The following is a 55,706-nucleotide window of genomic DNA, read 5'->3' as shown; positions in this document are numbered from 1 at the left end:
CATCCGCCGTCTCAAGCAGGAAAGCGGCGCCGGCCTGCTGAATCCGATTGGTCCAACCACGATCGTTTCGCGCGACATCCGCCAGGACCGTCTGCGCGTGTTCCTGGATGCGGCCAATGTGATTACAGCGGTGCGCTGTGAGTGATTGATGGGTTGCAAGCGGGCCGATGCTTTTGACGTGTGGGCCGCAGGCAATTCGACGGCAGATTCATAGCCTTGGGTGCGCCGCGCCTGCACGGGCCGCGGGGCTGGAAAGCCAGACAATGCCTGACTCCATACCTTCCCCCGTGTACGGGGTGAAGGCATGCGGCTTACGAGCCATCGGCTCGTGCATTGACTGAACGCCACGCACGCTGTGCGTGGCTGGGGCACGCAGCGAGGTGCCCCGCAGGGGCGGATGAGGCCGGGTTTGAGTATGTGCTGTGATTTGCAGCAGGCTTCGGCGACGTTGATGCCTGACCCCGGCAAACCGACTTCGGCCTCCCCTCACCCCAACCCCTCTCCCGCTCGCGGGAGAGGGGCCTGGAGGCAATGCGGCGTTGGCCAAGACGAGCCCATAAGGCGCAGCAAGCCGCTCCTCTCCCGCTTGCGGGAGAGCCCACGCAGAGCACCGCGCTCCGCTCAGCTGCCGGTCTTGTCCTTGATGGTCGTGCTGGGGCCGTTGCCCTTGACGCTGGTGATGCCGGCTTCGCGTGCAGCCTGCGAGGCGTACATCTGGCTGCTGCCGATCACCTGGTGATTGGCTGCCTTGAGATTGAAATGATGGCGCCCGTCACTGCTGGTCTTGCGCTCGTAGCGCGCTTCGTCCGGGCTGTTCTTCTGCACCGAGGCAATGCCGTTTTCCGCGGCAGGTCGCGTGGTGTAGCGCTCACTGGTGAGGATCACCTCGGCATTGCCTGCCTTGAGCACGAAATAAAACTGACCGTCACTGCTCTTGTCCAACTCGTACCAACCCGCCATCACGATTCCCCTTATGAGGATGATGCCGGCATGCGGTCACGCTGGTAGCACAACCGCATGCAAGGCTGTGAGCCCGGATACCCGGACGGATGCGGCCGCCATCTGCTGCGGCCGCCCGTCGGACTTTACCTCAATCTTCCTGCCGCTCCAGCCAGGCCAGCTTCTGGCCGCGCGGCTGTCGTTTCAGCTCCCACTCGGCGCGCGAGGCGGCGGAACGGTCGGCATAGGCCCGCCAGCCCAGAATGCGCAACGGCGGGTGCGCCCGTGTGTAGCGCGCACCCTTGCCACTGAGGTGAACCCGGAACCGTGCTTCCACGTCGGTGCTGATGCCGGCGTAGTAACTGCCATCACTGCATTCGAGCAGATACAGGAACCAGCTTGCAGCAGTCATGCAGGCTCCGGGTGGACCATTACAGGCTGGCGGCGTCGGCGATCTTGCACAGGCCCTCGCCCACGGCCTTGTTGGAGGTCAACTGCCCGCCCTTGATGCTGAAACGCACTTCGACGCGGACGGTGCCATCGTCCTGGCGACGCACGGTGGTACGCAGCGGCACGGTCGAACCGCCGCCACCACGCACCGGGTTTTCCGCCGCGATGTAGCCGGTCTGTTCGTTCGGGTAGACCCCGACCATGCCCTCGGCCTCGATCGCTGCCAGGGTCTTGGCGAATGCCTGCGCGTAGCTGATGCCTTCGTGGTCGGTCGAAGCCAGGAACTGCTTGCCGGTGGTGAAGCCGCCGGCCACGGAAAGGTTCTGCAGACAGCCGCTGCCCGAATCCACAACCGGCTTCTTGGCGGCGACTGCCATCGACGGGGCCAGCATCAGTGCCAACGCCATGGTGCAAATACGGGTACGCATCACTTCCTTCTCCCTGGTACGGTGATTTTCATTGGCTTCCTGCCGGGTGAGACGCATTCCCCTGTCGCCACAGCAGGCGGGGGCTGCTTGCCCCCGCCGCGTAAACTACTTGGACAGACCGCTCCACGCCAGTGGAAATGTCACGCTTTGCCTCAGGCGGCCGCTTCCAGTTGGGTACGGCGGCGCTCACGCACGGCCTCGGCCAGACGCTGGAGCACCTGCACGGTGCTGTCCCAGTCGATGCAGCCATCGGTGATGCTCTGGCCGTAGACCAGCGGCTGGCCTTCGACCAGCTCCTGACGGCCAGCGACCAGATGGCTTTCAACCATCACCCCGACCACGCGCCGCTCACCGCCGCGCAGCTGGGCGGCGATGTCGTCGATCACCTTGGGCTGGTTTTCCGGGTTCTTGCTGCTGTTGGCGTGGCTGGCGTCGATCATCAAGCGTGCCGGCAGGTGTGACTTGGCCAGCACTTCACTGGCGGCCTGCACGCTGGCAGCGTCGAAGTTCGGGGTCTTGCCGCCGCGCAGGATCACATGGCAATCCGGGTTGCCCTGGGTGGCGACGATGGCGGTACCGCCTTCCTTGGTCACCGACAGGAAATGATGCGGATGCGAGGCCGCACCGACGGCGTCGGCGGCGATCTTCACGTCACCGGTGGTGCCGTTCTTGAAGCCCACCGGGCACGACAGCCCCGAGGCGAGTTCACGATGTACCTGGCTCTCGGTGGTGCGCGCGCCGATGGCGCCCCAGGCGACCAGGTCGGCGATGTACTGCGGCGAGATCACATCCAGGAATTCCACGCCGGCCGGCAGGCCCAGGCGATTGATGTCACGCAACAGGCCGCGCGCCACGCGCAGGCCCTTGTTGATGTTGAAGCTGCCGTCCAGGTCCGGATCGTTGATCAGGCCCTTCCAGCCCACCGTGGTACGCGGCTTCTCGAAGTACACGCGCATGACGATTTCCAGCTCGTCGCCGAGCGCATCACGCAGCGGGCGCAGGCGCTGGGCGTATTCCATCGCCGCAACCGGATCGTGGATGGAGCACGGGCCAACCACGACGGCGAGGCGGTCATCCTGGCCATGCAGGATGCGGTGCAGGGATGCGCGTGCGTCGGCCACGGTCTGCGAGGCTTCTTCGTCACAGGGCAGCAGCGACAGCAGCTGTGCCGGCGGGGTCAACGGTTCAAGTTTGCGGATACGAAGATCATCGGTGTGGGGGGGCATTGCAGGGACTCCAGTTCAAAACGTGAAGGGTTTGCCCCAGCAGTGGCGGCATAAAAAAAAGCCGCCAGGTGTGCTGGCGGCTTTTCGGGAATGCTTCTGAAAGTTTCTTCAGGGTGAGCGCAGTCCTTCCTCCGCCAGCGGCTTCGGAAAGTAATACCAAAAGTAAAAGCTGGCGCGGGCTGCGTTCATGGGGAGCATTGATAACACGGTTTTTTGTGCGATGCGACAGTTTCAGAGGCAACAGACAGCTTCGCTACAGCGTTCAGCTTCCGGGGCCGGACAGCAGCATGTCCCCTTTCCAGCTGCCATCTTCGCCCTGTGCCAGGGTGAGTTCGGTCATCGCCACGCCCGCATTCTGCAGCTCTTCCAACCACGCCACGACGGCGCTGGGATGCCCGCTCAATGTCACCGCAATACGCTGGTCAGGCCGTGGTTGCAGCAAGGCGATGCTCAGCCCGTGCTTGCCGGCACTTGCCGCCAGCATGGCCGACAGATCGGTGGCATTCATCTGCGCGGCGAGCTGCCCGCCTGCCACCAGGCGCGCTGCATTGGCCCGCAGATGCTGCATCACTTGATTCACCCTGCCAGCGCCATACTGACGCTCTCGCTGACTGCCCGCGCCTGGTCCAGACATGAACACCGCCAACAACGATCCGCTGCAGATCGCCTGCCCGCACTGCAACGCCATCAACCGCGTTCCTGGGGCACGTCTGGCACAGTCGCCGTCCTGCGGTCGCTGCCACAGCGCCCTGTTCACTGCTACGCCCATCGCCTTGAACGCGGCAAGCTTTGACGCGCATGCCAACCGCTCGCAGATTCCGTTGCTGGTCGATTTCTGGGCCGCCTGGTGCGGGCCCTGCCGACAGATGGCACCGGAGTTCGCCAAGGCTGCAATGCAGCTGGAACCGCAGATGCGGCTGGGCAAGGTGGACACCGAAGCCGAGCCTGCTCTTGCCAGCCGCTTCGGCATCCGCAGCATTCCCACCATGGTGCTGATCCAGGCGGGACGCGAGATCGCGCGGCAGTCCGGGGTCATGCCCGCCAGCAGCATCGTGCAATGGGCGCGGCGTTGAACCACCACCGCTAGTGCCGAAGTGGAAAGCGCAGCATGGCTGCGCTCGGCGTGCGCACTGGCAGACTGCACATCCGTTTGCGCAGATCCCGGAGTCGCGAACGCCTGGCCGGGCCATGTGAGGCCAACGGCTGTATTTTTTACATCTGCGATCACCGGCTCATCACCTGTTCCATTCCGGAACATCTCGTCCACCCGCTCTCAGCCAGGTTCGTCGTCAAGCGCCAACCGCTGCGGGCATGCACGTCATGCACACATCCATCGACATGTCGCCTACCTACCCGAAAGACGCAGCGGCATCCGCTTGAACCCGCTGCATGAACTGCCTCACGGGGCGTTGCCAACACAGGAAGTGTGGCCATACTGATACCGCCATCCGGGCCAGCGTCGCAGATCCCCCTCGTGTGAGCGTGCGCCATGCGTACCGATTCCCGCCGTGTGCAGATGTTCGTTGCCGTCGCCGACACACTGTCCTTCACCCGTGCGGCCGAAACACTGCATGTTGCACAACCGTGGTTGTCCTCGCAGATCCGCAAACTGGAAACGCAACTCGGCTTTGATCTGTTCATCCGCGACAGCCGTCGTGTGGCACTGAGTGCGCAGGGCAAGGCATTGCAGGGCCCCGCACGTGCGGTGATGCAGTCGCTGGACGAATTCAGCGCCTGTGCCAGCATGCTGCGCAGGCGCGAAGACCCCCCGCTGCTGCGTATCGGCCTGCCGCCCTACTCGCATCTGTTCGCCAAGCGCGTGGCGCTGCTGGAACGCTTCGCCCAACTGCAGCCGAAGATCCAGATTGAGATCGCGCTCGGTTGGAGCCCGGAGTTGGTCGAGCGCGTGGCAGCCGGCACATTGGACATGGCCTTTACCGTGGGCGATGTCACCGACCCTGCGTTGGACTACCAGCTCATCAGCCACGCGTCATGCCACGTGTGCTGCCGCAGCGACGATCCCCTGGCTGCGCTGGAGGTCGTGCGAAGCGCCGACCTGCGCGGCAGGACGATCCTCGCCTTTGAACGCGGCTTGAATCCCTTCGTGCATGAGCAGCTGTTCGGCGCCGCGCAGCGGGCCGGCGCGGTGCTGCAGGTGGATCACGAAATGATGAGTGATCTCTGGCTGCAGCACATTCTTGCCGGCAGCGTGGTCGGCCTGAACTTCATTCGCAGACCACCTGCGCAGCTGCGTGAACGCCTGTGCATGCGTCCGCTGGCCGACGCCGCCGACATCGCGCTGCGGCTGGTGCGTCGGCGCGGCACGCAACCGGCGGCAGCCGAGCGCTGCTGGCAGCTCGCACGGGGCGCGGCAGTGCCGACGCACCAGGATCAACACACCTTCCAGACGTAATTGTTATGGATGGCGGTCGTTTTCGTATTGGACGCCGCAGCCGCCAATTCCGATAGTGGATCCCATGGATCGCGTCGGCTTGACCCTGTTCACGCTCCACCTGCTGTGCAGACTCCCGAACAACGGGCCGGGAGTGGCGTACCTCATGGGGCGTGAGCAGGTTCAAGCAGACGCCGGGGGCACGTCGGGGCGGTTGCCGGCATTGCCATGCCGCCCTCTCCCCCGGCGCGACCACACCCACGCACCAGGGGACAACCGCGCAACCGGAGCATCCCGCAGCGGCCACGGCATCACACCCACATGACTTTCCGGGCGATGCCTGCCTATCCCGGCAACACCCGCACCGACGCACAGGTCGTCCAGCGGTAATCGACTGCAAGAGAACACTTTCCGATGAATGCACAAATGAAGATGCAGGGCGGCGCACGCGCGCGCCTGGATGGTTTGCTGCGCGCCCGATCCATCGCGCTGGTCGGCGCGACCGAGCGCTCGGCATGGTCCAACGGTGCGTTCGCCAACTTCGGCCGGCTCGGCTACGAAGGCAGCATCCACGTCGTCAATCCAAAGGGTGGGCGCATCCATGGCGTCAACGCGGCCACATCCTGCCGCGCGCTCGGCCAGCAGGTGGATGCTGCCCTGCTGATGGTGCCGATGCACGCCATCGAGGAAGCCCTGCAGGATCTGCACGAAGCCGGCATCGGCAACGCGGTGATCCTCAGCTCCGGCTTCGCCGAGCTGGGCGGCGATGGCGCGGACCGCCAGATGTCGCTGGCCGCACTTGCCCGTGACAAGGGCATTCACCTGCTGGGGCCGAACTGCCTGGGCTTCATCAACTTCATCGACCGCGTGCCGATCTGGACGATCAACCTGCCCACGCGTCTGGCCGGCAATGTGGCGCTGGTGTCGCAGAGCGGCGCCACGGCCAGCTACATCGCCGAATTCGCAGGCCGCCAGGGCGTGGGCCTGAGCTACATCGTCTCCACCGGCAACGAGGTGGACCTGAATGTCGCGCGCGTCGTTGACTACCTGGTCGATGACGATGCCACGCGGGTCATCTGCCTGTTTCTGGAAACCTCCCGCGATGCGCAGACCCTGGCCGCTGCCGCACAGCGCGCATTGAGCGCCGGCAAGCCGATCATCGCGCTCAAGATCGGCACCAGCCACATCACTGCCAGATCTGCCCAGGCGCACACCGGCTCGCTGGTCGGTGACGATCGTGTATTTGATGCGGCGTGCCGGCAACTGGGCATCATCCGCGTGCAGTCGGTGGATGACCTGGTGGCCACTGCCGGGTTGCTGTCACAGGTACAACCGCGCAGTGGCGGCGTGGGCGTGCTGGCCATTTCCGGCGGCATCTGCGAAGTGGCCGCGGATCGTGCCGAGGCCGTGGGCCTGCAGCTGGCGGAACTGTCCCAGCCCACGCGCGATGCGCTGAAGCAGCTGTTGCCCGACTTCGGCACGCCACACAATCCGCTGGATGTAACCGGCGCCGCCATGCTCGAGCCCTCGCTGTTTGCAAGCAGCATCGGTGTCCTGGCCAGCGACCCCGGCGTGGACCTGGTGGCTTGCCTGTACGACATGCCGGGCGCGCCATTGCAGAAGTATTCCGAACAGGTCATCGCCGCGGTCGGTACCGGCTTTGCCGCCATCGACGCGCAGAGCGTGCTGCTCAGTATCACGCCGCGTCCGGTGGTCGATTACAGCCGCCTGCTTGCCAAGCACCACGGCATCGCCTATGTCGCTGCAGGGGTGGATCGCGGGCTGTCGGCCATTGCCAGCGCACAGTGGTGGGCGCGAAAGCGTGGCGAGTGCCATCCGCTGCCTGTCGCCAATGACCTCCCGCAGATCGACGCACGGCCTGCCACCGAACGCCAGACGCTGGACTACCTCGCCAGCCAGGGTGTGCCGGTGATTCCCGCTCGCATCGCCACCGATGCAGCGCAGGCGCGCAGCATCGCCCATGAAATCGGTAGCCCGCTGGCGTTGAAGATCGCCTCACCGGACATCGCCCACAAAAGCGATGTCGGTGGTGTCCAGTTGAATGTTTCACCCGCCCACGCCGCCGATGCCTATCGGCAGATCCGCGTGGCGGTCGCTGCGTCATGCCCGCAGGCCCGTATTGATGGCGTGATCCTCTCGCCGATGCGCGGCAACGGCATCGAGCTGCTGGTCGGGATCGTGCGCGACCCGCAATGGGGGCCGATGCTTGCCGTCGGCCTTGGCGGCATCTGGGTGGAACTGCTCAAGGACACCAGCCTGCGATTGCTGCCGGTGACCGCCACCGACGTACGGGCGATGCTGGATGAACTACGTGCCACACGATTGCTGGACGGCTACCGCGGTGGTCCTCGCGTGGACCGCAACGAAGTGGCCGACGTCATCGCCCGCATCGGCAATGCCGCCCTCGCGCTGGGACCGCGACTGCACTCGCTGGAAGTCAATCCATTGCTGGCCACACCCGGCCACGTTGAAGCACTGGATGGACTGACGCTGTGGAACGATGAGGACGCACCGTGATCCTGCCTGCCAACATCCCGGTGATCGTCGGCGTCGGCGAGTACATCGACCGGCCCTCGACGCCCAGCCACGGGCTGGAGCCGATGGACCTGATGCTGCGCGCCGCGCACGCTGCTGCGAACGACGCACATTCGGCGCTGCTGTCACAGGTCGATTCGCTGGACGTGGTCAACATCAGCAGCTGGCCATATCCCGATGCCCCTGGCCATCTTGCACAGTGCCTGGATATCCGGCCACGCCACACCACATACGGCCCGGTGGGCGGGCAGAGTCCGCTGGCATTGCTCCAGGACGCGGCACAACGCATCGCCAATGGGCAAAGCCAGGTCGCATTGGTCTGCGGCGCCGAGGCGCAGCACACCGTTACCCAGGCATTGAAGCAAGGCATCGAGCTGCCGTGGACGGCACCCGGCAGCGACGCGCAGATGCCACTGCGCGGTGCCGACATCGTGCATTCACTGGCGGTGCGCCTGGGCTGCAGCCAACCGCTGTCCATCTATCCGTTCTACGAAACCGCCAGCGCCGCGCATTGGCGGCAATCTCCGAGCGCGGCACAACGCGAGTCCGGCGAACTGTGGGGCCGCTACTCCCAGCACGCCACCAGCAACGCCACCGTGTGGCTTCCCGGGCCGTACAGTGCGGCGGACATCATCACCGCTTCATCGGACAACCGGATGGTCGCCTGGCCCTACACGAAGCTGATGGTCGCCAATCCGCAGGTCAACCAGGGCGCGGCGGTGCTGCTGACCAGTCTGGAACGTGCGCGCGATGCCGGCATTCCGGAGCAGCAGCTGGTGTATCCGTGGGGTGGCGCGCAGGCACAGGAACCACGCGACTTCCTGGCACGCGACCACTACTGGGAAAGCCATGCGCAGAATGCGGTGCTGACTGCCTGCGTCCACCTGGCCGGTGGCGCATTCGAGGCGCTGGAGCTGTACAGCTGCTTCCCGTGCGTGCCCAAGATGGCGCGTCGCATCCTTGGCCTGCCGGCACGCTTCGAACCCACCGTCACCGGGGGGCTGACCTTCTTCGGCGCACCGTTGAGCAACTACATGACCCATGCGGTCTGCGCGATGGTGCGGCGCCTGCGCACGTCCCTGTCCGTCTCCCGGGGCCTGCTGTATGGGCAGGGCGAGTTCGTCACCAAACATCATGGTCTGGTGTTGGCGCGGCGCCCTTATCCGGGTCATCCCGCGCTGGCCTACAGCAACGTGCAGCAGATCGCCGACAGCCATCGCCTCGTGGTGCCCGCCGTTGAAGCCGAGCCGCGGGGCGCGGGGCAGCTGGAAGCCTTCACCCTGCTCTACCACCCCAACGGTGAGCTGCGGCATGGCGTGGCAATGGTGCGCACCCCCCACAACACACGCACGCTGGCGCGCGTTGCTGCCGATGACAACTGGACCCTGCTGGCGCTCACCGACCGCGACATCTCCCCGGTCGGCCGCACCGGCGTCCTGCGACCCACCCAGCACGGCTACTCGGAATGGAGCCTGGTGGCATGAACCGAGACATCCTCCCGCTCTGTGCGGGCGTGAATCTGCAATACGTTGCCCCGCACGTGGCCTGGGTCACGCTGGACCGCCCGCAGGCGCGCAATGCGATCGACGCCGATGTCACCATCGGCCTGGAACTGGCGGTGGCGATGACCGAGACCGACGTCGACATCTGGTGCACCGTGCTCACCGGGGCAGGTGAACAGGCGTTCTGTGCCGGCGCTGATCTGCGCGTCATCGCCGAGGGCGAAGCCGCCAGCCTGAGCACGCCCGGCGGTGGCTTTGCCGGCTTCGTGAATCAGCCCCGGCAGAAGCCGTGGATTGCCGCCGTCAATGGCTTTGCCCTGGCCGGCGGAACGGAAATCGCATTGGCCTGCGACCTGATCGTCGCCGCCGAGCACGCGACGTTCGGACTGCCCGAGGTGCAGCGTGGCCTGGTCGCCGCCGCGGGTGGGTTGTACCGCCTCACGCGGGCGATTCCGCGTGCCCTGGCCCTCGAATTGATCCTTACCGGAGAACGCCTTCCGGCACAGCGCGCGCATCAGATCGGCCTGGTCAACCACGTCGTGCCCATGGAGGGGCTGAGGGCGTGCGCGCTCGCACTGGCACAGCGCATCTGCGCCAATGCCCCGATCGCGGTGCGTGAAAGTCTGACTGTGGCACGCGCCGCATTCGATCACGATGACCAGGCGCTGCGACAGATCAGCGCCCATGCAATGCACACCGTCGCCAGCAGCAACGACTTCAAGGAGGGTCCACGCGCATTCCTGGAGAAACGCCCGCCCCGATGGAGTGGCACATGACACTCCCCGCACGCTGAGCGCAGCGCATCCGGGGCACCGTCACGGCCGTCTCCCCCCTGTAGCCCCTGTGCACGGCCTCCCCTCACTGCGCAGCTGGCCGCAACGAGACGTCCGGTCCCCGACGGTGTCCCCGGGTGTGCTGCGCTGAGCGTGGACTGCTGTGCTGAGTGTGAAGTGCAGCGTTGAGCGTGGCGCGCCGCAATCACCAGCGCTGATGCGGCGCCAGCGGTGCCGGATGCGAAGGGAACAATGGCAGTACCTCCTCGGCCAGCTCCTGCAGTACCTCCGCTGCCGGTCGCTGGGAAAACTGGATGCCGAGTGCGGCATGGTTGACCCCGGCACGCTGCCAGGCTTCCAACAGTTCAATCAATCCCTTGCGGCCCGTGCGCAGCAGGTAGCCGCCCTGCAGCGGCACACGCGGATGATCCGGATCGTCAACCAGATCCAGCCATTCATTGGTCATGTGCGGGCGGAACCCCCCATCGGGAATCAGCCGACGCCAGGCGCGGACCTTGTCGGCCAACCGCAATGGCCCGGCACGATCATGCGTGCTGTCCGGGTAGGTCAACCAGCCATCGGCGTGTTGCGCCACCCACTCCAGCGGCTGGCGCGCGCCACCGGTCACCATCAACGGGATGCGCGTGTTCACCGGCGGCGGCAGCAACTGGATGCCCTGTTCCGCCAACGGATGCGATGCGCCGCTGCCAACGGGCTGCAGCCATTGACGGAATGCGCCCACCGTCTCGGCAAAACGTTCACCGCGCGAGGCGTGGTCCAGGCCATAGGCCGGGAACTCAACCGGCCGATCCCCCGACGCGATACCCATCACCAACCGGCCACCGGACAGCTGGTCAATGGAAGCCGCGGACTTCGCCAGCTCGATCGGATGCCGCAGCGGGAACACCACGCTTCCGGTGGCCAACGCCACGTGTCGCGTTCGCGCCGCCAGAAATGCCAGATAGGTGAAGGGATCAAACACCTGCCCCGCATCACCGAACATCGGATCGAACAGCGGGACATCGCGCACCCACACCGCTGCGAAGCCCTGCTGGTCGATGTACTCCACCAACGCGGACTGCCCCTCAAGCACGCGCATGTCACCGCTGTAGAAACGCATCGGCAGGAAGATGCCGAGGCTGAGTCGGTCGGGCCGGAACATGCGTTGATAGCCGGGGTGCTGCGCGAAGGCCGCTGCCGATGCACCCGCGATCGGTGTCTGCGATTCAATCATCTGCGTTATCTCACGGCCCCGTCGCGATTTCAGGAAGGGCGATGCCACGCTGCACCGCCGGCCGCTGCGCCACACGCTGGTACCAGGCCCAGAGATGACGGTGATGATCGAACGTCATGCCGATCACCTCGGCAATATGCAGCCAGCCGAAGTTGGCGATATCGGCGATGGAGTACTGGTCGGCAGCAAGCCAGTCGCGTCCGACCAGGCGTTGATCGAGCGTCGCCAATGCGGCTTCGCTCAGCTGTTGATAGCGCGCTATCGCCGGCAGATAGCGTTCCTGGTCGAAGTGCTCGAAGTGCACCCGCTGACCCAGCACCGGACCGACGCTGGCCGCGTGGAAGATCAGCCAGGTCACTGTTTCCCAGCGCCCGACAGCGTCCTGCGGAATCAGCCGGCCATGGCTTTCGGCCAGGTACAGCAGGATGGCGGCGGATTCGAACAAGGTCACGCCACGCGCCTGGTCCACCAGTACCGGAATGCGCCCGTGCGGGTGCAGCTTCAGGAATTCCGCCGTGCGATGCTCGCCCTGCTCGATGCGCACATGGTGCAGCTGGTAATCCAGCGCAAGCTCTTCCAGCGCGATGGTGGCCTTGTAGCCGTTGGGCGAACTGTCGGTATACAGATGCAGCGAAGGCAGTGACATGAAAGCTCCAGTTGCGGATTTCTTCGGGATGACATCGTCCTGTCCGCCATGGCGATGGCAGAGGGATCGGATGAGGGGGAAACAGCGCGCGGATGCGTCGGTGCGGGAATGGGGTCAGTCTAGGCAGCCACTGTCAGTGCGTGAAACGATCTTTCCTGCCCGGATCGTTTAGCGCAGCTCAACATGCTGCGCTGCCGTTATCGCCTGCTGCGAAACACATCCGCCTCGAAGGCGAGTAGCTGGGCCTTGCGCCGCAGGCCAGCGCTGTATCCGGTCAATCCACCGCCCACGGCAACGACGCGATGGCAGGGAATGATGATGGAGATCGGGTTGATGGCGTTGGCGCGGCCTACGGCACGCGCGGAGGATGCGGGCTGCAGCTGCCGCGCGATCTCACCATAGCTGACGGTATGCGCGAACGGCACCCGCCTCAGCCGTTGCCAGGCACGCTGTGCGAATGCACTGCCGCGTGGCGCAAGCACCAGATCGAAGTCCTGCCGCGTGCCGTTGAAATACGCATCCAACTGCGCGCTGACCGCCGAGGCCGCGCGTGCATCCGTGGGCAGGACATCGAGCGCATCGGCCAGCAGCAGGCGGTTGTCGTCGTCTTCAAAATCCAGACGCAGCAGCGCGCCCTGCGCATCGACGACGGCAACCATCACCCCAAACGGCGTACGGATATGCGCCTGTCGCCAAGCCGATGACACGCAGCCAACGCCATCTGTTTCACCTAAGACGGGCCACCGTTGTGGATGGGACCGATAAACTCGCGGATGCTCTGGCATGCCCACGGAGGATAGAGATCCATCCTGCGCGTGCGAGCCATTTCTTCTAAACCCTCACTGCAGGAAATCTAAACATGGGTGCGGTTCTTCCCCTGCTGGCACTGCGCGCATTCGTGGAGACCGCACGCCACGGCACGCTCAAGGCAGCCGCCGATGCGATGGGCGTGACGTCCGGCGCGATCAGCCAGCAGCTGAAACTACTGCAGGAACGCACCGGCGTAGTGCTGTTCGAGCGCACGCGCCAGGGCGTGGTGCTCAGTGCGGCCGGCACACGGGTTTACCCCGAACTGAAACAGGCGTTCGACCAGATAGAGAGCAGCCTGCGCACGCTGGAGCGCCTGAGGGGCCGGCAGACGCTGCGGATCAGCGCTGCCCCCACGTTCGCCACCGCGTGGCTGGCGTCGCGGCTGCCGGGTTTCAGTGCACAGCATCCACAGATCGACGTGCAGCTGGACGCCACCACGCAGATGGTGGACCTGCGTCGTGATGGCGTGGACATCGCCATCCGCCATGGGCTTGGGGAGTACCCGGGCATGCAGGTCGAACATCTGTTCGCCCCGGTGTTGCTGCCGGTGGCAAGCCCCGCTTTGCTGGCCACCACCGCGCCCATCACCATCGCCCGGGATTGCCTGCGGTTGCCACTGCTGCAGGACGCCGACCGCAACGATTGGCGGCTGTGGTTCCAGTCCATGGACATCGCTGCCGAACCGCAGATGGAACGCGGGCCCGCGTTCGACGACGACCTGCTGTTGATCCGTGCCGCCGAAGCCGGCCAGGGCATCGCGTTGGTCCGCGACATTCATGCCGCCAGCGAAATCGCCGCCGGCCGCCTTGCCGTCGCCATCGACCTGCCGTGGCCGCAGGCCTTCGCCTACTACGCGCTCAGCCTGCCGGCGGAAGAGAACCTGCAACCGTGCATACCGCTGTTCCTGGCCTGGCTGCGCGGGCAGCTGGCGCAGCCCACGGTTTGAATGCAGACCCATCGCATCGGCATCGCATCGCTATCAATGAAAAACAAAACCCCGCCTTTCGGCGGGGTTTTGTGTAACGCAAAGCAGCGGTGAGGCTGCGGTGGACTTAGAAGTCCATACCGCCCATGCCACCCATGCCGCCCATGCCGCCGCCGCCCATGGCCGGCTCGTCCTTCTTCGGAGCTTCAGCGACCATGGCTTCGGTGGTGATCATCAGGCCAGCAATCGACGCAGCGTTCTGCAGGGCCGAACGGGTCACCTTGGTCGGGTCCAGGATGCCGAATTCCAGCATGTCGCCGAACTCGCCCGAAGCGGCGTTGTAGCCGAAGCTACCGGTGCCTTCCTTGACGCGGTTGACGATGACCGACGGCTCTTCACCGGCGTTGGCAACGATTTCGCGCAGCGGCGCTTCCATCGCGCGCAGGGCGATCTGGATGCCGTGGTTCTGGTCTTCGTTGTTGCCCTTCAGGCCAGCCAGAGCGGTGACAGCGCGCACCAGGGCAACGCCGCCGCCCGGGACAACGCCTTCTTCCACTGCGGCGCGGGTAGCGTGCAGGGCGTCATCGACGCGGTCCTTCTTTTCCTTCATTTCGATTTCGGTCGATGCACCGACCTTGATCACGGCAACACCGCCGGCCAGCTTGGCCACGCGTTCCTGCAGCTTCTCGCGATCGTAGTCCGAAGAGGTTTCTTCGATCTGGGTCTTGATCTGCTGCACACGCGACGCGATGGCAGCGGTATCGCCGGCGCCGTCGATGACGGTGGTGTTTTCCTTGGAGACCTGCACCTTCTTGGCGCGGCCCAGATCCTTGATGGTGGCCTTTTCCAGCGACAGGCCAACTTCTTCGGAGATCACGGTGCCGCCGGTCAGCACGGCCATGTCTTCCAGCATCGCCTTGCGACGGTCGCCGAAGCCCGGTGCCTTGACGGCCACGACCTTGACGATGCCACGGATGGTGTTGACCACCAGGGTCGCCAGCGCTTCGCCTTCGATGTCTTCAGCGATGATCAGCAGCGGCTTGCCTGCCTTGGCGACGCCTTCCAGCACCGGCAGCAGCTCACGCACGTTGGAGATCTTCTTGTCGTGCAGCAGGATGAACGGGTCATCCAGGTCAGCGGTCTGCGACTGCTGGTTGTTGATGAAGTACGGGGACAGGTAGCCGCGGTCGAACTGCATGCCTTCGACGACGTCCAGCTCGTTTTCCAGGCCCGAGCCTTCTTCAACGGTGATCACGCCTTCCTTGCCGACCTTCTTCATCGCTTCGGCAATGATGTTGCCGATCGACTCGTCCGAGTTGGCCGAGATGGTGCCGACCTGGGCAATGGCCTTGTCGTCGGTGGTGGGCTTGGAGATGTTCTTCAGCTCGGCGACGGCGGCCACAACGGCCTTGTCGATACCGCGCTTCAGATCCATCGGGTTCATGCCGGCAGCAACCGCCTTGGCACCTTCGCGGATCAGGGCCTGGGCCAGCACGGTGGCGGTGGTGGTACCGTCGCCTGCGTCGTCATTGGTGCGCGAGGCTACTTCCTTCACCATCTGCGCGCCCATGTTCTCGAACTTGTCAGCCAGTTCGATTTCCTTGGCGACAGACACGCCGTCCTTGGTGATGGTCGGCGCGCCGAAGCTCTTTTCGAGCACGACGTTGCGGCCCTTCGGGCCCAGAGTTGCCTTGACGGCATTGGCGAGAACGTTGACGCCGCGCACCATGCGCGAACGGGCGTCTTCACCGAAACGAATATCCTTGGCAGCCATTGCTTGAAACCTCGGGAAAAGGGGAATTAGGGGATTTGGATGGGGTGAATCAACAGCGGGACCGTCCCGGGCAATGGAGAGATGGCGGCGGCTCAGCCGCTGCGACCATTTACTGATTGCCGGTCACGCCCCCGCTGCCAGAGGGCAATCAGCCGATGATGGCGAGGACGTCGTCTTCGCGCAGCACCTTGTACTCGACGCCTTCGGCCTTGTAGGACGAACCGGCGTACTGGCCGTAGATGACCTTGTCACCGACCTTCAGCGAGGGCGCGCGCACCGAACCATTGTCCAGCGGCTTGCCCGGGCCCACGGCCACGACTTCGCCCTTGGTCGACTTTTCCTTGGCCGAATCCGGGATCAGGATGCCGCCGGCGGAGATTTCGTCGGCTTCGATCGGCTTGACTACAACGCGGTCGTGAAGCGGCTTGATGCTCATGAAGGACCTCTTAAGTATTTGATTGGTCTGCAATTCCGGCAGTTTCCCCCAGCCAGGCAGAAGCTGGGGGTACCGCGCCTAAAAACGCCCGTCGAACGGGCTTGGAAAGGAAATGGGGCCCCCAAGGGTGCTTTCAAGGGCCCGGGGGAAAATGCTTGCGGCGCCGCCCCTTGGCAGCGTGGCGTCACGCTTTCGCGGGCGCGCTATCGGCAGGGCCTCCGCGGCGCCGGCACCGCGGACAAAAAAAGGCGCATCCGGCGGGACAACCGGATACGCCATGCAGAGAGAGCCGCCCAGCCTCGGGCTGAAGTACTGTTTTTATGAAATTTCAGAGATAACGCGACCACAGCACCGACGCACTCGCCGGGGCCGAGGGGATGCCACTGCTGCCGCCGCCACACACCGGCAGCAGGTTCAGACCACTGCCGTTGGGCACTTCCAGCGAGATGCCGCCGGCCGTGATGGTGGTGTCCGCGCGCTGGTTGCTGCCCACGGTGAGGCTGCCGTGGATGGTGACGACCGCACCGCTGGTCGCCAGCTGCTTGCCCAGCAGCACGCTGCCGCGGATGGTCCAACCGGCCATCGCAGCGCCCTCCTCGGCGATGATCGCGGTATTGCCGATCGGCAGGCCGGTGTAGGTGACAGGCTTGCCCTGGCTGTCGGTGCCTTCCCAGGTCACGAACGCCGAACGGCTGGCACACAGGTTGGACGGATAGAACGCTCCGCCGCAGACCTTGCTGGCACCGGCAAAGTTGGGCGCCACCAGGTCACGATGACCGGAGCTGTCCAACGTCACGTCGCCGCCCTTGTTCACTACGGTGTTGAGCAGGTCCACCGTGGTGCCGCTGACGGTCACCGCCGCATCGAACCAGAGCACGCCCGCCGGCATCTTGCGCACGCCGTCCAGCAGCCAGCTGCCATTGCCCTGGCGCATGCCCAGGCAGCCCTGGGCGTTGCCGTTGGTACAGGTCATCAGTTCCTGCAGCACCTGCAGCTGGCTGGCCGAGGGATTCCTCAACGGGTACACGCCGTCGATGGAGGAGCCATCGGCACGCTTGACCTGCTGGATGGTCAGCTGAGGCAAGCCGTTGACCGACTCGAATACATAGTTGGCCATGCCCTTGTAGTTTTCGGCATCCACCGACTTGACCCGCGCATCGCACCACGGAATGCCGGGCAGGCCGGGGCTGGTGCCAGCCTGCGCGCTCAGTACATTGGCCAATGGCGTGTTGAGGCTGCCGGCCAGACGGCCGTTGCCGGTCACCCGCACATCTCTGACGGTCATGTTGCCGCCGCCCACCAGGTTGCCGATGGTGCCGGACACCATGTCGATGTCACCGCCCGCCCACAATGTGCTGTAGCTGCCGCTCCAGCCCTGCACGGACACTTTCTGTCCCCACAGCTGGCCGACACTCAACGTATACAGGCCGGCGTTGCCGCCAGCGACCGACACCGAAGTGAAGATCAACGCATCCGGCAGGCTGGCATCGTCCGGGCCCTTGTCCTTGTCGTCACGCAGACGCGCGGACACCGCAGCGCCGCTCACCGCGCCACTGTTGGCATCGATGGCCACCTTGCTCAGGTCCAGCAGAAAGCGACTCTGGTCGTTCAAGGTGATGACCACGCGGCCGGTGTTGAAAGGCACCACGTTGCCCTTGGTCCACGGAATGCCGCCGGTGACCGTGGCAGCGACCAGCTTGCCGCCCACCTCCGCCGTACCGATGGCGCGACCGCCGCTGTACACCACGGCGCTGTAGGCGCCAGCCTTGATCGCGGTGTAGTTGCCGCCGCCGACGCCGTTGCCGATGGTGACATTCCTGCCCCACAGCGTGGTGCCGCTGGGGTTGCCCATGCCGTTGATGGTGATGTTGCCTTCGGAGTGGAGATGGCCGTTGTTGGTGATGCCACCACCGCTGAGCGACACATTGCCCTTCACACAGCCGGAGATACGCGCAGAGGAACCACCGCCGATGGTCAGGTCGCCGGCCACCACCACGTTCTCGTAATCGACGGGATTGACCACTTCCAGCGAGCCACCGCTGTAATTGAGGTTGCCGTTGAACACCATCGGTGCGTTGGGCAGCGAATGGCAGACCTCCGGCGTCCCTGGCGTGCCACTGCCGGGCGCGACGTCATAGACCACTTCCACCGTCGCGGTGGTCAGCGCCGAGCCCACGCCGGCCTCGCCCGTGACGCGCGCGGTCACCTGATACAGACCGCCACCTGCCGTCCGCACCGAGCTCACCACCGCCGAACGCACCCCCAGTGCGCCCAACCCCGATACCTGCTTGGCATCGTCGCCCACCCAGCCCGGCCACACGGTTTTTTCCACCTGCAGCAGGTACAGGCGCAGCGCTTCGACCCCGCGCCATGCCGCTGCCTGCGCTGCGGTGGCCGAGTGCGTGGTCAGCTGCTGTGACTGGGTGCCACGCAGGGAATAGATCGTCGCGGCCACGGTGACCGATACCGCCAGGCCCACCATCAGCACGATCAGGAGGGTGCTGATGCCACGCTGCTTTCGTGGCGGGGAAAAGCGACTTCTGTCCATGCGCGTGCACTCCCGTTCCATCAGGTTGAAACCGCAAGATTGGGCAGGCAGGCCTGGAACAGATGGCTGCCGCCATCGGCCTGCTGCATGACCAGTTGCTGCCCGGGCAATGCCATCGGCGAAGTGCTGAAATCCTGCTGCATGAAGGGCAGGCACTGGCGCTCGGCCTTGAGCGCGAACACGTAGCCCGGCGCCAGGCTCATCGCACCGACTTCACCTTCGCCGCTGGCGTAAGCACTGCCGTCTTTCTGTGCCGGCGTGAAAAACGCGGCACTGCCGGCCAGCAGCTCGCGCTCGCTGGCAGCCCAGTTGGCGGCGGCCACATCGCTGCACGCCTTCGGCGTGAAACGGTACAGGCCTTCGTTGTCGACCAGACGCAGCCCCGAGCAGACAAAACCGGCATCGGCCAGCTGCGCCTTGTAACGCCACACCACTTCCTTGCCCGAATCACGCACGCCCAGCTTGCTGCTCAATGCATCAGCGGCAGGCACACCGAAGCCGGCAGACTGCAGATCCATCTGTGCGGCCAGCAATGCAGCCGACACCTGACCATCACGCAAGGCCGAACGCGAGGCATTGGCGGATACTTCGATCATGGTCTTGTAGAGCACCAGCATTGCCGAAATGGTGATCAGTGAGATCACCACGCCGACCATCATGCTGATCAGGGTCTGCCCAGCTTGATGGCGACGGGCACGGACAATGCGGTGGTGACGGTGCATGTTCATTGCCGCGTGGATACCAGCAGGTCAGGGTCCTCACTGCTGCCCCGGCGCCCGCCCAGATCAGCGGCCGACACGGTCAGATCCACCCGTTGCGGCGCGACAACCGTGCGGGTGACGCCGGCCATGGACACATTGGCCGATGCGGCCTCACAGCTGATGTTCGCGTTCTTGTTGCCGGTGGGCAGCGTGATCTCCACCGTGCTGCCGCTGCACAGGCCCACACCCTTGCTGTGCAGGTTGTCGCGTAGACGTTCGACCACCAGGTTTTCCACCTTGGCGTCGCGTTGGTTGTTCATCATGTTGGCTGCCACATGCGCCAGGCCGGCGCCGATCAGGCTGGTGATCAGCACAGCAACCAATGCCTCAAGCATCATGTCGCCGCGTTGGCGGCGGGGCGAATCAAAGCAGATCGACATAAAGCGGATCCTGGTTGTTCAGGCCGATGGCCAGGCGCTGGTGACTGCCGCCGCTGAGGCAGCTACTGGCCGCAGGCAGACGCTGGCCGCGGTTGCCGAAGGCCACGCAGGCCAGATCATCCGCCGCCGCACTCAAGGCATCGGCGTCGGCGAAATCCGCCGCCCCGGTCAGCTTGATCTGCACATTGCGCGGCAGTTCACCGCGCCACAGCACCTCGGTGCCATCGGCACGCAGCACCTGCAGGGCGCGATCATCGCGCTGCAGGCGCGCCGATACCGCACCCGTGGTGGCCTGCGTCGGGTTGCGCAGCGCCAGCGAGCGCGCCTGCGATACCGCTTCCCACATCAGGTTGCGCGCCTGCATCTGACGGTTGCTGTCAATCCATTCCCGCGCGAACGGCGTACCGGCGGCAGCCAGGACCGCCATCACCGCCAGCGTCACCATCAATTCGACGAGCGAAAATCCGGCAACACGCCGGCTCATGGCCAATCACTCACGCCGACGCAATTGCCACTGACTGAACGGGTGTTGCCCGCATCCACGGTCAGGGTGCAGCCGCTGGCCTTGCCCATCGAACCGCTGGCCACGGCCTTGAGCTGATAACCGCCACTGCTTGCTGAATAGGTGTAGGTGAAGTTGCCGGCCTTGGTCCCCGCGCTCCAGCCTTTCTTGGCAGCGCTGTCGCTGGCCGGATAGCCGAGCGTGCGTTGGCGGAAATTCTCGACATTGCTCGACAAGGCAAGCAGGTCACTCTGTGCCACGCGGATCTTGCTGCGCAGTGCGTAATCGGCATATGCCGGTAGTGCGATCGCCGCGAGGATGGCAATGATGGCCACCACGATCATCAGCTCGATAAGCGTGAAACCACGAATACTGCGTCGTTCCATCAGGGCCTCCCTGCGGGCGCTGCGGCCTCGTCCCCGTGTGTTTCGAGCCCTGGGCGTCGCGCCCAGCACTCCCGTCAAATAAACCATTCACAAAAAGTGTGACGAGCGGCAATATACATTTCATGACAACGTTGTCAATACTTCCACTTGAAAGTGCCGCATTCGCATCTGCGACAATCCCGCAGATGGACGTAAGACTGGTCTTCTGCACCTGCCCTGATCTGGACAGCGCGCAGGCGCTGGCCCACCTGCTGGTGGGGCAGCGCCTGGCAGCCTGTGTGAACTTGTTGCCGGCGATGCGGTCTGTGTACCGCTGGCAAGGTCAGATCGAGCAGGCGCAGGAAGTGCAGCTGCTGATCAAGACCTGCGCCGACCGGCTGGAGGCGCTCACCACCGCCATTCAGCAGGAACATCCCTACGAATTACCGGAGATCATTGCGATCTCCCCCAGCGCCGGCCTGCCGGCGTATCTGGAATGGATCCGGGCACAGACCCGGGAGGAAACCTGAGTCGATGACGCTGTTGCGACGTTTCACCGCCCTTTGCCTGCTTTCGTTGAGTGCACTGCCCGCCTGGGCCGTCAGCGAAAAAGACCTGCTCCCGGTAGACCAGGCCTTCGCCCTGCAGGCCATCGCGCCAAGCCGCGACCGCATCGAGCTGCGCTGGGAGATCGCTCCCGGCTACTACCTCTACCGCCATCGCACCAGCGTCAAGGCTGGCCCGGGCTTCAACGCCGGCGCCATCCAGTTTCCCCGGGGCGAGCAGAAACACGACGAGTTCTTTGGCGACGTGGAGACCTACCACAGCCAACTGCGCGCTACCCTGCCCGGCAGCGCCGAGCCCGGCGTGGAAACGGTCAGCCTGGAAGTCCGCTACCAGGGCTGTGCCGACGCAGGCGTGTGCTACCCGCCGCAGAAGCGCACCATCGAGGTGAGGCTGCCCGGTGCCGGCAATACCGCCGCCCAGGCACCGTCACCGTCTGCCGCACCGATGTTCAACCCGTTGGCTGCGGCCAACGGCGGCGGGCTCAAGCTGCCGGGCGCCAATACCGGTGCCGCCGCGGTGCAGAACCTGCCGCTGCCGCCGGACAAGGCGTTCGGCTTCGAAGCCATCGTCGACGATGGCAACCGCCTGCTGCTGCGCTTCTCGCCAGCCCCGGGTTACTACCTGTACCGCGACCGCACCTCGCTGGCACTGGAGGGTACCGCCGGCATCCGCACCGGCCGCCCGCAGTGGCCGGCCGGGCAGCCCTACCGCGATGAGCACTTCGGCAACGTGGTGGTGTATTTCGACCAGGTGGAAGTCCCGGTGCCGCTGCGCCGTGACCGCGCCGAAGCGACCCCCGCCACGCTGGTGGCGACCTTCCAGGGCTGCCAGACCGACGGCATCTGCTATCCGCCGATGACACGCCGGGTGAAGCTGTCGCTGCCGGCCGGCGACGTATCGCCCAGCGCCGAAGCCATCGTCGCACCGTTGGTGATCCCGCCGCTGCCCAGCGGCAAGAAGGGTGAAGCAGCGGTGCAGCCGGCGGTCAATCCGAGCAACCTGCCGGCACCGCAACCGCTGGTGGTACGCCCGGATCCGGGCGCGCCCAACCTCACTCAAGCGGCACCCGATGCATCGGCTGAGAACAACCAGCGCAGCCAGCCGCCGGGTACCTCCGCCGAAAAGACCAACGGCTCGTTGTTCTGGGCCTTGCTGCTGGCGCTGGCCGGCGGCCTGGTCCTGAACCTGATGCCGTGCGTGTTGCCGGTGTTGTCACTGAAAGTGCTGGGCGTGGCGCAGAGCGGCGAGAGCCGCGAACACGCCCGTCGCCATGCGCTGTGGTACACGGCCGGCGTGCTGGTTGCCTTCTCGCTGATCGGCGGCCTGGTGCTGGCACTGCGTGCGGCCGGACAGGCGGCAGGCTGGGGCTTCCAGCTGCAGCATCCGTGGTTCATCGCGGCACTTATCTATCTGATGTTCGTGGTCGGCCTGAGCCTGAGCGGCGTACTGACGCTGGGCAGCAACCTCGGTGGCGTCGGCCAGTCGCTGGCACGGCGCAACGGACCGATGGGCGACTTCTTCACCGGCGTGCTGGCATGCGTGGTGGCCAGCCCGTGCATCGCACCGTTCATGGGCCCGGCATTGGCCTACGCGTTCACCGCGCCGCCGCTGCTGGCCTTCCTGGTGTTCCTGTTCCTCGGCCTGGGCCTGGCACTGCCGTTCCTGCTGATCGGCTTCGTGCCGGCATTGGCACGGCGCCTGCCCAAGCCCGGCGCGTGGATGGAAACCTTCAAGCAGGTGATGGCATTCCCGATGTACATCACCGCCATCTGGCTGCTGTGGGTGCTGGGCAAACAGCGCGGCGTCGACGCGATGGCGCTGCTGCTGGGCGGCGTCGCCCTGCTGGCGCTGGGCCTGTGGTGGTTTGAACGCAGCCGCTGGCACAGCCGAAAGACCGGCATGGTGCTGGGCTTGGTGATCGCGATACTGGCGCTGGTACCGGTGTGGGGCGTGACCCAATTGGAAGCCCCTTCTGCCAGCGGCAAGAGCGAAGGCACGGTGGCTTATTCACCGGAAATGCTCGACCGCCTGCGCGCCAACAATCGCGTGGTGTTCGTCAACATGACCGCCGACTGGTGCGTGACCTGCAAGGCCAACGAGCGCGGCGTACTCAACCGCGATGCGTTCCGCGACACCCTCAAGCGCGTGGATGCGGTGTACATGCGTGGTGACTGGACCAACGTCGATCCGCAGATCAGCGCCTTCCTCGACCAGCATCAGGCGGTCGGCGTGCCGCTGTACGTGGTGTACGGCCCGGGCGCGCCGCCGCGTGTGCTGCCGACCGTGCTGACCCAGACCCTCGTCGAAGACGCGCTGCTGCGCGCGGCACGCTGAGATGCGCAGCGCGTTGTGGTGGGTGGTGGGCATCGCGGCAGCCGCAGGGTTGTCCGCCGGTGCATGGTTGAGCCGCCCCACCCCAGCGTCGCTGCCGTCGATGAGTGACACCTCTGCGCCGACGCGCCCGGTGGCGCAGGTCACCAACGTGGGCCCCGGTGATCCGATGCCCACGTTCTCGCTGCCCGATCTGGACGGCATGCCGGTGCAGTTCCCGGACCGCTTCAAAGGCAAGCCGTTGCTGATCAACGTGTGGGCCAGCTGGTGCGCACCGTGCATCGAAGAAATGCCGGAGCTGGCGCGCTTTGCCGCCCGGCACGCCGACAACGGCCCGCAGGTGGTCGGCCTGGCACTGGACACACCGGACGCGGTGCTGGATTTCCTCGGCAACGTACCGGTGTATTACCCGATCGTGATCGAAACACCCGGCCCGGCCGATGCCAGCGTCAAGCTCGGCAACACGCAGGGGCTGTTGCCTTACAGCGTGCTGGTGGATGCACAGGGACGCATCGTCAAGCAGAAGCTCGGGCCGTTCAAAGCCGGCGAGATTGAAGCGTGGGTGGCGACAGCCGATGCACTCGAAGTAGCACGATGACGCCCGAATTCACCTGGAAGCACTACCTGCTGGGCAACAACATGATTGCCGGGGTGATCCAGACATTCACCCTGATCGGCGTTGCCTGCATCGGCTTCGGGTTGCTCTGCGCAGCGCTTACCTGAGCAAGGCCCTGCCCGCCACTCAACATCGTGTGATGAAAGCACCGGTGATCTTGCTGGGGATTTAGCAGTCCCTGCCGTAACCTCATTCCCGGTCGAACACACGACAAGCGGAGCGATGACATGGCCAGAACCGCACCACGCATCCACCTGGACCAGGCCACGATCAATCGCCTGAAGGAACTGCAACGTGGCCTCGATGCGGAGATGCGTGTGGAACTTCACATGCATGACGGCAGCGTGCTGGTCGGCACCCTGCCGGAGCGTCCCAGCGTGCAGCAATTCCTGGATGCGCAGGGGAATGAAGGCACCAATGGCCAGCTCCGGCTCGATACCGGGGATGGTGGTTTCCACCTTGTCTGGCTGGATGAGATCGACAGCTTCACCCGTCTGGGCACGCACTAGATTGATCGCGGCCGCTGCCGAAGCATGCCGACAGGCGACCAACATCGCGGTCCTGGCAAAGGAACGCAACGCGCAGCCCTCCATTCACGGACGTGGCAACGATCATGACGCGGCGTGACGGCCAGACAACGCGGCCACCACGAAGCTGCAGCGACGGCCTCCGCCGTATAACCGGACTACCCTCATGAACAGGCAACGCGAACAGAACCCGGGCCCGCAGATGGCCGGCCCGCAGAATCCCGACCCGCCTCAACGGGAGCCACAGCAACCGGGAAAGCATGATCGCGAGAAGAAAGCCCCCGGCCGCGAGAACGAAGAGGAAGAATGACGCCGCTGCCCTGCCCCCGTCACACGCATCGTGCGGGAGAAAACCAGCGCTGGCCGCTCCCTGTCCCGGCTCGGCCAGCGCTGCACGGTTCCATCGTTGTTGAGCTGCACGGCCATCTGGAAACATCGCGGCGATGATCCGGTCCATGACCGGCGAATGGCCGCAGCCGCGGCGGCTTCGGGGCTTTGCTTGCAGGCATGCGTACCATAGGCGCCAATCTGCCAACGCAAGCCATGCCCGATGACGAACTTTCCGGAAGACATCTACACCGAGCCGACGCCCGACCCGAACACGCTGGCCAACCTCGGCCCGCTGGCCGCCCTGGCCGGCATCTGGCGCGGCGAGCGCGGCATGGACGTCAACCCCAAGGCCGATGGCGCCGAGCACCAGGCCTATATCGAGCACGTCGAGCTGCATCCCATCGATGCACAGACCAATGGCCCGCAGTTGTTCTACGGCCTGCGTTACCACACCCGCATCGTCAAACCCGACGATGTGGAAACCTTCCACGACCAGGTCGGCCACTGGCTGTGGGAGCCGGCGACCTGCACCATCATCCAGACACTCTCCATCCCGCGCGGCCAGACCGCGATGGCAGTAGGCAAGGCAGCACCGGATGCGAAATCCTTCCACCTGCGTGCGGTGCGCGGCTCCGAGACCAACGGCATCCTGTCCAACCCATTCCTCGAACATGCTTTCCGCACCGAGAGCTACGACATCCACGTCACGCTCAACGACGATGGCAGCTGGTCGTACGAGCAGGAAACGATTCTGATCATCCCCGACAGGACCGAGCCATTCCGTCACACCGACCGCAACACGTTGACCAGGATCGGCGAGCCACAGCTCAACCCGACCGCGCAGGCTGCTGCGCAGGAAGCGTTGCCGGCATAACGCCGCGATTTCCCGGACCGGGCTGCAATGCCTCCGGTCCGGGAGCCGTTGTGGTCGAGGCGCGCAGAGATGCTCCGCTCAGGCGCGCGCCGTGAGCCGCTCCCCTTCAGGACACATGCACCGTCATGACGACAAAGACCGTTGAAGCGCTTCTGGATGACATCCGCCTGCTGGGCGACGAGCAGTACGCGATCGTCACGTCCGTTCGCAAACTGATAAAGACACTCATTCCCTCCGTGTCGGAGGAAGTGAAGTACGGCGGCATCCTCTTCTGCTCTGGCGTGCAGTTCTGCGGCGTCTTTGCCTACAGGCAGCATGTCTCGCTGGAGCTGAGCCATGGCGCCAGCATCATCGATCCCCACGGATACCTTGAAGGAAGTGGAAAAGGCCGACGGCATATCAAGCTGCGCTCGGCACAGGACATCGAGGAAAAGAACGTCTCCCGATACCTGCCGCTGGCATTGGAAGCTGCAAGGAATCCAGGTCAGTAGTGGGTCCAGACGACATCGCGGGACGGCCACGTCATTACAAAAACTGATGCCTCGGCCGAGATCTCTTCATTTGTGCACCATGGCTTCCTGGCTCACTGTCGCGTCACATTCAGGACAGGATTGAAGGCATGAAGTCAGATTGCAGATTTCACTGGGGGCTGCGCCTCATTGCAGCGATCGCGACCGCTGCGGCAGCGTCACCGATGCTGGCGGCGGACCCACCGGAGTGGTCGGAACCGGTCACACCGTTCCGCATCGCCGGCAACGTCCATTACGTCGGCACCAAGGGGCTCTCGGCCTACCTCATCACCTCGGAACAGGGCGCGATTCTGCTGGATGCCACGCTTGCGCGGAATGCCGTCCAGATCGAACGCAACATCGAGCGCCTTGGCGTCTCGTTGCATGATGTCAGACTGCTGATCAGCGACCACGCGCATGCCGATCATGTCGGTGCGATGGCGCAGATCCAGCAGGACACCGGCGCACGTTTCCTGGCAAGCGCCGGCGATCAATGGGCGCTTGAGCATGGGCGCAATGAGGGCGACAACAACTACGGGGTTCAACCCTTTGCGCCGATCAAGGTGGACGGGATCGTCAGCGACGGCCAGGTGATCCGTCTTGGCGAAACCGAACTGACGGCCCATCTCACGCCGGGACATACGCGCGGCTGCACCAGCTGGAGCATGACGGTGAATGATCGCGGCACAATGCGAAAGGTGCTGTTCCTGTGCAGCATCACCGTTGCCGGCAACACCCTGGTTGGAAATCGCGCCTACCCGGGAATCGTCGAGGATTTCCGGGCGACGTTCGCGAAACTCGCGACAATGCACGCGGATATCGTTCTGACCAGCCATCCCGGCGTGGCAGGCGTTCTCGAACGCGAAGCGCGACTCCGCAATGGCAACGCGGATGCGTTTGTCGATTCCACCGTACTACCGACCCTGGTCGCAGCGTCCAGGCTGAATTTTGAAGCCGCACTCACCGAGGCTGAAGAAGGCACGGAACCGCCTTGAACCAGAACGCCGATCGTGGTCGCCAACCAGCATGCCGCCAAACCGGTTGTCGGTGAGAGGGCTCCCTCGTCGTTCCCGACCACGTCTTTGGCCGGGACTTGACCATCATGCGGAACAGCTCGACGCTGCGACCGCAGCGTATCGCTCACCGCCAGACGGCAGCAGGGCCCATGCCCTCCGATGCGATGAACAAATCGAGCAACCGTGGCAGGCACCGCCGGCTATCGAACCATCGTCACCGCGATTGACGAGGTTCAAGGGCTTCACGGTTGCAACATGCAGCCGCGACCAAGCAGATTCAGCCTGCCTCACTCAAGCCCGAGCTCACCGCGCAACGCCGTGACATGCGCGCGTCCCACGGACAGCTCCGCACCGTCGTTCATGACCAGCCAGTAGCGGCTTCCCGAGCCGGCATGCAGGCTGCGGACATGGCGCAGATTGACCAGATACGAACGATGGCAGCGCACGAAATCCGGCGGCAGCACACCGCTCAGGCCGGCGAGGGATTTGTCGTGCAGTTCGCTGCGGCCGTCGCGCATGCGCAACTCGCTGTAGTCACCATCCGCACGAATCCACATCACGTCCGCCAGCTCGACCAGCGCAGTGCCCTGGGCGCGCCAGATACCCAGATAGCGGGCGCGACCGGAGCGATAGTGGCCCACGTCAAGCAGCCGCTCAAGTGCCTGGCCCAGGCGCTCACGCGAGAATGGCTTGGGAACGAAGTCCAGCACGCCATGTTCGAAGGCCTGCAGGGCACGATCACGATGGGCCGAGACCACGACGCAGTGGTAACGTCCGGCCACGGCGCGACGCAGCAGTTCAAAGCCGTCCTCGCCGCCCAGGTTCAGATCCAGCAACAAGCCGTCGTAGACGCTGCGTTCAAGCCGGTCGCCTGCGGTTTCCAGGTCCGCAACCGCATCGAAGCGCGCACGGGCACCTACCAGTTCCGCGCACAGGCGCAACAGACGCTGGCGCACCAGCGGTTCGTCTTCAACAATCAGTATGCGCATGTGAGCTCGATCCGGCCGCACCAGTCGGCGCCGTCACTGCCTTGGACAAACTGCCAGGCCTCGGGAAACGCAGCCGCCAGACTTGCTTCGATGTAGCGTGTGCCCGTGCCCCGCCCACGGTGTGGCGCGGACCCGCGAGCGCTGCGCAGTTCCAGAATCCAGCGGTCATCCTGGCGTTGTACACGCAGATGGAACGGACGCTGCGCGCAGGCGACGGCACCGGCATGTGTCAGCGCGTTCTCCACCTGTGCATGCAGGATCCCGGGCGGCAGCGACAGGCGCAGGTCATCGGCATCGACGTCCAGCGTCATGGGTTGATCCAGCGCCAGGCCCACGATGTCGAGATGACTGCGGCACAACGCCAGTTCGTCTTCCAGCGGAACACTCTGGCGGCTGCTGCTGTCGCGCAGGCGGTCGAACTGCTCGGCCAAGGATTCCACCAGGCGGCTGGCACGCAGCGGCGCCTGTTCGATCAATTCCTGCAGGCAGGTCAGCGTGTTCATCAGCCAATGCGGCTGGATGCCTCGCTGCAGCAGCTGCAGCGAAAGCCGGGCACGTTCTTCGCGAAGCCGGGCGTTGTGCTGGTCCAGCACACGCAGCTGTGCCGCATGGCGCAGCAGCAAAAAGCCCATCAGCACCGCCAGCAGCAGGAAGTACGGGCCATCAAGAAAGGCCCCGCGTGCCACCAGCAGCGCCAGCACGCCGGCAAGCACCAGCGCCAGGATCGGCCAACGCTCCTCCTGTGCATCCCGCGCACGCAGCAGCAGCCCTGCCGAAGCCAACAGGCTCAGCAGCAGCACTGCCGCCGAGCGGGTGTCAAAGCCGGGCAGGAAAATTGCGCTGGCCACCAGCGCCAGCAGAAACGCGATGCGCGCGCCTGCCGGCACGCTCACCGCAAAGCGTCGCGCGAGGTAAGCCGGCAACAACGCCGCCGCTGCCAGATGCAGACCCAGCAACAGGAGCAGACGCGGACCGTGCCATGGATAGGGGTAGCCCAGCAGCGAGCGCCACGCTTCCACCATTGGCAGCGCCAGGCCAACCACGCACAGCGCCAACAGCAGCCAAGCACCAGGCATTTGCAAGCGCCCACGCTGCACCGCCAGGAAGTACAGGCACGCCGCTGCGAGTGCGCCCATGGCGAAGGCGGCGATCAGCCACGGCCGGATGACATCACCGTAAAGCAGCGATGCCGGTGCCAGCACAGCGACGACATCGGCACTGTGCAAGCGGAGTGATTGCCGCTGGCTGGAGGCGAGCACGATCAGTTCATCGTTGCCGCCGGCAGGCGATGGCGGCAACACGCGGACGATATCAATGCGGCCCGGCCGCTCCTCGTCGGCGGTGCGACCGACGGTGCCGTTGCCTGCCAAAGGCTGACCGTTCCAGTGCAGCTGGCTGGCGCCACGCAGCGACAACCGCAGTGCCCGGCCGGATTCGTTGCGCGATGCGGATGGGGTTGATCGGAAGCGCAGCCAATAAGGACCAGCCCAATCGGCGAGCGTGCCCTGATCGAGTGGACGCCAGTCCACGTCGTCCGGTGGGCGCTGCGGCAGCTCACCGCTGGCGGCCACCCGGGCAGGCGCCATCTCTCCGGCCAGCATCTGCACCGCCGTCATGTCCGGCGTCGAAACGGCCAGCCACGCAGCGACGGCGGCAAGCAACACGGTCAGTACGGTCAAGGTTCGCAGGATCGGCATGTGCCTATCGTATCGGCTGCGTGGAGACACTGGACGGCCGTTTGGAGACGTTCGGCGGACGGACGCAACGCGATCAGCGTGGCGGAGGTGATGCTGACTCCCGTGGCGAAGCTGCCCCGCGTCCTCCCCGGTCGCCTGGGCCCAACCCACATTCGCATCCCTCCCACCCGGAGTCCGCCATGTCCCGCAAATCCCTTTCCGTTTTCAACCCGCACTCGCTGTCGGCAGCGTCCACCGCATCCCGGCAGTGCGGCGATGCATCCATCGCGCCTGCCACGCATCTGGCCCGGCGGTTTCCCCTGGCCGGCAAGCTGGCGGTGATGTGTCTTGCACTGGCGTGCGCATTACCGGCACTGGCGGGCGATGCACCGGCACCGCTGGTGTTCTCACCCTACGCCATGGAGACCAAGGGCAACGGCACGATCGCGACCGAGGAGGCTTTCCTGGAAGTGCCGCGCCGGCACAGTGAACCGGATGGACCGCGCATCCGCCTGCGGGTGGTGCGCCTGCCTGCCACCGGCGGAGACGGCCGCGCGGCACCGGTGGTGTACCTGGCCGGCGGCCCCGGCGGTTCCGGTTTCGGCACGGCGCTCGGGCCGCGCTGGCCGGTGTTCGACCGGGTCCGTCGCGAGACCGACGTGCTGCTGCTCGATCAGCGCGGCACCGACTTTTCGCAGATGCCGCCGGAATGCTCGCACGCGCATGCTTTCGACGATGCGCAACCGCTGCAGCGGGATGCCGCGCTGGTGGCTCTGCGCGCAACCGCCGCCAGCTGCATCGCCGAATGGCGAAAGGCCGGTGTCGATCTGGCCGCCTACACCACCGCGGAAAGTGCCGACGACATCGAGTACCTGCGCCGCGCGATGGGCCTGCCGCGCCTCAGCCTGTGGGGCATGAGCTATGGCACGCACCTGGCGCTGGCCACGGTCCGCCGGCATGGACCGAGCCTGGAGCGTGTGGTGCTGATGGGCAGCGAGGGCCCGGACGATACGATCAAGTTGCCGTTGGCCGCCGACGCCCTGTTGGCGGACCTGGCGGTCGTCGCCCGCAAGGATGGCTTCGATGATCTGCAGGGATCGGCCCGGCGCGTTCTGGAAGCACTGCGCCGGCAGCCCGCCCAAGCCAGCAGTCCCATGCACGATGGCAGAAAGGTGACCATCGGCGAGTACGACGCACAGATCGCGATAGCGATCATGCTTGGCCGGCGCGGTTTCCAGCGCATGTTGCCACTGGCGCTGCGTGAAGCCGAAGCGGGTGACTACAGCCTGCTGGGTGGCGTCGCACTGATGATGCGCAAGGAACTCGGCGGCTTCCGCGCCATGCCGCTGGCGATGGATGTGGCGTCCGGTCAGAGCCCGCAACGCCGTGCCCTGGCCAACGCACAGGCACGCCAAAGCCTGCTCGGCGACGCACTGAACTTCCCGTTCCCGGAGCTCGCCGACGGCCTCGGCCTGGTCGACCTGGGTGAGGCATTCCGCGGGCCACTACGCAGCGACGTGCCGGTGCTCTTCGTCAGCGGAACGCTCGATGGCCGCACCCCGCAGGCCAATGCGCAGGCGCTGCTGCCGGGCTTCAGCAAGGGCCAGCAGCTGGTGGTGCGCGGCGCCAGCCATGACAACGAAATGTGGATTGGCAATCCCGCCATCGCCGACAACATCGCCAGCTTCCTCGCCGGCCGCACGGTCACCGATGAAGCGCTGGATGTACCGCTGCCGGTATTCATCACCAGCAAGGCCCAGCTGTAACCACTGATGCATGCGGGTGGTTTGGTCACAGGTAATCCGCAACGCGCCGCCCGCCACCGGGCGGCGCGTTGCGTCGCAGGAACAGACCGAGCGGTTGGAGCATGCGCATCGCCGGCCGGTGGATCACCTCATGCCATCACTGGCGCTTGTGCGACCGTGGCTTGTCCGCTTGGTTCTCACCCGCAGCCTGCGCCTTGCCACTGACAGCCGCAGGCTTTTCGGGGCTCGACTTGATGCGGAACGGCGTGTTGCCAAGCACCTCGATCTGCCCGCCGGCACTGCTGAAAGCGGCCATGTCTTCGGCCATACGCTCGCGGCTCAAGTTGCGTTGTTGAAGGTGGGAACCGGAGATCGAGGGTGTCTTTCCCGCCGGAGCCAAGCCGGTCTTGCGCGGTGGTGTGGCCATGATTGTTCCTCAGGTAAGTTGCAGCGCGATGGTGCGATCGCCCTGCCGTGCGTGTTCATCGCGTTCGGCCCTGCAATAGGCACCGCCCATGACGAAAGATCTGCAGACGATGGGTCTGCTGTCGTAAATGCGGCAGTTCATCTGCTGCCCGTCCAAGGCCACGCACCAGCCATCTTCATCCTTTGCCATGACATGCAGGCCGCCTGCCAATCGCGTTGTCAGGTGCGCCGGCACTGCGTCCCTTGCTTCCAACACCACGGTCAATTGGCAGCAAAGTGCATCGCAGCTGGTGCAGGTGATGTTGGCCTTCTTCTCACGCTCCATGCGGTTCATGCCACCACCGCCGGCGCGACGCGTGAGTAATGCAACAACTGTCCGCGAAAGGGTTCCACGTCCGTATCGTTCATCCGGCACCGGGTCGATTTGAAGTCAAACCCCTGCAGGCCCAGCATCCGGCTGAAACGTGCGCTGTTGCCCCGGCCAGGGTCGGTGATCACCACCTCGGTCCGGGGTTTCGCATGGCGCCGTATGACATCGGCCATCAACGCCGCGTGGCCTTGCTCGTAAAGAACGTCGCTGGCAATGATCAGATCGAAGGTGCCCAGCGAGGGCAGCTCGCGATCCCAGCGCATATGCCGGTAGTGCACTGCGGGCAACGCGTTCAGTGCGGCGTTGTAGGCGAGAAATGGCTCGGCAAGCGGATGGATGTCGGAAGCGACAACATCGCCACCTCGCTGCAGCAGCACAAGGCTGGCCAGGCCAATGCCACAACCCAGTTCGAGTATGCGCTTGCCTTCAATGTCGAAGCGGCACATGGCCTGGGCCAATAGGCGACCTGATGGCCACAGCTGGCCGAACAGGCTCCATTGCGCCGAAGAAATCCCGAGCCGTGCCCCGTGACCATCCGGATCACTGAACTGCTGCTTGTCGCTGAGGATGCGCAACAGGTAAAGCCGACCACCAATGGTGACCTTCTCGTTGCGTGTCGAATAACCGGGCATGGCGCACTCCCGTCGAGCGACCACCCGTGTATCAGGGCGGTTGACGCATGAAAGGGAGCGGAGTGGGCAACTATCAAGGCAGCTGCGCAGAGCGCGCGAAACAGACTGACGCCTGTTGGTTCATCCTAACACTACGCGCATGCCGACCTTCACATCTGGCGGGCCGACCCGCCGGCCTCTGCCCGGATCACCGTGCTGAACGCCCCAAGCGTCCTTTCGACGAACGAGGCGGTTGATCCGCAGGCGAGCACCGGGCCATGGTCTGCAAGCCGGCCTGTTGCTGCGCGGGCGTCCAACCCGAAGCGGGCATCCGCCGGATGCCCGCTTCGGTCTTTCGATGCATGTGCAGTCACGCCAGGGGCCCAATCCTCCTGCGAACTGTTCGCCACATATGCACAAGGATCATCGTGCTCCTGGGATCCGGATACCCCGGGAGCAACGGGTCCATCGAGATATCGCCACCTGCCACCACTCCTTCGGTGATCGATATCCCTTTGACGGCGTCTCGCAACCGGCCGTCCTGCAGAAGCGTTGGTGCAATCGCCCTGCAACCACGAGGAATCAGGTTCGCGCGGCAGCAGCCAGGTCGATTCCGAGGCAGCGGATCATATTCCGGCCTGGTAGGCACCCGCCTCCTGTGCACAGGGGGTGCGCTCGCCGATGTCAGGCAGCAATGCCGCGTCGAAAACCTCATCAAGCGACGGAAGGCGGGAGAGCTTGCGCTGCGCGTGGGTCAGCTGAATTCCCGCACGCATGCGTTCCGGATCGATGTCGCCCACGCCGTGTTTGACGATCCACTCCGCGCCGCCCATATCCTCCACGGTATCCATCAGGCGACCGAGCTCAACGCCGGCGTCCTGTTTCGGGTCGCGTGCGACCAGCAGATCGATGGCGGCCTTCGGTTCACAGAGCGTTTCCATGACGCCGCGGTTCACCGCCCGCACCAACCCGCGTGCGACTTCCGGTTGCTCGCGCAACAAGGTCGGCGAGACCATCAACGCGCTGCCATACAGCTCGGGGACAGCGTCGCGGAACTTCAGGAACCGCAGCCGTTCATCGACCTTGCCACCGGCGGTGTGGATGGCGGCGCTGCTGGTGGACAGATACCCGAACAGCGCATCGGACCTGTGTTCGTCGAGCAACCCGATCAGTACCTTCCAGTTGCCGTCGTTGGCGACGATCTTGACCGACGTGGGATCCAGGCCGGTCCTGAAGGCGTATTGCTCGAAGGTGTTCAAGGCCACATCGGTGCCATGCCCGGTGATGGTCTTGCCGGCCAGTTGCGGCGCCGTCGTCACCGGTGAGCTGGCCGGCAGGATGATCACCGAAGGCGACCGGTCCATGACCATGTAGACACCCACCGGCGCGTTGCCCGGCAGCTTGGCGGCCTGCTCGTAGGTGGCCTGGATATCACCGTAGCCGACGTCGAAGTGCTCTTCCACCATGCGCCCGGCCGCGGTGAAAGCGCCACGCCCGGGGACGAACTCGATCTCGATGCCTTCCTCACGGAAGTAGCCACGTTCCTGCGCAACCAGGAACCAGGCGTTGGCGCCGGAGAACCCGGAGTTGAGCAGGAAGCGCAGCTTGTGCGGCGCGGCCTCGGGCCCGGCCGGTGTCTGTGCGACGGGCGCTGCCAGGGTGTCGCTGCGGCCGCAGCCACCGAGTGCTACCAGTGCCGCCAGGGCAAGGGAAGTGATTGCCAGTTTCATGCATGGTCTCCGTTGCCGGCCTGCGCGCGCGGACGGGCACGCTCGGCAAGTGGCGGCAGGTAGGCGCGGGTGAAGATTTCTTCCGGCTTCGGCGTACGGGGAAGATGACACGACGTTGCCAGCATCTGGATCGAACGCTGCAGGCGCCCGTCGTCAATGTCGCCGATGCCGATCCGTTGCGCTTCCGGATGCGCCATCTCGACGTTGAGCGTGCCCATCAGGCGTGGGCCGTCAACGTGCTGGGCGAACTTGGGCGCCATCTTGCGGGTGGCCTCCAGCGCGGCCTGCGGGTCGGCCAGCGTCTCGACGATGCCGCGATTGACCGCTGCCACCAGTGCTCGCGCCGCATCCGGGTGCTGACGCAGGAAAGCCGGGGTCAGCATCAACGCGTTGCCGTACAGGTCGGGGACGAGGTCGCGGTATTCCAGGAAGCGCAGGCCGGCGCGGCCATCGATATCCTTGGCCGCCAACGCGGCGATGATCGTGTGCACGAAGCCGAAGACACCATCGGCATGCCCGTTGAGCACATCCTCGGCCAGCGTGGTCATGCTGGTGGTGGAACGCAGGATCGAGACACGCGAGGCGTCGATACCGCCCGCCATCGCATAAGCCGGGAAGGCTTCGATGGCCGCGTCGATCGGATGCCCGCCGATCACGCGGCCTTCCAGGTCCTTCGGCGTGCGGATGGGCCCCACCCGCCGCACGCCCACGGTCAGTGGCGTCTGGTTGAACGCCACGTGCACCGCTACCGGGCAATTGTCCGGGCGCAATCCCGCCAGCTTGATCAGCGCACACAGGTCCCCGTAGCCACCATCAAAGCCTTCCTGCGGGATGCGCGGCACTACCGAGGCGGCACCGTCACCGGCGGCGAACTCCACGTCCAGCCCGGCATCGGCGAAGTACCCACGCTCCTGCGCGAGACAGAAGAATGCATGCGGGCCGGAAAGCGCCGAGTTCAATAACAACCGCACCTTCAGCCGCTGACCGCGCTGCGGCGTAGCGTCGGCCGCGTTGGTGCTGCCGTCGGCGGCGTGGGCGCTGACCACCGTTCCCATCGAGGAAGACAGGATCGCCGCCGTTCCCAGCGCGGCACAGAAATCACGTCTGGATCTATCCACTGAATTGCTCCGTCATTGCATGGACGTACGTTGCGCGCAGGCGGACGGGGGCAGACTGCCCCCGCCGCGGGGGATCAGAACTTCTGCTGGTACTGCATGTAGATCAAGCGCCCCAGGTCGAAGCCACCGTAGTACGAGAAATCGCTGTTCGGACGCGAGTACAGCGTGGGGCCCACCTTGCCGAACACGTTGTTGGCACCCAGCATCACGGTGCCGTCCCACGGCAGATTCATGCGCAGCTGCACGTCGTTGAACACCGTCGCACCGACCGTGCGCAGCGGCTGGCGCCCGGTATAGGGCGAGACGAAGTCCGGCTTGTCGCACTCCGGGCCACCGGTCAGGTCGAACGCGCACGGCTCCTTGATGCCCGAGAAGTAGCGCACACGCCACATCAGGCCGAACATGCCACGCGACCAGTCGGCGGTGACGTTGGAACGCAGGCGGAAGTTCGCGCCGAAGCCGGTGCTGTGGTTCACCGGAGTTTCGGCCAGATCGTTGGCCTTGATGTTGCGGTAGCTGGTGTAGCTGCTGTTCCACTCCAGCTTGATGTCACCCAGCGCCGTGGCCGGCAGGTTGTAGCGCACGCCCAGGTCGTAGCCGGAGGTTTTCAGCCAGCCGGCGTTGGTGAAGGCGTAGTTCAACGAGGTGATCTCGCCGGTGGCCGCATCACGCGTGAACGCCGAGCAAGCCGTGCCGATGCCACGCACGTAGCAGTCGTTGAGGATGTCGGTCGGCGTGTTCTGCACGATCGCGTCCTGTATGTCGATCTTCCACCAGTCCAGGGTGATGCCCAGGCCTTCGGCCCACTGCGGGCTGTAGACGAAACCGACCGTCGTGGTGGTGGAACTCTCCGGTTTGGTGTTCGGGTTGGAGCCGGAGATGAAGGCCAGGTTGGACTGCACGTTCGGGCTGCCGGCGGGCACGCCTCCGGAGGCCACCTGGCGATAGCCGGCCGGCACGTCACCGAGGCAGGCAGCCGACGCGCGGGCCACGCCGAAGCGGCTGTCGCAGGGATCGGTGTAGGCGGGGAAAAAGTCCTGTTCGCCGCCGAACAGATCGTTGATGGTCGGTGCGCGGAAGCCTTCCCCCCAGTTGGCACGCACCAGCAGCTCGTCATTCGGACGCCATTCCAGGCCGACCTTGGAGTTGGTGGTGCTGCCGAACACGTCGTAGTCGGAGTAGCGGGTCGCCAGATCAATACTGAGCGTGCGTGCGAACGGCTTATCCTGCAGCAGCGGGATGTTGAACTCGGCGTACAGCTCGTTGGCACGGTAGTCGCCGCTGGTGGGCAGCTTGCGCGTATTGGTGGTCTCGCCACGCTGCTTCTGCAGGCTGGGCGTGAAAGTGCCGCGTTCGTTGCGTGACTCCGCGCCCACCGCGAAGGCCAGGTCGCCGGCCGGCAGCGCGAACAGCGAGCCGCTCAAGTTGGCAGTCAGGCTGCGGGTCTGGGTATCGCCGCGGTCGAGGTTGTCCGGCACCAGGAAGGCGCGCAAGGTGGGGTCATCCAGCGTGCCTGGTAGTCCGCTGCCGTAAGGCGCCAGCGGATTCCATGGTGCGCACTGGCCAGCACCGCTGCCGTAGGCGATGGGTGCGGCGGCACTGCCGCATTCCACCCGGCCAGTGGCAGTGTTGTAGTACGACGGGCCCGAGGCGGCCTGCACGTTGCGCAGGTTGAGGTCGCCGGTACCGCTTTTGTCGGTGCGCAGGCGATTGAACAGATAACCAGCATCCCAGTACATGGTCCGACCGGCCCAGTCGAAGTTGCCTTCCAGCAGCATGTTCGCGCGGAACGTGGCGACCTTGTTGTTGCCCGAGCGCGGCACTTCCCAGGTGCGGCGCTGGTAGTGCACCGCACGCGGGTTGGCCACACCGCTCTGGTTACCCAGCGGGTTGTAGTAGCTGTCGATGGACAGCGGTGCATTCATCGCACCCCACACCGAGGAACGGTAGGGATAACCGGGAATATTGCGGAACGTGTCGCGCACGCTGTACAGCGCGCTGCCGCGCAGCAGCAGACGGTCGTTGAACTCGAAACCGCCATCAATGAACGCGGACTTTCGTTCCATGCCCGTCTTCAGCGTCTGCTGCTCGCTGACGTTGCTGTAATCGGGCACCCCAGAGCGATGGTAGTTGGCGATGTTGCGCGGATCGGCGCCCGCGTTGACCGTCATCTGACCGAGCAACGGATCGATCAGCGTGCCGTTCTGGTTGATCGCCGACAGACCGGTGGTCGGATGCCGCGTGGTGCTCGGGTATGCGCTGTAGGGGCGGTCCGACGCCCAGACCGGATCCTCATCGGTGTACTGCAGGGTGCCGCTGAGCCAGCCACGGTCACGCTTCATGCCCCAGGACAGATCAAACGACGCGTTGCCTCCGTCGCCCTCGGAGTACTGGCCCCAATAGACATTGGCCAGCCCCCCGTCGAAGCCACGGCGCGTGATGATGTTGACCACACCGGCGATCGCATCGGAACCGTAGATGGCCGACGCGCCATCCTTGAGGATCTCCACACGCTCGACCGAGGCCGAGGGGATCAACGATACGTCGGCATAGCCGCCGGTGGTGGTTCCGAGGCGTTGTCCGTTGACCAGGATCAGCGTGCGTTGTGCGCCGATGTTGCGCAGATCGACATAGGTGCCGCCGGCTTCCTCGCTGTCCGACTGCACGCGGGTACGACTGGCCGCCGGTGCACCTGCTGCGGGGGAGGACTGGAGCAGGTCGCCGACCGAGCGCAGACCCGAGCGGTCCACGTCTTCGCGGGAGATGGTTTCCACCGGCTGTACGGTTTCAACATCGACGGTGCGCATGATGCGCGAGCCGGTGACCTGCACCGCATCGAGTGTGCGTGCGCCACTGCCGTCGGCAGTGGCGACCGGTGCGCTCGCGGCAGGATCCGCCTGTGTCTGCGGGTTGCCCTGCGGCACCGGCTCGGGATCTTCGTCGTCTTCGGCATCCTTGTTGCCCAAGGTAATGACACTGCCGTCATCACGGACAATCTTCAGGCCGGTGTTCGCCAGCAGCACCTGCAACGCGGCACGCGCATCCTGCGTGCCCGACAACCGGGCGGTGTTGATGCCCTTCAACTCCTTGCCCGGGGCGACGATCTGGATGTTGGCCTGTCGTGCGAATTCCGGAAGTGACTTGACCGCTGCGTCGGCGGGGATATCGAACTGCACCTGCTGCGCGCTCACACCGAACACGGAGATCGCGGCGGTTGAAACCAGAGCGAAGGAAACGGCGTTGAACAGCTTGTTTTTCCGATGGTTCATGACTCACCTTGCTGGCAGCCCATGCCGCCGGAAGCGGCATGGGCACGATGTATGGGAAGGATGAAGTGCGACCGTTCAAGCTCCCCAACACGTTGCGATGACAACGCGATGACACGAGCTTGGAAGGGAGATGCAACAGAAAGTCCGTTCCGCCACCGTGTCATTGATTTTTTTTCGTTGCCCTCGCGCGCAGAACGATTTCGTCGTCACCCAATGCCATGTCCAATTGCATGCTCTGCGCAGCGGCGCGCGAGAAACCAATCGGATCGGTGGCCGAGAACATCCCCACCACTTCCAGGTCGGCGATCCCCGGGTCGGCCAGGCGAATGCGCAACCGGTTGTAGCGCGCGAACTCCTGCGTCACTTCCTGCAGGGTCTGGCCACTGAAGGCGATCATGCCGTTGCGCCACGCCAGTTCACGGCGCACCTCGGCGTCATCCACCCTCCTGAGGACCGGTGCAGCACGCGTGGCGAGCCGTACTTTGTCTCCACGCAGCAGCCGCAGTTCCTGCTTCTGCTCCTGCACCTGGACGATGCCCTCACGGACCAGCACATCCACCTGCGCGGAGGATCGCTTGACGGTGAAGCTGGTACCCACCGCAATCACCTGAGTGCCACCGGCATTGACCACAAACGGCCGCTGCGGATCCTTGGCCACGTCGAACATCGCTTCGCCACGCAGCAGTTCGATACCGCGACGCCCCTGCTCGTAACGCACGCGCACGCGGGAATCGGTGTTGAGGGTGATCTCCGACCCGTCCTCCAATGACACGTGCGCCACTTCGCCGACCCGCGTGGCATGCACGCCGGCCTGCCGCTCCATGGCGAACCACGCCACGCCGGCCACCAGGGTGAGCGACGCGGCCATCGCCAACAGACGCATCCCCCAGGCGCGCCCACGTGCGCCTTCGGCGCGCTGATTCTCATCGGCATCCACCGATGCACCACGATAGATGCGATCGGTGCGCATCATGATCGCGTGCATGCGTCCGTATGCGCCCAGGTGCCGGCTGTCGGCCGCCAGCCACGCGGCCAATGCCGCGGACTGTTCGCTCGACAACGGGCCGGCATCTTCGCGAGCCACCCATTCGGCGGCGGTTGCATCAATCTTGTTTTTCACGGATTGCCTCCTTTGCATTCATGCGGCGCTTCCCGCTACCGCTTACCGCCCACTCACCTGCGGCCAATGCCAGCCCCAGGTACTTGAGTGCCTTGACCATGTGTTTTTCCACAGTGTTTTCACTGATGCCGAGGTTCTCGGAGATCTGGCGCTGGCTGAGTCCATTCATCTTGCGCATGAGGAACACCTCTCGGCAGCGCTCGGGCAGTTGCCCGACGCAACGCTCCAGATGGCGTAGTTCCTGTATCCCGGAGGCGTGTGACTCGGGCGAGGGCATCTCGCTTGCGATGTCCAGCCTGCCGATCTCGCCGACGCTTTCGATATGCACCACCTTGGCCCTGCGCAGCCCCTGCAGCACCACTGAACGCACGGCTGTCAGCAGGTAGCTGCGAACGTCCTTGATATGGCTGACGTCGTCCATCGACATCATCAGCGCGTAGCATTCCTGGATGACATCATCGACATCGACCTGGTCGCGGAAGGTGTTGATCAGCCAGCCACGCAGCACGCGCTCATGCGGCAGTACATGCTGGACCAGCCATGCGGCGCGCTCCCGCGCGATGAACGTCGGTCCAAAATCCTTCATGGGCGGTGCACCGCGGTTTCACGCAGCTGTCCCCTCATGGCGGTCGCTCCCCGGAGTCCAAGAATCTGCAAAGGGGATGCACGAGCAGATCGCTTCCGCCACTCCCTGCAACGGCCCCAGTATGGAGGGGCGAAAGGCGCCCTGCCCGCTCCCGGCATCCTGACAGCCGAAGGATGGCTTGCCCCGCCCGCCCCAAGGGCTCGCGGTGGAGCGCTGCGGAACACGGTTCAGCTGAATGATTCAGACGTTCATGCCGCCCCCACCCTCACCCGGCGTTGAATCGCCGCCGGTACTCACCCGGTGTCAGTCCGACGATGCGGCTGAACACTTTATGGAAAGAACCCCGGTCGCTGTAGCCCACGTCCCAGGCAATGCGCTCCAGCGGCAGCCGGGTGGACTGCAGCAGCTCGCGGGCACGGGCCACCCGCACGCGCTGGCAGTACTCGGTCGCGGTCATGCCGGTGGCTTTCTGGAAGCGCCGCAGAAAGGTGCGTTCTTCCATGCCGGCCCGACGCGCGAGATCGGGTGAAGCGGTCTCCCGGGCATGGGTGTCGTGCAGCCAGTTCTGCACCGCCAGTACCGCTGCATCGCCATGCGAGATGCGCGGCGCGAAGCTGCTGTAGTACCGCTGCTGCCGGCCCAGCGGATCAACCAGCAGCGTGCGTGCGGTATCCAGCATCACCGCCGTGCCCAGGTAGCGTTCCACCAGCCGCAGGCCCAGGTCGATCCAGGCCATCGCGCCGCCGGCCGTGAGAACGTCCCCGGCATCAATGACGAGCTGGTCGGTATCCAGCAGTACCTCGGGAAAGCGGGTAGCGAAGCTGTCGGTGAAGGCCCAGTTGGTGGTGATGGTGCGCCCGGCCACGCGCCCGGTTTCGCCCAGCAGATAGGCACCCGCGCATACCGACGCCAGCGTGGTGCCGCCATCGTGCAGTGACCGCAGCCAATCCAGATACGGCGCTGCAGCCTCGGCGGAAATGGGCGCTTCCAGACTGGGCGGCAGTATGAGGACATCCAGCGCGTCAACGGCGCCCGGATGCGATGCGTGGCCCGCTGAGGGCGGCTGGCCCGGGGCAGCGATATGCCAATGCGTCACATGCAGCGCGGGTGGCACAGGTTCCGCACGGTCGTTGGCGATCCTGCCTGACAGCGCCAGCAGATCAGTGAGCCCAAGCACTGCTGCCAGTTGTGCGCCGGGGTACAGCAGGATGCCGATCTCAACGTAGCCGTGATTGCGCATCTGTCGGTACAGCCCTCAAGAATGTCGGTAGCGCCACTTCGCCGCACGGAGCCGGCGACGGAAAATTCTCCCACGTTTTCTTTCCTTCAATCCGGGAGCTCCCATGAACCATCGCGCCGTCCTCGTCATCGACCTGCAGAACGAGTACCTGCCCACCGGCAAGTTGCCGCTGACCGGCATCGCGGCAACCGTCGCCAATGCGGTCACCGTCATCGATCACGCACGTGTCAACGACATCCCCGTGCTGCATGTCCGCCACGAATCGACCAGCAGCGAAGCACCGATCTTCAAGCCGGGGACCGATGCGGTTGCCATCCAGTCAGCCGTCATGCCGGCCAGCGGTGAGCCGGTGATCGTCAAGAACTTCGTCAACGCATTCCGCGACACCGATCTCAAGCAGCAGCTGGAATCACGTGGCATCAAGGAAGTCGTCATCATCGGCGCGATGAGCCACATGTGCGTGGATGCCGGCGTACGCGCTGCGGCCGACATGGGTTACACGGTCACTGTGCTGCACGATGCCTGCGCCACGCTGGATCTTGAGTTCAACGGCGTCACCGTACCGGCGGCACAGGTGCATGCGGCAATGATGGCGGCCTTCGCGTTTGGTTACGCCACGGTGACTTCAACACAGGCGTACCTGGCCCCGTGACCATCCAGCGGTAACCTCGGTGTGCGGATGAGGTGCCGGCGCGTTGCCTTGCTGCGCTCCCTGGACGCGCCGATGAGTGCGAGATCGAACCTCATGAGCACTGCTTCGTTGCTGCCTTCAGCGCTGAATCACCGGCCCCTCGGGCGAGATGATCAGCTGGTTGATCCGCCGCAGGGCGCTTTCCAGTTGTCGACGGCTGCTTGCCAGGCCCAGCGACAAACGAAAGCCGCGCTGCTGCAGCGAACCGCCAGGGCCGAACGCCGATGACGGTGATATCGCCAGACCTTGCAGCTGCGCGGCATGCACGAAGGTGGCATCGGTCCACGGTTCGGGCACGTTGCACCAGGCATGCAGGCCGGTCGCCCTCGCCCTCAACGAGGGCGCCAGCAGGTGTTCGGCCAATGCGGTGCGTTCGCTGGCTTCGGCCAGCACCTGCTTGAGCAGTGCGTGGGCCGAACCATCCAGCAGCAGTTGGCTGACCAGGGCCATCACCAGCGGGTGGCCCATCAGGCAGATGGAGCGCAGCGCAGCGGCGAGGTCTTCCGCATGGCGCGCCGACGGGCATTGCACGAACGCCGTACGCAGGCCGGGGCTGATCGCCTTGGACAACGTGGACACGTAGTAGATGTGGTCCGGTGCGAGTGCGGCGATGGGCGTGGGCTTGCCGGGATCGTGATGCCAGTATGGATCGTCCTCGATGCCGAGCAGTTCGCAACGCTGCAGCGCACGTGCGAGTTCGGCACGGCGTTGCAGCGGAACGGTCAGTGCGGTCGGGTTGTTGCAGGTGGGATTGAGGTAGACCACCCTTGCGCCACTTTCGCGGGAAAGGCGCTCAAGTTCATCCGGGCGCATCCCCTGCTCGTCTCCCGCCACCGGCACCAGGCGACGCCCCAGCGAGCGGGTTACCTGCAGCAGGCCCGGATACACCAGGTGATCACACAGGACGGTGTCGCCTTCATGCGTCTGGCTGATGAGGATGGACGCCAACGCGAACTGTGCACCCTCGGCCACCACCAATCGTGTTTCGTTGACGTTGCCAAGCATCGGCTGCAGCCAGCAGGTGGCCGCATGGCGATCGGTGGGGCTGCCGCCACTGAGGTGGTAGGTCATCAGGTTGAGCGCATTGCTGCGTGCAAGCACCGCGGCGGCGCCACGTCGCAGCATGTCATTCAATGCGGTGGCATCGGGCACCGGTGGCACGTTCATGCTCAGGTCCACCGGTTGGCCGAATGCCGCTTTCGGCGGGGCGATGAAACTGCCTTGCGGGCCGCGCGCTTCGATCAATCCGCGCCTGCGCGCTTCATCGAATGCACGCGTCACCGTGGTGAGGTCGATGCCGAGCTGCTTGGCCAGGGCACGCTGCGACGGCAGCCGATGGCCGGGCACCAGCTCGCCGGTGTTCATGGTGCGCTCGATGCTGTTGACGATGCGCAGGTAGATCGGGCCGTTGCTGGCCAGTGCGTTGTCTATCCAGCTCACTGCGCACCTTCGCGTCGATCGTGGAGGGCTGCGACAAACTGTCGCGCCATGTAGGGAAGATGTCGGGCACTATCGTTTGCATCAACGGCGGGCGCCTGCTCACAACCATCGGTCGGTTGGAGTGGGTGCCCGCTGTTTTTCACGCGCGGACGACAGATCAACGCGCGATGGCGTACATGCACGGTCATGGCATCGGGATCAGTGCTTGCTTTGCCAGGGGCAATAGCAGCCGACCGCCAGCAGCCCGCGCGGCCGCACTGTTTTCCCATCGACAAGTCTGTCGAGGATGGGTTCGACGAAACTGTTGGCCGAGTTGCACACCATGCCGATGCTGTACGGACCGGCGTAGGCGAGATGACCTTCGCGGTCCCAGATCGCCACGGCAGGGCTGGCGGGAATCTGCTCGGCGCCCTGTATCGTCGGCAGCTCCTTCAGGCGGCCTTGCAGGTAGTCCGGCAGTTCACCCTGCGTACCCGGTTTTTGCACGGCATAGAAATCGATGCCGGCGCGGCGATACATCGTGATCAGGTAACTCAGGTGCGCACCGGTTTCGCGGTTGCAGACCTTGCAGGCCGGGTCCCAGAAATGCACGACGCGGATGCGACCGTTCGCACCGGCCAGTTCGGCCGGCAGCTTGAGCTGGGTGTCGTCGAACACGATGGCCTGTTCGGCAAAACTGGCCTGCTCACTGAAGCCGAAGTACTGCCATACCGCCACTGCGATGGCGGCCATGAACACACACGCCGCCGCGATCCATAGCCGCATCCAGCGCCGGCGCGGTGGCGCGCCGCCCGCCGCACTCACGTGGCCGCGTCCGGGCCGAACTTGTGCACGTACTGCTTGCGCATCTCGCGGCACGAATCAGCCTGGGCACGCCGATGGATCTCGGTGCGCTCCGGCGCGCGGCTGCGTTGCAGGCACTGTTCGATGGCCGCCTGCTCGCTGGCCTGCACGCTGGCCGTCTGTGGCCGGGAGCAGACATACACCAGCGAGGCCAGCGCCAGGACGATGAAGCCCCCGCAGCCCAGCATGACCAGATGAAACCTCAGCTTTTCCCGACGCACACCGACACCCACAAATCCATACAAGATTTGCAATGTATCATTTTTGTATGGATCTCGTCGGGAAACGGGGTGCGGCTAGACGATGACGTTGGTTCGCGTCTCAGGTGCTGCGGAGATTACTTCGGTGAGCTTGGTCAGCGCGGACGCCAGGCTGTGCTGGTCCACCGCTCCGCCCAGCGACAGGCGGATGGCGTTGCCGGCCTGCTCCTCGATGCTGAAGGCCTCGGAGCTGGCGATACCCAGCCCCTGCGCCTGCGCCGACTGGATCAGCCGGTACTGGTCCAGCCGCGCCGGCAGCGGCAGCCAGACGTGCAGGCCGGTCGGGTGCGCCTGGTACGGCGCCGGCAGGATGCGGGCGGCGATCTGCTGGCGCTGGCGCAACTCCTGCTGGAAGCGGCGGACCATCTCATCGGCCTGGCCGCTGCGGATCCAATGCGAGGCCACCGCCACCATCGACTGGGTCGGCATCAGCGCGATCGAGCGCAGCGCATCGAGCAGCGGCTCCATCGGCTCGCCCGGCGGGATCACCAGATAGGCGGTGCGCAGGCCCGGGGCCAGGCACTTGGACAGGGTCGAGACGTAGTAGACGGGCGCTTCCGGGCGCGATTCCACGGCCAGCGGCGGCGCGGCATCGGCGGCCAACAGCCAGTACGGGTCGTCCTCGACCACGGCCACGCCGTGGCGCCGGGCAATGGCCAGGATGGCCGCCCGACGGGCCTGCGACATGGTTGCCGTGGTCGGGTTCTGGATGGTCGGGATCAGATAGATCAGGCTGAGCTTGCGCAGCTGGCAGGCTTCTTCCAGCGCCTCCGGCAGCATGCCCTCATGGTCCATGGCGATGGGCGCGATGCCCCGCTGCAGCACGCGCGCGGCGGCCAGCAGGCCCGGATAGGTGAGCTGCTCGGCGGCAATCACGTCGCCCGGTTGGGTCTTGGCCAGCAGGATGGCGCATAGCGCGGCCTGCGCGCCGGGGCAGATCACCACCCGCTCGGCCGACACCGTGCCCAGGATCGGCGCCAGCCACTGCACGGCGGCAGCCCGGTCATCGCGCGAGCCGGCGCCGACGTGATAACTCATCAATTCGCCCTGCCCCAGCTGCTGACTGAGTTGCTGGAAGCCCCGCTCCATGCTCTGCGCGAACGGGCTGCTGCCCAGCAGCGGCGGGATGTTCATGCTCAGGTCCACCGAAGTGGCGCTGTTGCCGGCCGACATGGCGATGAAGGTGCCGCCCGCGCCCTGCGCGTCGAGCAGGTCGGACTGGCGCAGCTCGGCATAGGCACGGGTGACGGTGGTCAGGTCCACGCCCATCAGCTGGGCCAGGTCGCGCTGCGGCGGCAGCCGGTCGCCGGGCTGCAGCACGCCATCGTCCACGGCCTCGCGCACCTGCTGGGCAATCTGCAGGTACAGCGGGCCGGTGCCCTCGGTGAAGGGACGGACCCAGGTCCGGTTGGGCTTTTTCAGGCGTCGGCCAGCGGCAGGTTGCTGCATCAGGGAAATCCTTCCATGCGTTGTACGTGCATCAACCCATACAATGCTGTATCTTGTATGGGCTTGACTGGATCGGCAATCCTTTTGTAGGTGCCGCCGTACGGACAGTGTAGCCGCTCCCCGCCCATGTATCGGGCGCTGGCAGTCCCCGGTCAGCAGCTCCTTCAACAGGGTTGACCTTCAATGAATATCTGCTGGAAACGCATCCGCCCAGCGCTGGCCGCTTTGGCATGCGTGGGATTGGCTGGCTGCAACTGGGTACTGCTGGACTCCAAGGGCGACGTGGGCATTGCCCAGCGCGACCTGATCATCATCTGCGTCGCGCTGATGATGATCGTGGTGATACCGGCCATCGTGCTGACCTTCGTGTTTGCCTGGAAGTACCGCGCCGGCAACACCAAGGCCAAGTACATCCCCGAGTGGGCGCACTCGAACAAGGTGGAAATCGTGGTCTGGGGCGTGCCGTTGATCATCGTCGCCATCCTGGCGGTGATCGTGTGGAAATCCACGCACGAGCTTGACCCGTACAAGCCGCTGGATATCCCCGGCGAGCCGCTGCATGTGGAAGTCATCGCCACCGACTGGAAGTGGGTGTTCGTCTACCCCGACCTGGGCATCGCCACGGTCAACCAGCTCAACTTCCCGGCCGGACAACAGCTGGCGTTCGACATCACCTCCAACTCGACGATGAATACCTTCTTCATCCCGCAGCTGGGTGGGCAGATCTACGCGATGGCCGGCATGCGCACGCAGCTGCACCTGGTCGCCAACGAGCCGGGCAAGTTCGACGGCATGTCGGGCAATTACAGCGGCCACGGCTTCTCCAACATGAAATTCATCGCCACCGCGATGACCAATGAACAGTTCGACACGTGGGTTGCCGAAGTGCGCTCCTCGCCCGAGCAGCTGAGCTTCGACGAGTTCAAGCGGTTGGCCGTGCCTACCCGCAAGGAACCGGTGCGCCACTTCGCCACGGTCGAACCGCTGCTGTTCAAGAAGGTCATCGACCAGTTCATCGGCGTGGGTGAGAACACCGCGGCCACGTCGGGCCACAACGTAGAAACCAAGGCCTCCCAGGAGTAATGAGCATGTTCGGTAAGTTGACGTGGGACGCCGTGCCGTTGCACGACCCGATCGTCGTGGTGACATTGGCGGGCATGGTGCTCGGCGGCATCGCACTGCTCGCCGCGGTCACCTATTTCAAACTGTGGGGCGTGCTCTGGCGCGACTGGTTCACCACGGTGGACCACAAGAAAATCGGCATCATGTATGTCGTCGTCGCACTGGTGATGCTGGTGCGCGGCTTTGCCGACGCACTGATGATGCGTGCGCAGCTGGCGGCCGCCGGCCCGGGCAGTGATGGCTTCCTGCCACCCGAGCACTACGACCAGATCTTCACCGCGCACGGCGTGATCATGATCTTCTTCGTGGCCACCCCGTTCGTGGTGGGCCTGATGAACATCATCGTGCCGCTGCAGATCGGCGCGCGCGACATGGCGTTCCCGTTCCTCAATGCCTTCAGCTTCTGGATCTTCGTGGTCGGCGCTGCGCTGATGATGATCTCGCTGGGTCTTGGCGAGTTCGCGATGACCGGTTGGGTGGCGTATCCGCCGTTGTCCGGCATCGAGTTCAGTCCGGGAGTTGGCGTTGATTACTACATCTGGGCGCTACAGGCCTCCGGTGTCGGCACGCTGCTGACCGGCGTCAACCTGTTCATCACCATCCTGCGCATGCGTGCGCCGGGCATGACGCTGATGAAGATGCCGGTGTTCACCTGGACCGTACTGGTCACCAGCGTGATCATCATCGCCGCCTTCCCAATCCTGACCGTCGCACTCGGTGCATTGACACTGGACCGTTACCTGGACTTCAACTTCTACACCAATGACCTGGGTGGCAACCCGATGATGTACGTCAACCTGGTGTGGGCCTGGGGCCACCCGGAGGTGTACATCCTGGTCTTGCCGGCATTCGGCATCTTCTCCGAGATCACCGCGACGTTCTCGCGCAAGAAGCTGTTCGGCTACAAGTCGATGGTCGGTGCGACATTGGCCATCGGCATCCTGTCGTTCGTGGTGTGGCTGCACCACTTCTTCACCATGGGTTCCGGCGCCAGCGTCAATGCCTTCTTCGGCATCATGACGATGATCATCGCGATTCCGACTGGCGTGAAAATCTTCACCTGGCTGTTCACCATGTACGGCGGTCGCGTGGAGTTCAGCGTGCCGATGCTGTGGACCATCGCCTTCCTGGTGACCTTCACCATCGGCGGCATGACCGGCGTGCTGCTGGCCATTCCGGGGGCGGACTTCCTGCTGCACAACAGCCTGTTCCTGGTTGCCCACTTCCACAACACCATCATCGGTGGCGCGCTGTTCGGCTACCTGGCCGGCTTCGTCTACTGGTTCCCGAAGGTGTTCGGTTTCACCCTCAACGAGCGTCTTGGCAAGTGGTCCTTCGCCTGCTGGGTGATTGGTTTCTACCTGGCCTTCATGCCGCTGTACATGCTCGGCTTCATGGGCATGACCCGACGCATGAACCAGTACGACAACCCGGCGTGGACGCCATACCTGATCGCCGCATTCGTGGGCGCACTGTTCGTGCTCGCAGGCATCGTGCTGATGCTGGTGCAGATCTACGTCAGCGTGCGCGACCGCAAGAAGAACCTGGACGTCACCGGCGACCCTTGGAACGCACGTACGCTGGAGTGGGCAACGCCGTCGCCGCCGCCGTTCTACAACTTCGCCGTGGTGCCGAAGGCAGACCAGCTGGATGCGTTCCATGAGGCCAAGAAGCAAGGCCTGCCACCGCCGCCCAAGCACTACGCGCCGATCCACATGCCGCGCAACACCGGTGTGCCGCTGATCCTCAACATCTGGATCCTGGCGTTGTGCTTCGCCTTGATCTGGCACATCTGGTGGCTGGCCGGCGCCAGCTTCGTGGCGATGATCGTCACCTTGATCGTGCGCTCCTACGACGAAGACGTGGACTACTACGTCAGCGCCGATGAAGTGGCAAAGATCGAGAAACAACACCAGAGCAAGCTCAAGCAGCACAGGGTGATCGCATGAATCTGATGTCCAACACCGTGGTCACCACCGAGCAGGTGGCCGACCACGCCCATGACGACCATGGGCACGAACAGGGCGGCATGAAGGTCTTCGGCATGTGGGTGTACCTCATGTCCGACCTGGTGCTGTTCGGCTCGCTGTTCGCCTCGTATGCAGTGCTCAGCAATGCCTACGCGGGTGGCCCTACCGGGGCGGAGCTGTTCTCGCTGCCGTTCGTGATGACCGAAACGTTCCTGCTGCTGTTCTCCAGCATCACCTACGGCCAGGCCGTGCTGGCGATGCACCGGCAGAACAAGCAGGCGGTGCTGGCATGGCTGGGCGTCACCTTCGCACTCGGTGCCGGCTTCATCGGCATGGAGCTGTATGAGTTCAACCACCTGCTCCACATCGGCGCCGGCCCGACCACCAGCGCGTACCTGTCGGCGTTCTTCGCGCTGGTGGGCACGCACGGCCTGCACGTGGCCAGCGGCCTGATCTGGATGGCGGTGGTGATGCACCAGGTGCATCGCCGCGGCCTCACGCCGACCAACGTCACCCGCATTTCCTGCCTGAGCCTGTTCTGGCACTTCCTGGATCTGGTCTGGATCTGCGTCTTCACCTTTGTCTATCTGATTGGAGTGTTCTGACCATGTCCGATATCGATACGTCCCGCGCCGGTGGTGGACATGGCTCGACCCGCTCCTACCTGATCGGCTTCGTGATCTGCGCGGTGCTCACCGTCATCCCCTTCATGCTGGTGATGAACCCTGTACTGTCGCGGCCACTGACGCTGTTCCTGCTGGTCGGCTTTGCCGTCGTGCAGATCATCGTGCAGCTGGTGTACTTCCTGCACATGAACCGCTCCTCGGAGGGCGGCTGGAACCTGGCCAGTTTTGTTTTCACCCTGGTCATTCTTTTCATCGTGGTCGCGCTCTCCATCTGGATCATCTGGAGCATGCACTTCCACATGATGGTCAACTGACGCACACGCACGGGCTGGCAGGCAACTGCCGGCCCGTTTCGTGCAGCGCGGCTGGCCGTCCTTCGCACGACTGAAGCCATGTCCCGTAATCACTCCCCCACCACCGGCCTTGCCGCACTGGCGCGCAAGCTCCGCCTCTCCACCGTGTTGATCACCGCCGCCAGCCTGCTGCTGGTGGCCTGCGCGGCCAAACCCCGCGTGGACTTCTACGGCAAGGACATCGCCTGCGAAGACCTCGGCCAGCACTGGTCGCTGCCCGACAGCACCGGCGTCGCCCGCACGCCGGCCGATTTCAACGGCAAGGTGACCTACCTGTTCTTCGGCTTCACCAGCTGCCCCGACGTCTGCCCCACCACGATGGTGGAGTTGAACCGCGTGAAGCACCTGATGGGCTCGGACGCCGACAACCTGCAGGTCGTCTTCGTCACCGTCGACCCGGCGCGCGACACCCCGGCCGTCGCCGAGACGTATGTAAAAGCCTTCGACCCCACCGCCACCGCCCTGGTCGGCAATGATCAGCAACTGGCCGCCATGGCAGCGTCATTCAAGGCCTTCTACGACCGCGAAGACGGCACCCTGCCAGGCACCTACACGATGAGCCACACCTCCGGCGGCTATGTCTTCGACCGCCAGGGCCGGCTGCGCTTGTTTGCCCCGTTCGGCATGCCGGTGGAGCAGTTGTTCTCCGACATCCAACGCCTGACGCTGGAACCGACTTTGCCGGTGGGCCAGCGAAATCCGCCCGGCTGCAGCGTGGAAGCTTCAAGCTGAGACCTGCGCCGAGCAACCCTCAAAGCCCCGACAATCAGAAGCCCCTCTCCCGTATCCGGGAGAGGGGTTGGGGTGAGGGGAAGCTCCCAGCAATCAGTCCATCAGCCGGCAGCACCAGCCCAAAACCCTCTCGCCCACCTTGACACTCGCCCCCTCGGAACTGAGGCTAATGCCATGAGCATTGACCTTACCCCGCTGAATCTCCGAGAGCTCAACACTCTCATCCGTACCGCCCAGGAACGGCATAAAGCCCTCACCAGCCGTCCCCCGGCCGAGAAAGTCAGGCGCAAGCTGATCGCCGATGCCAAGCGCGCCGGCTACACGATCGATGAGGTCTTCGGCCTGGACGCAGACCAGGCGCAACCAAAGACCAAGGCCTCCCGCCGCCGCAAAGGCCCCAAGGTCAAGCCGAAATACCGCGACCCGGAAAACCGCTGGAACACCTGGACCGGCCGCGGAAAGATGCCGCTCTGGCTCGCCTCGAAAATGCGCTTCGGCCACAACCCGACCGACTTCCTGATACCCGGCGTCGCCAAGCTCACCCCGAAAGAGAAAGTGCTGACGGGAAAGCGGAAGTTGTTCAAGCAGGGTTGAGTGGGAAAAAAAGCAACCAGACGGGGAGTCTGGTTGCTTTTTTTCGGGTATCGCTCTCGCAAGCGGATCGATGTCTTGCAACGCGCCTGGCCCACAAGCCGAGATGAGCTGGAATCAGATATGAGTCAGTGGTTCCTGGTCGATGCACCTGCGGGAATTGCCTGGAATACACCAGAGGGGCATGAGATATGGAGCTGACGGATTATCCCCGCTCCTACCCTGCCGTATAAAACACATCCGCATGCAGATCCTGTACCCGCAATCCGCACGCACTTGTGACATGCATCGCCGCTTCAACCATCAACGGCGGTCCGGCGACATAGGCTTTCCAGCCATCGAAATTCTGCAGGTCTTCGGCGACGGCGTCGGTGACCATGCTGGTCCGCCAGGATGTGTCTGCGGAGGCTTCTGAAAGGACTACCGTGAACGTCAGGTTTGAGTGCTGCTGCGCTAGCTGTTGGAAATGCTCCACGAGATAAAGATCACGCACCGCGCGTGCGCCGAAGTAGACGTGGATCGGCTGCTTCATGCCGCCAGCGATTGCCGTCTCGACGATGCTCTTGATCGGCGCCAGTCCCGAGCCGCCTGCGATGCACAGCATCGGCCCCACATGGTGCTCACGCAGGTATGAGGAACCGAAGGGGCCTTCGACGAGCACCGGCTCGCCGAGCTGAAGTTGCGCATGAATGCTTTCAGTTGCTGCACCGCCGGGTACGCGGCGAATGTGGAACTCAAGCGCGCCCTCACCGGAGCGGCTCGCCATGGAGTAATCGCGGGCCGGGGCGCCCAGGAATTTCAGCCGCGCATATTGGCCTGCGGTAAAGGCAAGCGGATCGCCCGCATCGTTGACGAGCTGGATGCGCTTGATGTCGTGCGTGACGTCTTCGATTGCAGTGACATGGCAATTGAAACGGCGGTGCGGATGCGATGCCGTCTGCTCTTGGTCAAGCCAGGTGATCACCGCATCCGTTATGGGAATCGCCCGGCAAGCAAGGATCAGCCCTTGCGCCTTCTCTTCGTCCGAGAGCGCGAAGCGGTTGTGCTCGAGACGCTCGACTTCGCCACTGACAAGGCGCGTCCTGCACGCACCACAGCGGCCCGAGCGACAACCATGCGGATAGGCGATGCCTTCGGCGAGCGCGGCTTCGAGGAGGGTCATGCCCGCCGGCACGGCGAGGATGTGCTCGGTTCCGCGTATCTCGACATTCGTCGTCATGGCACGCACTCAGACTGCACGGGACAAACCGAGCGCCACGGTCAGGCCCGGCTTCTGCGACGCGAACGTCCCGTAGAACACCTGCTCGCCCACCAAGGTGATCGGCGCGACGCGTACACCGGTACGCTGCTTGGCCTCGTCCCGGACCGCCGGATCGGTCAGGTCGCGTTCTTCATAAGTGATGCCTTCCCTGGCGAACCACTCCTTCAACATCCGACAATCGGGGCAGGTGGGCGTCGTATAGACGATGACGTGGGGATGAGATGCACGGGTCATGCTGGCTTCCTCAGGCGGGTCATGGAATCAGTCGGGCGCTGGCGCAGTGCGCGGCCACCGCCGCCGACATCTGCATTGGGCAGAGCCTAGAGATTGCCGCCATGGGAAGGTCAAGGGGCCTGGCGGTTCCCATCGAGTGAAGCCGGACGTGGAAGATCGACGCGACAGATCGACACCTGGTACGAAGCCAAGCCTCTCGCCTTCCGGAATAGAAGAAGGCCGGCATTTCTGCCGGCCTTCCATTCGGGGACTTCATGACCGATGCAAGAGCCAACTCATCGCGCTCCTGCCCCATTTTTCCTCACCACCCGCGCCATTTTCCGCCGGCCCACGGCTTGGCAACCTCTGTCGACTGCGACGCTTCGCTCTTTTCCGGCACGCGAGCAGGAGGAGTGGACTGTGCACCGCTGGGCGACGGATCTGCGTCCTGCGAAATGGGCGTCGTATTCACGCCGGGTCGCAAGCCGATAGCTGTCGTTGCTGTTCGCGCTGCCGTTGGCGGCGTTGACCGAAGGGCCGCGACTTCCGTCATTGGCATTCCTGACCAATACGCACGCAGCTTTTCAGCCACCCCTTGCATGGTTTCCTTAAGCGCCACATCGGTGGCCTGGGCCACCGATGCCTTATCTATCGCTTGGTGTTGGTAGTAGCTCTTGAAGGCGAAAGGAACGTCATCGACACGGAACTTCACCCAGACAACGATCACCGCATGGCCAGTAATCACATCCCTTTCGAAGTAGCTGCCATCTTCCCCTTCCATGCAACCTACCGCCCTACCACCTCGCCGAGCGTATGGATCCCTCTCGAACCAGAAACTCTCACTTGGATCGACCCGGACGATGTAATTGGCCGGGTTCATGTAGAGCACTGCGCTGGCGGCAGTCCTGGCCGATCTCGACAGGTTTCCTTGAACATTGTGGAAAACATCGAAACGTTCAAGCACAACACGATGTGTAACCACCTCCGGAACCGCTCCCGCCAGCATTGATTCAAACATCTTCGCCTTGGGCGGCGTGAACTCCTTCTGCGACAACTGGTGAATCCCATACCAGCAGCTGTAGATATTCCCTTCCGCCGCAAGAAACGCGCGCTTTTCATCCTGCGTCGTCGCATCGACCACAAACGGCGCAGCGGGCTGCGCTAGATTCGGAACAACAAGATCACGCCTGAGATTGGCCGCGCAACCATTCAGCAGAATTCCCAGCCCTACGATCGACGCCCACTTTCCGATCAGTGCGTGCATCCGTCCCTCCCCCATTGCCTTTCATCAGGAACAATAAAAGCCTGCGAAGTACTGATTTCTACCTAGAGCCTCTTTCCTCTGTTCCCATAAGCCACCGCTCTGCAAGCCTCGTGATCGGCTACTTCGAGTAGTCAACCAATCCCTCAACCTGCCTTCTTATAGAAGGATGGAACTCGCTCGCAATGCACTAACCACACCAAACACGTCTCGGGCGATGCGCATCCTGCTGTCAGCTCAGTGTGCTTGGCAGCCGGCACCAGAGCGGACTACCTGCGCAACTCACATGGAAGGCTCGTATCAAAATCAGTTTCATTGCTACTGCGGACCAAATACTAAAGAGCCACCACCAAGGCACAGGATCACCCCTACCCCCTTCGCCCCAAACTCCCCTTCCGCATTGCGCGACGGGCCCAATGCAAAGATCGGGTAGCCACTCATACTGGTGGCGGAGTATAGGCAGGCGCTTATGAGAACCGCAACGCAGCCATTCCCCATACCCAGACGGGGAAGCACGGCCAGGCCTGCCTCGTTTTATTGCATGCTTTTGCGCGAACAACAGACGCAGCTTCAACGGCCTGCAGCTCACTGCAAATC

General features: G+C 64.5%; 57 protein-coding genes (1 of these 57 running past the window's edge). 24 read left to right on the top strand and 33 right to left on the bottom strand.

Annotated features, from left to right (window positions below; translation table 11 throughout):
- Positions 1 to 145, top strand: the 3' end of a protein-coding gene (locus ABB26_RS00640; protein ID WP_057631638.1) for a hypothetical protein. The gene continues 173 nt to the left of window position 1, outside the view; 145 of the gene's 318 nt are visible here — the last part of the coding sequence; the start codon falls outside the window, past its left edge; the stop codon is at positions 143 to 145.
- Between the two features lie 476 nt (positions 146 to 621).
- Here ABB26_RS00640 and ABB26_RS00635 read toward each other — a convergent pair whose 3' ends face one another.
- The 5 genes from ABB26_RS00635 to gspM form a co-directional block, all read right to left on the bottom strand.
- Entirely contained in the window at positions 622 to 960 is a 339-nt protein-coding gene (locus tag ABB26_RS00635; RefSeq protein ID WP_057631637.1) for a YegP family protein, read from the bottom strand.
- 130 nt (positions 961 to 1,090) lie between these two features.
- Positions 1,091 to 1,351: a GIY-YIG nuclease family protein gene (locus ABB26_RS00630; RefSeq protein ID WP_057631636.1), complete on the bottom strand. Its 261-nt coding sequence runs from the start codon at positions 1,349 to 1,351 to the stop codon at positions 1,091 to 1,093.
- 19 nt (positions 1,352 to 1,370) lie between these two features.
- Positions 1,371 to 1,817, bottom strand: a complete 447-nt coding sequence (locus tag ABB26_RS00625) for a hypothetical protein (protein WP_152982492.1) — start codon at positions 1,815 to 1,817, stop codon at positions 1,371 to 1,373.
- Between the two features lie 152 nt (positions 1,818 to 1,969).
- Complete coding sequence (locus ABB26_RS00620; protein WP_057631634.1) at positions 1,970 to 3,043, bottom strand: 3-deoxy-7-phosphoheptulonate synthase; 1,074 nt, start codon at positions 3,041 to 3,043, stop codon at positions 1,970 to 1,972.
- A 262-nt stretch (positions 3,044 to 3,305) separates the two neighbouring features.
- On the bottom strand, positions 3,306 to 3,677 hold the full coding sequence (gene gspM / locus ABB26_RS00615; RefSeq protein ID WP_161808994.1) for a type II secretion system protein GspM: 372 nt from the start codon (positions 3,675 to 3,677) through the stop codon (positions 3,306 to 3,308).
- Between gspM and trxC the strand changes: the two genes are divergently transcribed.
- The 5 genes from trxC (at position 3,676) to ABB26_RS00590 (ending at position 10,269) form a co-directional block, all read left to right on the top strand.
- Positions 3,676 to 4,116, top strand: coding sequence for a thioredoxin TrxC (trxC, locus tag ABB26_RS00610; protein ID WP_057631632.1), 441 nt, complete (start codon positions 3,676 to 3,678; stop codon positions 4,114 to 4,116). The genes gspM and trxC overlap by 2 nt on opposite strands.
- Positions 4,117 to 4,532: 416 nt before the next feature.
- Positions 4,533 to 5,456, top strand: a complete 924-nt coding sequence (locus tag ABB26_RS00605) for a LysR family transcriptional regulator (protein WP_057631631.1) — start codon at positions 4,533 to 4,535, stop codon at positions 5,454 to 5,456.
- A 393-nt stretch (positions 5,457 to 5,849) separates the two neighbouring features.
- Entirely contained in the window at positions 5,850 to 7,973 is a 2,124-nt protein-coding gene (locus tag ABB26_RS00600) for an acetate--CoA ligase family protein (RefSeq protein WP_083490608.1), read from the top strand.
- Positions 7,970 to 9,475: an acetyl-CoA acetyltransferase gene (locus ABB26_RS00595; RefSeq protein ID WP_057631630.1), complete on the top strand. Its 1,506-nt coding sequence runs from the start codon at positions 7,970 to 7,972 to the stop codon at positions 9,473 to 9,475. Before ABB26_RS00600 ends, ABB26_RS00595 begins: the two co-directional genes overlap by 4 nt.
- Positions 9,472 to 10,269 (top strand): enoyl-CoA hydratase-related protein, encoded by a 798-nt coding sequence (locus tag ABB26_RS00590; RefSeq protein ID WP_057631629.1) that lies wholly within the window; start codon positions 9,472 to 9,474, stop codon positions 10,267 to 10,269. Before ABB26_RS00595 ends, ABB26_RS00590 begins: the two co-directional genes overlap by 4 nt.
- 202 nt (positions 10,270 to 10,471) lie before the next feature.
- Here the strand turns inward: ABB26_RS00590 and ABB26_RS00585 are convergent, their stop codons facing one another.
- The 3 genes from ABB26_RS00585 to ABB26_RS00575 form a co-directional block, all read right to left on the bottom strand.
- Positions 10,472 to 11,500, bottom strand: a complete 1,029-nt coding sequence (locus ABB26_RS00585; RefSeq protein ID WP_057631628.1) for an LLM class oxidoreductase — start codon at positions 11,498 to 11,500, stop codon at positions 10,472 to 10,474.
- Between the two features lie 10 nt (positions 11,501 to 11,510).
- On the bottom strand, positions 11,511 to 12,146 hold the full coding sequence (locus tag ABB26_RS00580; RefSeq protein WP_057631627.1) for a glutathione S-transferase family protein: 636 nt from the start codon (positions 12,144 to 12,146) through the stop codon (positions 11,511 to 11,513).
- 197 nt (positions 12,147 to 12,343) lie between these two features.
- Positions 12,344 to 12,853 carry a methylated-DNA--[protein]-cysteine S-methyltransferase gene (locus ABB26_RS00575; RefSeq protein ID WP_211261926.1) on the bottom strand — a complete coding sequence of 170 codons (510 nt, stop codon included), beginning with the start codon at positions 12,851 to 12,853 and terminating at the stop codon, positions 12,344 to 12,346.
- Between the two features lie 152 nt (positions 12,854 to 13,005).
- Here ABB26_RS00575 and ABB26_RS00570 point away from each other — a divergent pair, with 152 nt between their 5' ends.
- A complete protein-coding gene (locus ABB26_RS00570; protein WP_057631625.1) occupies positions 13,006 to 13,902 on the top strand; it encodes a LysR substrate-binding domain-containing protein in 897 nt (298 codons plus the stop codon).
- A 106-nt stretch (positions 13,903 to 14,008) separates the two neighbouring features.
- Here ABB26_RS00570 and groL read toward each other — a convergent pair whose 3' ends face one another.
- From groL to ABB26_RS00535, 7 genes are all read right to left on the bottom strand, one after another.
- On the bottom strand, positions 14,009 to 15,655 hold the full coding sequence (gene groL, locus ABB26_RS00565; protein WP_057631624.1) for a chaperonin GroEL: 1,647 nt from the start codon (positions 15,653 to 15,655) through the stop codon (positions 14,009 to 14,011).
- Positions 15,656 to 15,803: 148 nt separating this feature from the next.
- Positions 15,804 to 16,091, bottom strand: coding sequence for a co-chaperone GroES (locus ABB26_RS00560; RefSeq protein ID WP_057631623.1), 288 nt, complete (start codon positions 16,089 to 16,091; stop codon positions 15,804 to 15,806).
- Between the two features lie 328 nt (positions 16,092 to 16,419).
- Positions 16,420 to 18,639, bottom strand: a complete 2,220-nt coding sequence (locus tag ABB26_RS00555; protein WP_152982491.1) for an autotransporter outer membrane beta-barrel domain-containing protein — start codon at positions 18,637 to 18,639, stop codon at positions 16,420 to 16,422.
- Between the two features lie 20 nt (positions 18,640 to 18,659).
- Positions 18,660 to 19,367 carry a PilW family protein gene (locus ABB26_RS00550; RefSeq protein ID WP_057631621.1) on the bottom strand — a complete coding sequence of 236 codons (708 nt, stop codon included), beginning with the start codon at positions 19,365 to 19,367 and terminating at the stop codon, positions 18,660 to 18,662.
- Positions 19,364 to 19,780: a type IV pilus modification PilV family protein gene (locus ABB26_RS00545; protein WP_152982490.1), complete on the bottom strand. Its 417-nt coding sequence runs from the start codon at positions 19,778 to 19,780 to the stop codon at positions 19,364 to 19,366. The genes ABB26_RS00550 and ABB26_RS00545 overlap by 4 nt, the downstream gene beginning before the upstream one ends.
- Positions 19,764 to 20,264 carry a pilus assembly FimT family protein gene (locus ABB26_RS00540; protein WP_057631619.1) on the bottom strand — a complete coding sequence of 167 codons (501 nt, stop codon included), beginning with the start codon at positions 20,262 to 20,264 and terminating at the stop codon, positions 19,764 to 19,766. The genes ABB26_RS00545 and ABB26_RS00540 overlap by 17 nt, the downstream gene beginning before the upstream one ends.
- Positions 20,261 to 20,668, bottom strand: coding sequence for a type IV pilin protein (locus tag ABB26_RS00535; protein WP_152982489.1), 408 nt, complete (start codon positions 20,666 to 20,668; stop codon positions 20,261 to 20,263). The genes ABB26_RS00540 and ABB26_RS00535 overlap by 4 nt, the downstream gene beginning before the upstream one ends.
- 176 nt (positions 20,669 to 20,844) lie before the next feature.
- Here ABB26_RS00535 and cutA point away from each other — a divergent pair, with 176 nt between their 5' ends.
- From cutA to bla, 8 genes are all read left to right on the top strand, one after another.
- Positions 20,845 to 21,177, top strand: coding sequence for a divalent-cation tolerance protein CutA (cutA, locus tag ABB26_RS00530; protein WP_425477227.1), 333 nt, complete (start codon positions 20,845 to 20,847; stop codon positions 21,175 to 21,177).
- A gap of 4 nt (positions 21,178 to 21,181) precedes the next feature.
- Entirely contained in the window at positions 21,182 to 23,548 is a 2,367-nt protein-coding gene (locus tag ABB26_RS00525) for a protein-disulfide reductase DsbD family protein (RefSeq protein ID WP_057631616.1), read from the top strand.
- A gap of 1 nt (position 23,549) precedes the next feature.
- On the top strand, positions 23,550 to 24,143 hold the full coding sequence (locus tag ABB26_RS00520) for a TlpA family protein disulfide reductase (protein ID WP_057631615.1): 594 nt from the start codon (positions 23,550 to 23,552) through the stop codon (positions 24,141 to 24,143).
- Positions 24,140 to 24,268 (top strand): hypothetical protein, encoded by a 129-nt coding sequence (locus ABB26_RS19500; protein WP_275452805.1) that lies wholly within the window; start codon positions 24,140 to 24,142, stop codon positions 24,266 to 24,268. The genes ABB26_RS00520 and ABB26_RS19500 overlap by 4 nt, the downstream gene beginning before the upstream one ends.
- 120 nt (positions 24,269 to 24,388) lie before the next feature.
- Positions 24,389 to 24,670, top strand: a complete 282-nt coding sequence (locus ABB26_RS00515; RefSeq protein ID WP_057631614.1) for a DUF3247 family protein — start codon at positions 24,389 to 24,391, stop codon at positions 24,668 to 24,670.
- A gap of 568 nt (positions 24,671 to 25,238) precedes the next feature.
- Positions 25,239 to 25,892, top strand: coding sequence for an FABP family protein (locus tag ABB26_RS00510; RefSeq protein WP_057631613.1), 654 nt, complete (start codon positions 25,239 to 25,241; stop codon positions 25,890 to 25,892).
- 125 nt (positions 25,893 to 26,017) lie between these two features.
- The gene (locus ABB26_RS00505) at positions 26,018 to 26,383 is read left to right on the top strand and encodes a DUF1801 domain-containing protein (RefSeq protein ID WP_057631612.1); all 366 of its coding nucleotides are present in this window, start codon (positions 26,018 to 26,020) and stop codon (positions 26,381 to 26,383) included.
- 128 nt (positions 26,384 to 26,511) lie between these two features.
- Positions 26,512 to 27,396, top strand: coding sequence for a subclass B3 metallo-beta-lactamase (gene bla / locus ABB26_RS00500; RefSeq protein ID WP_057631611.1), 885 nt, complete (start codon positions 26,512 to 26,514; stop codon positions 27,394 to 27,396).
- Positions 27,397 to 27,704: 308 nt separating this feature from the next.
- Here the strand turns inward: bla and ABB26_RS00495 are convergent, their stop codons facing one another.
- Both ABB26_RS00495 and ABB26_RS00490 read right to left on the bottom strand, forming a co-directional pair.
- Complete coding sequence (locus tag ABB26_RS00495; protein ID WP_057631610.1) at positions 27,705 to 28,406, bottom strand: LytR/AlgR family response regulator transcription factor; 702 nt, start codon at positions 28,404 to 28,406, stop codon at positions 27,705 to 27,707.
- The gene (locus ABB26_RS00490) at positions 28,394 to 30,103 is read right to left on the bottom strand and encodes a histidine kinase (RefSeq protein WP_057631609.1); all 1,710 of its coding nucleotides are present in this window, start codon (positions 30,101 to 30,103) and stop codon (positions 28,394 to 28,396) included. The genes ABB26_RS00495 and ABB26_RS00490 overlap by 13 nt, the downstream gene beginning before the upstream one ends.
- Positions 30,104 to 30,282: 179 nt before the next feature.
- Here ABB26_RS00490 and ABB26_RS00485 point away from each other — a divergent pair, with 179 nt between their 5' ends.
- Positions 30,283 to 31,848, top strand: a complete 1,566-nt coding sequence (locus tag ABB26_RS00485) for an alpha/beta fold hydrolase (protein WP_083490606.1) — start codon at positions 30,283 to 30,285, stop codon at positions 31,846 to 31,848.
- 136 nt (positions 31,849 to 31,984) lie between these two features.
- Here ABB26_RS00485 and ABB26_RS18795 read toward each other — a convergent pair whose 3' ends face one another.
- The 9 genes from ABB26_RS18795 to ABB26_RS00445 all read right to left on the bottom strand — a co-directional run bounded on the left by ABB26_RS18795 (position 31,985) and on the right by ABB26_RS00445 (position 42,297).
- Positions 31,985 to 32,254, bottom strand: a complete 270-nt coding sequence (locus ABB26_RS18795; RefSeq protein WP_152982488.1) for a hypothetical protein — start codon at positions 32,252 to 32,254, stop codon at positions 31,985 to 31,987.
- A gap of 9 nt (positions 32,255 to 32,263) precedes the next feature.
- Positions 32,264 to 32,587: a YkgJ family cysteine cluster protein gene (locus ABB26_RS00480; protein ID WP_057631608.1), complete on the bottom strand. Its 324-nt coding sequence runs from the start codon at positions 32,585 to 32,587 to the stop codon at positions 32,264 to 32,266.
- Positions 32,584 to 33,255 (bottom strand): class I SAM-dependent methyltransferase, encoded by a 672-nt coding sequence (locus ABB26_RS00475; protein WP_057631607.1) that lies wholly within the window; start codon positions 33,253 to 33,255, stop codon positions 32,584 to 32,586. Before ABB26_RS00475 ends, ABB26_RS00480 begins: the two co-directional genes overlap by 4 nt.
- Positions 33,256 to 33,860: 605 nt before the next feature.
- Positions 33,861 to 34,964 carry an ABC transporter substrate-binding protein gene (locus tag ABB26_RS00470; RefSeq protein WP_057631606.1) on the bottom strand — a complete coding sequence of 368 codons (1,104 nt, stop codon included), beginning with the start codon at positions 34,962 to 34,964 and terminating at the stop codon, positions 33,861 to 33,863.
- Positions 34,961 to 36,082 (bottom strand): ABC transporter substrate-binding protein, encoded by a 1,122-nt coding sequence (locus tag ABB26_RS00465; protein ID WP_152982487.1) that lies wholly within the window; start codon positions 36,080 to 36,082, stop codon positions 34,961 to 34,963. The genes ABB26_RS00470 and ABB26_RS00465 overlap by 4 nt, the downstream gene beginning before the upstream one ends.
- 74 nt (positions 36,083 to 36,156) lie before the next feature.
- Positions 36,157 to 39,351 carry a TonB-dependent receptor gene (locus ABB26_RS00460; RefSeq protein ID WP_057631604.1) on the bottom strand — a complete coding sequence of 1,065 codons (3,195 nt, stop codon included), beginning with the start codon at positions 39,349 to 39,351 and terminating at the stop codon, positions 36,157 to 36,159.
- 160 nt (positions 39,352 to 39,511) lie between these two features.
- Entirely contained in the window at positions 39,512 to 40,471 is a 960-nt protein-coding gene (locus ABB26_RS00455; RefSeq protein WP_057631603.1) for a FecR family protein, read from the bottom strand.
- A complete protein-coding gene (locus tag ABB26_RS00450) occupies positions 40,455 to 41,057 on the bottom strand; it encodes an RNA polymerase sigma factor (RefSeq protein ID WP_057631602.1) in 603 nt (200 codons plus the stop codon). Before ABB26_RS00450 ends, ABB26_RS00455 begins: the two co-directional genes overlap by 17 nt.
- A gap of 265 nt (positions 41,058 to 41,322) precedes the next feature.
- Entirely contained in the window at positions 41,323 to 42,297 is a 975-nt protein-coding gene (locus ABB26_RS00445; RefSeq protein WP_057631601.1) for a GlxA family transcriptional regulator, read from the bottom strand.
- A gap of 103 nt (positions 42,298 to 42,400) precedes the next feature.
- Here ABB26_RS00445 and ABB26_RS00440 point away from each other — a divergent pair, with 103 nt between their 5' ends.
- Positions 42,401 to 42,949 (top strand): cysteine hydrolase family protein, encoded by a 549-nt coding sequence (locus ABB26_RS00440; RefSeq protein WP_057631600.1) that lies wholly within the window; start codon positions 42,401 to 42,403, stop codon positions 42,947 to 42,949.
- A 117-nt stretch (positions 42,950 to 43,066) separates the two neighbouring features.
- Here the strand turns inward: ABB26_RS00440 and ABB26_RS00435 are convergent, their stop codons facing one another.
- From ABB26_RS00435 to ABB26_RS00420, 4 genes are all read right to left on the bottom strand, one after another.
- Positions 43,067 to 44,428, bottom strand: coding sequence for an aminotransferase-like domain-containing protein (locus tag ABB26_RS00435; RefSeq protein ID WP_057631599.1), 1,362 nt, complete (start codon positions 44,426 to 44,428; stop codon positions 43,067 to 43,069).
- A gap of 198 nt (positions 44,429 to 44,626) precedes the next feature.
- Positions 44,627 to 45,160: a DUF6436 domain-containing protein gene (locus ABB26_RS00430; protein WP_245626102.1), complete on the bottom strand. Its 534-nt coding sequence runs from the start codon at positions 45,158 to 45,160 to the stop codon at positions 44,627 to 44,629.
- A 68-nt stretch (positions 45,161 to 45,228) separates the two neighbouring features.
- Positions 45,229 to 45,492 carry a hypothetical protein gene (locus ABB26_RS00425; RefSeq protein WP_057631649.1) on the bottom strand — a complete coding sequence of 88 codons (264 nt, stop codon included), beginning with the start codon at positions 45,490 to 45,492 and terminating at the stop codon, positions 45,229 to 45,231.
- A 75-nt stretch (positions 45,493 to 45,567) separates the two neighbouring features.
- Positions 45,568 to 46,980: an aminotransferase-like domain-containing protein gene (locus ABB26_RS00420; RefSeq protein WP_057631598.1), complete on the bottom strand. Its 1,413-nt coding sequence runs from the start codon at positions 46,978 to 46,980 to the stop codon at positions 45,568 to 45,570.
- A 183-nt stretch (positions 46,981 to 47,163) separates the two neighbouring features.
- Between ABB26_RS00420 and cyoA the strand changes: the two genes are divergently transcribed.
- The 7 genes from cyoA (at position 47,164) to ABB26_RS19630 (ending at position 52,575) form a co-directional block, all read left to right on the top strand.
- The gene (gene cyoA, locus ABB26_RS00415; protein ID WP_057631597.1) at positions 47,164 to 48,063 is read left to right on the top strand and encodes a ubiquinol oxidase subunit II; all 900 of its coding nucleotides are present in this window, start codon (positions 47,164 to 47,166) and stop codon (positions 48,061 to 48,063) included.
- Between the two features lie 5 nt (positions 48,064 to 48,068).
- Positions 48,069 to 50,051: a cytochrome o ubiquinol oxidase subunit I gene (gene cyoB, locus ABB26_RS00410; RefSeq protein WP_057631648.1), complete on the top strand. Its 1,983-nt coding sequence runs from the start codon at positions 48,069 to 48,071 to the stop codon at positions 50,049 to 50,051.
- Between the two features lie 5 nt (positions 50,052 to 50,056).
- Positions 50,057 to 50,677, top strand: a complete 621-nt coding sequence (cyoC, locus tag ABB26_RS00405; protein WP_057631647.1) for a cytochrome o ubiquinol oxidase subunit III — start codon at positions 50,057 to 50,059, stop codon at positions 50,675 to 50,677.
- Between the two features lie 2 nt (positions 50,678 to 50,679).
- Positions 50,680 to 51,012: a cytochrome o ubiquinol oxidase subunit IV gene (gene cyoD, locus ABB26_RS00400; protein WP_057631596.1), complete on the top strand. Its 333-nt coding sequence runs from the start codon at positions 50,680 to 50,682 to the stop codon at positions 51,010 to 51,012.
- Positions 51,013 to 51,090: 78 nt separating this feature from the next.
- Entirely contained in the window at positions 51,091 to 51,783 is a 693-nt protein-coding gene (locus tag ABB26_RS00395) for an SCO family protein (protein WP_057631595.1), read from the top strand.
- A gap of 174 nt (positions 51,784 to 51,957) precedes the next feature.
- A complete protein-coding gene (locus tag ABB26_RS00390) occupies positions 51,958 to 52,377 on the top strand; it encodes an H-NS histone family protein (protein WP_057631594.1) in 420 nt (139 codons plus the stop codon).
- Positions 52,378 to 52,575 carry a DUF596 domain-containing protein gene (locus ABB26_RS19630; RefSeq protein WP_083490604.1) on the top strand — a complete coding sequence of 66 codons (198 nt, stop codon included), beginning with the start codon at positions 52,378 to 52,380 and terminating at the stop codon, positions 52,573 to 52,575. It abuts the gene before it with no gap.
- A gap of 16 nt (positions 52,576 to 52,591) precedes the next feature.
- Here the strand turns inward: ABB26_RS19630 and ABB26_RS00385 are convergent, their stop codons facing one another.
- The 3 genes from ABB26_RS00385 to ABB26_RS00375 all read right to left on the bottom strand — a co-directional run bounded on the left by ABB26_RS00385 (position 52,592) and on the right by ABB26_RS00375 (position 55,112).
- Positions 52,592 to 53,593 carry a 2Fe-2S iron-sulfur cluster-binding protein gene (locus ABB26_RS00385; protein WP_057631646.1) on the bottom strand — a complete coding sequence of 334 codons (1,002 nt, stop codon included), beginning with the start codon at positions 53,591 to 53,593 and terminating at the stop codon, positions 52,592 to 52,594.
- Positions 53,594 to 53,602: 9 nt separating this feature from the next.
- Entirely contained in the window at positions 53,603 to 53,869 is a 267-nt protein-coding gene (locus ABB26_RS00380; RefSeq protein WP_057631593.1) for a glutaredoxin family protein, read from the bottom strand.
- A gap of 301 nt (positions 53,870 to 54,170) precedes the next feature.
- The gene (locus ABB26_RS00375) at positions 54,171 to 55,112 is read right to left on the bottom strand and encodes a hypothetical protein (RefSeq protein ID WP_152982485.1); all 942 of its coding nucleotides are present in this window, start codon (positions 55,110 to 55,112) and stop codon (positions 54,171 to 54,173) included.
- Positions 55,113 to 55,706: the final 594 nt, after the last annotated feature.

The organism is Stenotrophomonas humi (genome assembly GCF_001431415.1).
GTDB classification, from domain to species: Bacteria; Pseudomonadota; Gammaproteobacteria; order Xanthomonadales; family Xanthomonadaceae; genus Stenotrophomonas; species Stenotrophomonas humi.
The sequence above is the reverse complement of the archived record's forward strand: the minus strand, read 5'-3'. Positions and strand labels throughout refer to the sequence as shown.

What these genes read in the sequence shown, in the direction of transcription:
- ABB26_RS00630 (WP_057631636.1), bottom strand. Translation starts at nt 1,351, where the DNA reads ATGACTGCTGCAAGCTGGTTCCTGTATCTGCTCGAATGCAGTGATGGC.
- ABB26_RS00600 (WP_083490608.1), top strand. Translation starts at nt 5,850, where the DNA reads ATGAATGCACAAATGAAGATGCAGGGCGGCGCACGCGCGCGCCTGGAT.
- ABB26_RS00540 (WP_057631619.1), bottom strand. Translation starts at nt 20,264, where the DNA reads ATGAGCCGGCGTGTTGCCGGATTTTCGCTCGTCGAATTGATGGTGACG.
- ABB26_RS00605 (WP_057631631.1), top strand. Translation starts at nt 4,533, where the DNA reads ATGCGTACCGATTCCCGCCGTGTGCAGATGTTCGTTGCCGTCGCCGAC.
- ABB26_RS00395 (WP_057631595.1), top strand. Translation starts at nt 51,091, where the DNA reads ATGTCCCGTAATCACTCCCCCACCACCGGCCTTGCCGCACTGGCGCGC.
- ABB26_RS00445 (WP_057631601.1), bottom strand. Translation starts at nt 42,297, where the DNA reads ATGCGCAATCACGGCTACGTTGAGATCGGCATCCTGCTGTACCCCGGC.
- ABB26_RS00490 (WP_057631609.1), bottom strand. Translation starts at nt 30,103, where the DNA reads ATGCCGATCCTGCGAACCTTGACCGTACTGACCGTGTTGCTTGCCGCC.
- ABB26_RS00505 (WP_057631612.1), top strand. Translation starts at nt 26,018, where the DNA reads ATGACGACAAAGACCGTTGAAGCGCTTCTGGATGACATCCGCCTGCTG.
- ABB26_RS00375 (WP_152982485.1), bottom strand. Translation starts at nt 55,112, where the DNA reads ATGCACGCACTGATCGGAAAGTGGGCGTCGATCGTAGGGCTGGGAATT.
- cyoC (WP_057631647.1), top strand. Translation starts at nt 50,057, where the DNA reads ATGTCCAACACCGTGGTCACCACCGAGCAGGTGGCCGACCACGCCCAT.
- trxC (WP_057631632.1), top strand. Translation starts at nt 3,676, where the DNA reads ATGAACACCGCCAACAACGATCCGCTGCAGATCGCCTGCCCGCACTGC.
- gspM (WP_161808994.1), bottom strand. Translation starts at nt 3,677, where the DNA reads ATGTCTGGACCAGGCGCGGGCAGTCAGCGAGAGCGTCAGTATGGCGCT.
- ABB26_RS00525 (WP_057631616.1), top strand. Translation starts at nt 21,182, where the DNA reads ATGACGCTGTTGCGACGTTTCACCGCCCTTTGCCTGCTTTCGTTGAGT.
- ABB26_RS00620 (WP_057631634.1), bottom strand. Translation starts at nt 3,043, where the DNA reads ATGCCCCCCCACACCGATGATCTTCGTATCCGCAAACTTGAACCGTTG.
- ABB26_RS00515 (WP_057631614.1), top strand. Translation starts at nt 24,389, where the DNA reads ATGGCCAGAACCGCACCACGCATCCACCTGGACCAGGCCACGATCAAT.
- ABB26_RS00485 (WP_083490606.1), top strand. Translation starts at nt 30,283, where the DNA reads ATGTCCCGCAAATCCCTTTCCGTTTTCAACCCGCACTCGCTGTCGGCA.
- ABB26_RS00440 (WP_057631600.1), top strand. Translation starts at nt 42,401, where the DNA reads ATGAACCATCGCGCCGTCCTCGTCATCGACCTGCAGAACGAGTACCTG.
- ABB26_RS00590 (WP_057631629.1), top strand. Translation starts at nt 9,472, where the DNA reads ATGAACCGAGACATCCTCCCGCTCTGTGCGGGCGTGAATCTGCAATAC.
- ABB26_RS00545 (WP_152982490.1), bottom strand. Translation starts at nt 19,780, where the DNA reads ATGTCGATCTGCTTTGATTCGCCCCGCCGCCAACGCGGCGACATGATG.
- ABB26_RS00495 (WP_057631610.1), bottom strand. Translation starts at nt 28,406, where the DNA reads ATGCGCATACTGATTGTTGAAGACGAACCGCTGGTGCGCCAGCGTCTG.
- groL (WP_057631624.1), bottom strand. Translation starts at nt 15,655, where the DNA reads ATGGCTGCCAAGGATATTCGTTTCGGTGAAGACGCCCGTTCGCGCATG.
- ABB26_RS00390 (WP_057631594.1), top strand. Translation starts at nt 51,958, where the DNA reads ATGAGCATTGACCTTACCCCGCTGAATCTCCGAGAGCTCAACACTCTC.
- ABB26_RS00520 (WP_057631615.1), top strand. Translation starts at nt 23,550, where the DNA reads ATGCGCAGCGCGTTGTGGTGGGTGGTGGGCATCGCGGCAGCCGCAGGG.
- ABB26_RS00570 (WP_057631625.1), top strand. Translation starts at nt 13,006, where the DNA reads ATGGGTGCGGTTCTTCCCCTGCTGGCACTGCGCGCATTCGTGGAGACC.
- ABB26_RS00470 (WP_057631606.1), bottom strand. Translation starts at nt 34,964, where the DNA reads ATGAAACTGGCAATCACTTCCCTTGCCCTGGCGGCACTGGTAGCACTC.
- ABB26_RS00635 (WP_057631637.1), bottom strand. Translation starts at nt 960, where the DNA reads ATGGCGGGTTGGTACGAGTTGGACAAGAGCAGTGACGGTCAGTTTTAT.
- ABB26_RS00510 (WP_057631613.1), top strand. Translation starts at nt 25,239, where the DNA reads ATGACGAACTTTCCGGAAGACATCTACACCGAGCCGACGCCCGACCCG.
- ABB26_RS00385 (WP_057631646.1), bottom strand. Translation starts at nt 53,593, where the DNA reads ATGACGACGAATGTCGAGATACGCGGAACCGAGCACATCCTCGCCGTG.
- ABB26_RS00625 (WP_152982492.1), bottom strand. Translation starts at nt 1,817, where the DNA reads ATGCGTACCCGTATTTGCACCATGGCGTTGGCACTGATGCTGGCCCCG.
- ABB26_RS00450 (WP_057631602.1), bottom strand. Translation starts at nt 41,057, where the DNA reads ATGAAGGATTTTGGACCGACGTTCATCGCGCGGGAGCGCGCCGCATGG.
- cyoD (WP_057631596.1), top strand. Translation starts at nt 50,680, where the DNA reads ATGTCCGATATCGATACGTCCCGCGCCGGTGGTGGACATGGCTCGACC.
- ABB26_RS00550 (WP_057631621.1), bottom strand. Translation starts at nt 19,367, where the DNA reads ATGAACATGCACCGTCACCACCGCATTGTCCGTGCCCGTCGCCATCAA.
- cyoA (WP_057631597.1), top strand. Translation starts at nt 47,164, where the DNA reads ATGAATATCTGCTGGAAACGCATCCGCCCAGCGCTGGCCGCTTTGGCA.
- ABB26_RS19500 (WP_275452805.1), top strand. Translation starts at nt 24,140, where the DNA reads ATGACGCCCGAATTCACCTGGAAGCACTACCTGCTGGGCAACAACATG.
- cyoB (WP_057631648.1), top strand. Translation starts at nt 48,069, where the DNA reads ATGTTCGGTAAGTTGACGTGGGACGCCGTGCCGTTGCACGACCCGATC.
- ABB26_RS00555 (WP_152982491.1), bottom strand. Translation starts at nt 18,639, where the DNA reads ATGGACAGAAGTCGCTTTTCCCCGCCACGAAAGCAGCGTGGCATCAGC.
- ABB26_RS18795 (WP_152982488.1), bottom strand. Translation starts at nt 32,254, where the DNA reads ATGGCCACACCACCGCGCAAGACCGGCTTGGCTCCGGCGGGAAAGACA.
- ABB26_RS00560 (WP_057631623.1), bottom strand. Translation starts at nt 16,091, where the DNA reads ATGAGCATCAAGCCGCTTCACGACCGCGTTGTAGTCAAGCCGATCGAA.
- ABB26_RS00475 (WP_057631607.1), bottom strand. Translation starts at nt 33,255, where the DNA reads ATGCCCGGTTATTCGACACGCAACGAGAAGGTCACCATTGGTGGTCGG.
- ABB26_RS00430 (WP_245626102.1), bottom strand. Translation starts at nt 45,160, where the DNA reads ATGGCCGCCATCGCAGTGGCGGTATGGCAGTACTTCGGCTTCAGTGAG.
- ABB26_RS00460 (WP_057631604.1), bottom strand. Translation starts at nt 39,351, where the DNA reads ATGAACCATCGGAAAAACAAGCTGTTCAACGCCGTTTCCTTCGCTCTG.
- ABB26_RS00585 (WP_057631628.1), bottom strand. Translation starts at nt 11,500, where the DNA reads ATGATTGAATCGCAGACACCGATCGCGGGTGCATCGGCAGCGGCCTTC.
- ABB26_RS00380 (WP_057631593.1), bottom strand. Translation starts at nt 53,869, where the DNA reads ATGACCCGTGCATCTCATCCCCACGTCATCGTCTATACGACGCCCACC.
- ABB26_RS00480 (WP_057631608.1), bottom strand. Translation starts at nt 32,587, where the DNA reads ATGAACCGCATGGAGCGTGAGAAGAAGGCCAACATCACCTGCACCAGC.
- bla (WP_057631611.1), top strand. Translation starts at nt 26,512, where the DNA reads ATGAAGTCAGATTGCAGATTTCACTGGGGGCTGCGCCTCATTGCAGCG.
- ABB26_RS00420 (WP_057631598.1), bottom strand. Translation starts at nt 46,980, where the DNA reads ATGCAGCAACCTGCCGCTGGCCGACGCCTGAAAAAGCCCAACCGGACC.
- ABB26_RS00535 (WP_152982489.1), bottom strand. Translation starts at nt 20,668, where the DNA reads ATGGAACGACGCAGTATTCGTGGTTTCACGCTTATCGAGCTGATGATC.
- ABB26_RS00580 (WP_057631627.1), bottom strand. Translation starts at nt 12,146, where the DNA reads ATGTCACTGCCTTCGCTGCATCTGTATACCGACAGTTCGCCCAACGGC.